The sequence below is a fragment of the Polaromonas sp. P1_F4 genome, assembly GCF_056405675.1.
On sequence record NZ_JBFUBP010000005.1, the window covers coordinates 275027 to 320044 of the forward strand.

Sequence of the window (45018 nt, forward strand, 5' to 3'; positions counted from 1 at the left end):
TCATCTGTTCGCGCTTTGGGCGCACTCGGCATCCGGATCAATTCGATTGCCGACGTGACCCCGGTTCCGCATAACGGCTGCCGCCCGCAAAAGCGCCGCCGCATTTAATTCCCCGTGCCCAGGCATCCGACGGTTGTTTCAGCCCGTCAGATACCAGGCATTTTTACCAAGCCCACCGCCGCAGGTTACGACCTCCGGCTCCTGCAATTTATTGCAGCAGATGACAAAAGGACACTCAAGTGGCACGTTACCTAGGCCCCAAGGCCAAACTATCCCGCCGTGAAGGCACCGACCTGTTCCTGAAAAGCGCACGCCGCGCCATCAGCGACAAGGCCAAATTCGACTCCAAGCCAGGCCAGCACGGCCGTACCTCCGGTACCCGTACTTCCGACTTCGGCTTGCAATTGCGCGAGAAGCAAAAAGTCAAGCGCATGTATGGCGTGCTCGAAAAGCAGTTCCGCCGTTATTTCGAAGAAGCGGATCGTCGCAAGGGCAACACCGGTGCCAATCTGTTGTTCATCCTGGAATGCCGCCTGGACAACGTGGTGTACCGCATGGGCTTCGGTTCGACCCGTGCTGAAGCGCGTCAGCTGGTTTCGCACAAGGCCATCACGGTCAATGGCGGATCTGTCAACATCCCTTCGTACATGGTCAAGGCTGGCGACATCATCGCCGTGCGCGACAAGTCGAAGAAACAGACCCGTATCACCGAAGCCCTTGAGCTTGCAAAACAGGTTGGCCTGCCCGCCTGGGTCGATGTGAACGCCGACAAGGGCGAAGGCACCTTCAAGAAGGTGCCTGACCGCGACGAGTTTGCCGCCGACGTCAACGAATCGTTGATCGTCGAGTTGTACTCACGCTAATTTTTCGTTCCTGCGATACGGGGCACCGTATCGCCAGGGTGTGCTTCGCCGGCCTTATCGGTGTAACGAACCGAGGGTATTGAGAGGAAGACTGCATGCAGACCAATTTGTTGAAACCAAAAACCATTAATGTTGAGCAGCTTGGCGCCAACCGTGCCAAGGTGACTCTGGAGCCGTTTGAGCGTGGCTACGGCCATACGCTGGGCAACGCGCTGCGCCGCGTACTGTTGTCTTCCATGGTCGGCCACGCCGCCACCGAAGTCACCATCGCAGGTGTCCTGCACGAATACTCATCCATCGACGGTGTGCAGGAAGACGTCGTCAACATCCTGTTGAACCTCAAGGGTGTGGTGTTCAAGCTCCACAACCGCGACGAAGTCACGCTGAGCCTGCGTAAAGACGGCGAAGGCCCAGTCACTGCCGCTGACATCCAGACTCCGCACGACGTGGAAATCATCAACCCTGAACACGTGATCGTGAACCTGTCGCACGGCGGCAAGATCGACATGCAGATCAAGGTGGAAAACGGCCGCGGCTACGTGCCGGGCAACCAGCGCCGCTATGGCGATGAGTCGCCAAAGTCGATCGGCCGTATCGTGCTGGACGCGTCGTTCTCGCCCGTCAAGCGCGTGAGCTACATCGTCGAAAGCGCCCGCGTTGAGCAGCGCACCGACCTCGACAAGCTCGTGCTGGAAATCGAAACCAACGGCGCGGTGACGGCCGAAGATGCTGTCCGTGCCTCGGCCAAGATCCTGGTGGAGCAGCTGGCTGTGTTCGCACAGCTCGAAGGTAATGAACTGGCCGCGTTTGACGCACCCGTTCAGCGCAGCTCGCAGCAGTTCGATCCGATTCTGCTGCGCCCTGTCGACGAACTCGAACTTACCGTTCGTTCGGCGAACTGCCTCAAAGCGGAAAACATTTACTACATCGGCGATCTGATCCAGCGCACTGAGAATGAACTGCTGAAGACGCCGAACCTGGGCCGTAAATCGCTCAACGAAATCAAGGAAGTGCTTGCATCGCGCGGCCTGACTCTTGGTATGCGCCTGGAAAGCTGGCCACCCGCCGGTCTCGACAAGCGTTAATTTGAACCACAAGATCCCGCCCGAAAGGGGATCTCGCACGGGCAGTACCTGATACGGCTGCCTGGATTTTAAAAAAGGAAACACTATGCGCCACGGACACGGATTACGTAAACTCAACCGCACCAGCGAGCACCGCCTCGCCATGCTGCGCAACATGATGAACTCGCTGCTTCAGCACGAAGTCATCAAGACCACTCTGCCCAAGGCCAAGGAATTGCGCCGCGTGGTCGAACCCATGATCACCCTCGGCAAAGAGCCTACTCTGGCCAACAAACGCCTGGCATTTGACCGCCTGCGCGATCGTGATATGGTCGTCAAGCTGTTCGCAGAGATCGGCCCACGCTACAAGGCACGTCCCGGCGGCTACACCCGCATTTTGAAGATGGGCTTCCGCGTTGGCGACAATGCGCCCATGGCACTGGTTGAATTGGTGGACCGTCCTGAAGTGTCAGAAGACACTACAGCTGACACGGCCAAGGCAGAGTAAGCTACAATACACACATACCGCGCGGTGGAGCAGCCTGGTAGCTCGTTGGGCTCATAACCCAAAGGTCGTAAGTTCAAATCTTGCCCGCGCAACCAACACGTTAGCCTCTCGAGGCCAACAGCAAAACGCCTGCATCAAGCAGGCGTTTTGCTTTCCGGCTTACATCGGCGTTCAGCGATTCTGCTGCCAGTGACGTCGCCGGCAGTCGTTGCTTGCAGCAGGCATGTATAGCTGTTGCTCAGTCCGGCACAACCGCCGTCACTTCAATTTCCACCTGGGCGCGGTCTTCAACCAGTGCCGCAACCTCGACACATGTCATGGCCGGAAAATTCTTTCCCATGACTTCGCGGTAGACAACACCCAGTTCCTTGAGCCTGGCCACGTACTCGACACGATCCACCACATACCAGGTCATGCGGACCATATGTTCGGGTCCGGCGCCACCGGCCTTCAGCACGGCCGCAATGTTCAGCAGCGCCTGGCGCGTCTGCGCGATGAAATCGTCGCTCTCGAACTGTTGCTGCGCATTCCAGCCAATCTGGCCGCCGACAAACAGCAGGGCGCCGCGTGCAAGGATGCCGTTGGCATAACCTTTGGGCTCGGCCCAGCCGGGCGGTTGTAGTTTCTTGATCATGAGCTTCCTGAGGGTGTTTTTAAATAAGGTAACAGGGCGCTGCGCATTCGTTCGGGAAGCGGCAGGGGTTTGCCATTGGGGAGCTCTGAATAGACCACCACGCCATGCGCTTTCAGCTTGATGGCTTCGGCGCCGCCCGGCGTGGCTGGGCTGCCGTGGATCTCGTAGTGCATACCCATGCTGGCGTTGCCGAGGCGAGTCAGTTCCAATGTAATTTCCAGTGGGTCGCCATGGCGGCACATACCCAGAAATTCGACCTTCAAATCCACAATCGGCACGCCCGTGCCTCCGGCAATCAGAACATGCTCGGGAAAGCCGATATGCGCCAGGAAATCCTCTTGCACCTCATGCAGCAGATAGAGAAACTGCGGGTAAAAAACGATGCCGGCCGGATCGCAATGGTGAAACCTGACGAGCTTTTGCGCGGTAAATTTCATGATTCGCGCAGCTTGAAGCGTTGCAGCTTGCCGGTTTCGGTGCGCGGCAGTTTGGTAACGAATTCGATCTGACGGGGATATTTGAAAGGCGCAAGCGCCGCCTTGACGTGGTCTTGCAGGGCCTTTGCCATGGCGTCATTTGCTGCCTGGTCAGGCTTGAGCACAACAAAGGCCTTGACGACCATCCCCCGGTCGTCGTCGGGCAAGCCCACAACACCGCATTCAGCCACGGCAGGGTGCTTGAGCAGGGCATCTTCCACCTCAGGGCCCGCCACGTTGTAGCCCGCGGTAATGATCATGTCGTCGGCGCGCGCCTGGTAGAAGAAATAACCGTCGGCGTCCTGCATGAAGGCGTCGCCCGGGTAGTTCCAGCCGTCCTTCACATAGTTGCCCTGGCGCGCATCGTCCAGGTAGCGGCAGCCCGTGGGCCCCACCACCGCCAGCTTGCCGATGGCGCCGCGCGGCACTTCCGCGCCGGTGTCGTCCACCACCTTGGCGGTGTAGCCTGGCACCACCTTGCCGATGGCGCCGCGGCGCACGTCGGCGCCGGCTGCGGAGATAAAGATGTGGAACATCTCGGTCGCGCCTATGCCGTCGATCATTTCAATCCCGGTGGCGTCCTTCCATAGCTGCCGCGTGGCGTCAGGCAGGCTCTCGCCGGCACTCACGCACATCCGCAAGCCGGGCACGCCGTGCTGTTTGGCGAAAGCAGCCATCTGCCGGTAGAACGTCGGTGCCGTGTAGCAGACCGTTGCGCTGACCTGGTTGATCAGCTTGACCATGGCCTCCGGCGTATAGGCGATGGAGGGGTAGTAAACCGAAGCGCCGGCCCACATCGGGAAAATCAGCATGCCGCCCAGGCCGAAGGTGAAGGCCAACGGCGGCGAGCCGATGACGATGTCGTCCGGCTTTGCCTTGAGCACGTGGCGCGGCCAGGCCTCGCAGGCCGCCAGCACGTCGCGGTGCGTGTGCACCGCGGCTTTGGGTTTTCCCGTGGTGCCCGAGGTGAAGGCCATCAAGGCGATGTCGTCGGCGGCTACCGGGCAGGGCGTGAATTCGCCGCCCTTCTGCGCCGACAGAACCGCGAGCGAGCCCGGTGCGTCCATCAGGTTGAAGGGCACGATGATGGGCAGCGTATCGCTTTGCGCTTGCGCCATCTGCAATTCCTCCAACAGGCCGGCATCGCACAAAGCCAGCGCAGGCCTGGCTTTTTCTATGATCTCGCCCAGCTCCTTTGCGCGCAGCAGCGGCATGGTCGCCACCGCTATCAGCCCGGCCTGCACCACGCCCAGCCAGGCCAGTGCCATGCCGATCGAGTTGCCGCCGCGCAGCAACACCCGGTTGCCGGGCTTCAGGCTGAAGTTTTCCGTCAGTACCTGCGCGATGCGGTTCACTCGATCCAGCGCATCGGCGTATGTCAAAGTGATCTTGTCCGAACGCAGCAGCGGCTTGCCTGCGTGTCCCTCCCGAAACGCCTTGTCGAACAAGGCCTGCACCAGGTTGGCCTGCGCCGGGATGCACAGCTCGGGCAGTGCGTACACCATGCGGGGAAGCTGCTCATACGGCGGCAAACGGTCGTGTACAAAGCGGTCCGTCTGTGCGGACGGTACCGCGGCAACACTTTCGATGGAGTCGGAGACGGAGGTGCTCATGATTGCAATACGGCCTTTCCAATGATGAGTTGCTGCACTTCGGTCGCGCCTTCGTAAATGCGCAATGAGCGTATGTCGCGGTACAGGCTTTCCACCTTGGTGCCAACCTTCACGCCCAGGCCACCATGCATCTGCAGCGCCATATCGATGACCTTCTGGGCGTTTTCGGTGGCCGTCATTTTGGCCATGGCCGCTTCGGCAGTGATGCGCGCACCGCTGCCCAGACGTTCGCTTTCGTCGCGCATCCAGGCGGCGCGATAGGTCAGCAGCGCGGCCGCATCGATCAGCGCCGCCATCTCGCCGAGCTTGGCTTGCGTGAGCTGGAAGTCGGCCAGCGTCTGGCCGAACATCTTCCGTTCCTTCGAGAAATGCACTGCCTCGGCCAGGGCACGGCGCGCCATGCCCAGCGCGGCAGCGGCCACGGAGGCGCGGAAGATGTCCAGCGTCTGCATCGCCAGCTTGAATCCGCCGTGCAGCGTGCCCAGCTGCGATTCCCGCGGCAGTTTGCAATGCGCGAACTTCAGCGTGGCCAGCGGGTGTGGCGCCATTACAGCGATGTGTTCGCTGCTGTCCAGGCCCTTGCTTTCCGCATCGACGATGAAGGCCGTAATGCCGCGCGTGCCGGCCAGCGGGTCCGTCTTGGCGAAGGTCACGTAAAAATCCGCGATGCCGCCATTGCTGATCCAGGTCTTGCTGCCGTTCAAGGCCCAGCCCTCACCCGTGTCTGTGGCGGAGGTCACCATGGCACCGGCGTCCGAGCCAGCGTCGGGTTCGCTCAGTGCAAAAGCCGCGATCCTCTTCCCGTTGGCTACCAACGGCAGGTAAGCCGCTTGCTGTGCCGGCGTCCCCGCCAGCGTGATCGCGCCGCTGCCCAGCCCTTGCATCGCAAACGCGAAATCGGCCAGCGGCGAATGAAAAGCCAGCGTTTCGCGCAGGATGACGAGTGCGCGGGAATCCAATTTTTCAAGCGCGCCGCCCAGGGCGCCGTCCTTTCCCGCCGGCACGCAGTAGCGCAGCCAGCCGTTGGCGCCCAGCAGGCTCACCCACTCCCTGCAAGCCCTGCGGTCGTCGCTCTCGTCGATGTGCTGATCCGGCGTCCAGTCGGCCAGGCGCTGCGCCAGGTCGCGGTGAACCTCGTCAAAAAAAGGCAGTGCCAGGTGGGCGGTGGTTGATCTCATGCGTGATCCTTGTCGTCCTGCCGCGCTCAGTCGCCGCGGAACACCGGTTTCTGTTTGGCTGAAAAGGCCTCGTACGCCCGTGTGAAATCTTGCGTCTGCATGCAGATGGCCTGGGCCTGCGCTTCGGCCTCTATCGCCTGGTCCAGTGTCATGGCCCATTCCTGGTGCAGCATGGTTTTGGTCATGCCGTGCGCAAAGGTCGGGCCGTCGGCCAGCTCTTGCGCCAGCTTTTGCGCCTGCGCCAGCACATCTTTCGGCTCGTGCAGCGCGTTGAAGAAGCCCCACTGCAAGCCTTCCTGCGCGCTCATGGATCTGCCGGTAAACAGCAGTTCCGATGCCCGCCCCTGTCCGATCAGGCGCGGCAGCAACGCGCAGGCACCCATGTCGGCACCGGCCAGGCCAACGCGCGTGAAGAGGAACGCCGTCTTCGCCTGGGACGTGCCCAGCCGCATGTCGGCGGCCAGCGCCATCATGGCACCGGCGCCGGCGCAAATGCCGTCAATCGCCGCGATGATGGGCTGCGGGCACAGGCGCATGGCCTTGATCAGGTCACCCGTCATGCGCGTGAACTCCAGCAGTTCGGGCATGGTCATTTTTGTCAGCGGGCCGATGATCTCGTGCACATCGCCGCCCGAACAGAAGTTGCCGCCCGCGCCGGTGATCACCACGGCTTTCACGTCGGTGGCGGTGTTCAGCGTGCGGAACAGATCGCGCAGCTCCGCGTACGAGTCGAAGGTCAGCGGGTTCTTGCGCTCGGGCCGGTTCAGCGTCAGCGTCGCGACGCCGGCGTCGAACGCATAAGCGAAATGCTCCGCCTGGTGATGGGCCAGCGCATCAAACTGCGCATGCATGGGGTTGGCCAGGCCGATGTAGTGTTTCATGTCGTTTCCAGTTTGCTGTCGGCCAGCAGGGCGTTGTGGTGTTGCTTGACCTTGCCCAGCAGTTTGTGCAGGGACTCCACCTCGCGTGGTGACAAAGCCTCAAAGGCCGCGACGATCCAGGCTTCATGCTCGTTGGCCATTTCGTCGAACAGTTTTCGTCCGCGCGGGGTCAGTCGGACGCGATAGGCCCGGCGGTCACCCTCCACATCCACGCGCTCCACCAGCCCTTCATTCACCAGCTGGTCGGTAATGCCCGTGACGTTGCCGCCGGTCACCATCATGCGGCGCGACAGCTCGTTCATCTTCAGCCCTTCCGGGCTGCGCTCAAGTTGTGCCATCAGGTCAAAGCGCGGCAGGGTGGTGTCGAACTGCTCGCGCAATTGGGTACGCACCTGCTTCTCGACCAGCTGCGTGCAGGTCAGCATGCGCAGCCAGAGCCGCAAGGCCTCGGGGTGTTCGCTGTGACCTCTTGCTTCCATGTCCATGGCTTGTCTCCTTGATGATGCTACTTGTTGGTGCTATTTATTTGATAGCTGCCTGCGCCCGGTCTTCCTGGTCTGCAAGCTCTTTTTTCTTCGAGAGTTCGCGGTAGAGCTGGTCGCGCCCGCTCAGGTAGGGCAGAGGCCAGTCCACATGCCGGCTTTGCAGCCTGGCGGCCTCGTGCAGTGTCCAGGCGGGGTCGGCCAGGTGCGGGCGGGCAATGGCGCACAGGTCGGCGCGGCCGGCGGCGATGATGCTGTTGACATGGTCGACTTCCGAGATCGCGCCCACGGCGATGGTCTGTATGCCCACCTCGTTGCGGATGCGGTCGGCAAATGGCGTCTGGTACATGCGGCCGTAAACCGGCTTGGCCGCGCGCGTGGTCTGGCCCGACGACACGTCGATGAAGTCGCACCCTGCGGCCTTGAACATCCGGGCGACGGCAACGGCATCGTCGGCTGTGTTGCCGCCCGGCGCCCAGTCGTGCGCGGAGATCCGCACGCTCATCGGCAGATGCGCAGGCCACACTTCACGCATGGCGGCAAACACCTCCAGCGGAAAGCGGCAGCGGTTTTCCAGGCTGCCGCCGTACTCGTCCTTGCGCTGGTTGGTCAGCGGCGTGATAAAGCTCGACAGCAAATAGCCGTGGGCGCAGTGCAGCTCAAGCCAGTCAAACCCGGCTTCGGCCGCGTAGCGGGTGGACTGCACGAACTCAGTCTTGACGCGATCCATGTCGACGCGCGTCATGGCTTGCGGCACCTGGTTGGTGGGGCCGTAAGCCACAGCGCTGGCCGCCAGCAGCGGCCAGTTGCCGGTGACGAGCGGCTCGTCGGGCTGTTCCCAGCCGACTTGTGTCGAGCCTTTGGGGCCGCTGTGTCCCAGTTGCATGCCGATCCTGGCGCCGGCACCCGAGGCATGGACAAAATCCACGATACGTTTGAAGGCCTTGGCCTGCATCTCGTTCCACAAGCCCGGGCAGCCGGGGGTGATTCGGCCTTCTGCGCACGGTGCGGTCATTTCGACAAACACCAGCGCGGCGCCACCCAATGCGCGCGCGCCAAGGTGAACCAGGTGGAAGTCCTGCGGCACGCCGTCCACCGCGCTGTAGGTAGCCATGGGCGAAACGACGATGCGGTTCTTCAGATTCAGTTCGCGGACCTTCAAAGGCAGCAGCATGGGCGGCGGTGCATGCGGTGCGCTGCTTTTAGCCAACCACTGCTCATAACCCTGCAGCCAGGCGGCATCGCGCACGCGCAGGTTTTCATGGCTGATGCGCTGCGAGCGTGTGAGTAGCGAATAAAAGAACTGCTCGGCCTCCATGCCACTGTAGCGGTCCACGTTCTCAAACCACTCGGTGGAGTTGCGCGCCGCGTTCTGGATCTTCAGAACTTCGACTGAACGCAGCGCTTCATAGGTTTTTAGCGCCCCAGCAGCGTCGCCGTGCTGTGCGAAGCAGTTGGCCAGCTCAATCGCATCTTCGAGCGCCAGCTTGGTACCACTGCCGATGGAAAAATGCGCGGTATGCGCAGCATCGCCCATGAGCACGATGGGAACCTGTTTGCCGTTGATGGAAGCCTCATGCACCCAGCGCTCGCACACCACACGAGGAAAGCGTATCCAGATCGCCGAACCGCGCACATGCGTGGCGTTGTTCATCAGCGCGTTGCCGTCCAGGTATTTGGCAAACAGGCGCTCGCAAAATGCAATGCCTTCTTCCTGGCTCATCTGGTCCAGGCCGTGCGCCTTCCACACGGCCTCGGGCGTCTCGACGATGAACGTCGAGGTGTTCTCGTCAAACTTGTAGGCGTGCGCGGCAAACCAGCCGTGCTCAGTCTGCTCGAAGGCGAAGGTGAAGGCGTCGAACGTCTTGTGCGTGCCCAGCCAGACAAAACGGCAGGCGCGAAGCTCCACGTCGGGCTTGAAGGTCTCCGCATACCGGTTGCGGATGCGGCTGTTCAGGCCGTCGCTGGCGATTACCACGTCGGCGTTGTATTGCGCCGCAATCGCCTGGTCGTCCTGCACATCGATTTCAAACACCAGGTCCACACCCAGCGCGATGCAGCGCTCCTGCAGGATGTTGAGCAGGCGCTTGCGGCCTATGCCGCAGAAACCGTGGCCGCCGGAGCGCACCGATCGGCCCTTGAAGAACACCTCCACGTCATCCCAGTGGTTGAAGGCGTCGCCGATCAGCTGTGCGCTGACCGGGTCGGCCATGCGCAGGTTGCCCAGCGTCTGGTCCGACAGCACCACGCCCCAGCCGAAGGTGTCAAAAGGCCGGTTGCGCTCGACCACCGTCAGCTGATGCGCCGGATTCTGCAGCTTCATCAGCAGGGCGAAATACAAGCCTGCGGGACCACCGCCCAGGCAAAGAATGTGCATGAATGCGTACTCTCTGGATTAATTTAACCTTAATTGTTTAGGTTTAAACTAAATCCGTCAAGTGGGTTTTCCGATGTTTTTCGCAACACCGGAAAACGGGTGTTACCGCAGCGGGTAGAGGCCGCGGGGGTATTTACGGCGGTTGCGGGAACTGCGTTTCAGGGTGCCTGAAAGCCTGCTGCCCGGTAAGTGAGCACCAGCGTATCCCGAAAACTACTGCCGGCCCGATCGTCTGCCGGCAATATGGGCGTGGTCTCATGGATCACCCGGGCGTCGTCCAGCAGAAGCGCCGTCAGGGGCTCCTGCATCACAAAGCGCACACCGTGCGGGCCGTTGGCGTCAAACACCCGGGTTTCGCCGCCTTTGACGCCGTGCCGCGCCACCATCATCACCACCACGAAGTCCACGCCGTCGCGATGTGCGCCTTCTGGCGTGGGCCGGCCTACCCCGCCCGCGGTGTCGATGCGGAACTGGTGCGCTTCAATATGCCAGCGCCCGGCGGGTTGCACTTGCGCAAACAGCTTGCCCAGGTTGGCCAGCAGGTCCGTCCATGCCGGGGCTGTGGCTACCGCTGGCTCGACCGGGTCGAACCAGCGCTCGAAGCCGCCGTGCAGGGCGTTGTAGTCGGTGGGTTGCCAGTGGGCACGATGCGGGGTTTGCGTGAGTGTGCCTTCGGCCAGCTCCTGGACGAAGCAGGAATGGCGGCGCTTGCGGTAGTGGCCACCGTCTTTCAGATGAGCGTCAGGCGGCAAGCGGTTCCAGGAGTCTGTCAGCGCCTGCCAGCCTGATGTCCAAGCCGGCGTCGGCAGTTCCAGCGTGGCCGTCAGCTCGGCAGGGTTGAGCAGGCTCAGCCCGTCCTGGCTGAGCGCCTGGCGAGCCGACTTGGGGACAGTGGCGATATTGAACATGGGCCCTATTTTGCTTGAGCCGCGCGGCCGGCCCGGCAGCCGCAGCCGGAACCCCGTGGCCGCAACAGGTGAAACCTGCCTACATACAGAGCCCCGGAAACTTTCCATAATGGCCTGTCTGACTTTCCAACTAGAGGAGCAATCCAACATGCTTTACAAATTCAAATCCAAAGACGCCGGCGACGTGATCATGCTCGAAGCAAACGGCCGCAAAGTCCTCGAAATCATCGGCAAAGACCCCGCCCCCAAAGGCATCATCCTGCCCGAGCAAATGCCCGCCGCGATCGCCGCCCTGCAGGCAGCGATCGCGCACGAGGAAGCCCACGATGCCAATGCCGAGGATGGCGTTGTCCCCGGCGACGGGCTGGGTTTGCGCCAGCGCGCCGTGCCCTTTATCGACATGCTGCAGCGCAACCTGAAGTCGGGGCATGAGGTGGTTTGGGGCGTTTAGGCTCAGCAGTCGCGCCGGCCCATAAAAAAGCCCTGGTAACAGGGCTTTTTGCATGGTGAGTTGATATGCGCTCAGTCCACCTTCGCCCCCGAAGCCTTCACCACCTGCGCCCACTTCTTGTGCTCGGCGTTGATAAAGGCCGAGAACTGGGCCGGCGTGTTGCCGCTGGGAATCGCACCCTGCGCGAGGAGCTTCTCTTTCATCGCAGGCGTGCCCAGCGCCTTGGCGGCTTCCTGCTGGATGCGGTTCACGATGTCGGGCGGCGTGCCGGCGGGGGCGAGCAGGCCGAACCAGGAGCTCGCGTCAAAGCCTTTCATCGCCGGGCCGCCGGCCTGTTCTATGGTGGGGACGTCGGGCAGGGCGGCCGAACGCTCCGAGCTCGTCACGGCCAGTGCCTTGAGTTTGCCGGACTTGATGAGCTGCATGGAAGACGGCAGGTTGTCGAACATCACATCCATATCACCGCCCACCAAAGCCAGCAGCGCGGGACCGGATCCGCTATACGGGAAGTGCGTCATATAGGTTCCGCTCATGGTTTTAAACAGTTCGCCCGCCAGGTGAATGGACGTGCCGTTGCCGCTGGAGGCCATGTTGAAAGTGCCGGGCTTGGCTTTGGCCGCGCGTATGAAGTCCGTGACGTTGTTGATGCCCGCGGCTTTGGCTTTTTCGGTGTTGACCACCATGACGTTTGGCACACCCGCGACCAGCGTGACGGGTGCAAAGTCTTTTTGCGGGTCGTAGGCCATTTTGGAATACAGCGATTTGTTGATGCCGTGCGTGCCCACGGTGCCCATGAGCAGGGTATAGCCGTCAGGCGCGGATTTGGCGACCACGTCGGCGCCAATGTTGCCGCCGGCACCGGCACGGTTCTCAACCACAAAGGGCTGGCCGAATGCCTTGGAGAGTTCCGGCGCCATGGCGCGGGCCAGGATGTCGGTGGTGCCGCCTGGCGCGAAGGGCACGACGATTTTGACGGGCCTGGCCGGCCAGCCGGCGCTTTGCGCCCAGGCGGAGGGCGTGGCCATAAAGGTGGCGACGGCGGTCAGCGCGGTGGCCAGGAAGGCACTGTAGCGACGGGAAAGAAAGGGCTTGCTGTTGTTCAAGAGGAGCTCCAGGGGATGGCCGGCGCGCGGCCGGGGGTCACATGAAGATAGCGTGCGTGGGTCCATGCTTCAAGAGGGTTTCAACCCAGCCACCCCAAAAAAGAAAAGCCGCCCGGCGGGAACCGGGCGGCTGGCAATCCAACAGTCAACAGATCAGTCGGCGAACTTGCCGGCGGCATCGATCACGGGCTTGAGCTTGTTGATCTCGGCGGATACAAAAGCCTTGTGGGCGGCGGGTTCGACGCGCTTGTCGGTCACCACCACGGCGCCAAGGCCTTCCTGCTTCTTGATGAAGTCGGGGTCTTTGAGCGCCACTTTCAGCGCATTGTTGAGCTGGGTCATCACGGCCGGCGGCGTTCCCTTGGGGGCGTACATGCCATGCCAGATCGTCAGGTCAAAACCCTTGAGGCCCATTTCCTGCAGCGTCGGGTAGTCCTTGAGCAGCTTGTTGTTCTTCAGCGGTTTGGCGGTCGTGACCGCAAACGCCTTGACACGGCCGGCTTCAATCTGGCCGGTGGTGTTCGTGGTCTGGTCGCACATCATGTCGACCTGTCCGCCTACCAGTGCATTCATGGCTGGTGCCGTACCGCCGAAGGGGATGGTGGTCATCGCGTCTTTGGCGTTGATGGCTGCCTGCCACATCAGGCCACAGAGGTGCGATGCCGAGCCCAACCCTGCATGGGCGATGTTGAGTTTGCCGGCATTGGCGCGAATGTAGTTCTCGAAATCGCGGTAGTTGTTGGCCGGCAGCTGCGGTTTGCCGATGATGGTCATGGGCACTTCGTTGATCATGCCCAGGAACTCGAAGTCGTCCAGCACCTTGTAGGGCAGCTTGCGATACAGGGCCGGCGCGGCCGCCATGCCGATGTGGTGCACCAGCAGGGTGTGGCCATCGGGCGTTGCGCGGGCTACCTTGGCCGCACCGATGGTGCCGCCGGCGCCGTTGACGTTTTCCACCACGAAGTTGGCGCTGCCGCCCATGGCTTTGCGCATGGCTTCGGCCAGGTCGCGTGCCACACGGTCGGTTGGGCCGCCGGCCGCGAATGGGACCACCAGAGTGACTGGCTTGGAGCCGGGGAAGGCGGGGGCTTGCGCGTGGGCTGCAAACATGGCCGTTGCAGCAGCGGCGAGGACTAACAGGCGTTTCATGAGCGTCTCCTTGTGATGAACGCGCCAAGTTTACGGTCCGCTTACTGCGCAAACATCGCGGGAACTACGTAAGGGCTAGCCCCCGGTCGCTTTGCGGGCAGCGCGCAACCCCGGGCTTTGGGAGTTCAGGCCAGCAGGGGCCGCGGGACTGGCTTTGCCAGACCACAGGCGCAGCGACAAGCGTGGGGCTCTACTTGTAACTACGTGCATCCTCAATAACCTTTCCGTCGTTGGGGAGACTTCCTGGGGTCATTAGCTGGACCGTTCCACGCAGTTTGGTGACGTCACGGATGGCGTCGCCGATACGCTGGTCCAGGCCATCCGGAGCGGACGCGGTTTCTACCTGGAAATGCATGTTGTCGCTTGCCATCTCTCCGCTGACGACCAGCCTGGCCTTGATCACTTCCGGAAAGCGCCGGGCGATATCGGCGACCTGTCCGGGGTGTACAAACATCCCGCGGACCTTGACGGTCTGGTCGGCTCTTCCCATCCAGCCCTTGATGCGCGCATTGGTGCGTCCCGTGGGGCAGGTGCCCGCAAGGATGGCGGAAAGGTCGCCCGTGCCAAAGCGAATCAGCGGATAGCCGGGATTCAGGGTGGTCACCACCAGCTCTCCCACTTCGCCCTCAGCCACCGGGTCACCCGTTCCAGGGCGCACGATTTCCACGATCACGCCTTCATCCAGAACCAGCCCCTCACGCGCTTCGGTTTCATAGGCAATCAGGCCCAGGTCGGCCGAGGCATAACACTGGTAGCCCGCAATGCCGCGCTCACCCAGCCAGTCGCGCAGGCTGGGGGGAAACGCCTCGCCTGAAACCAGGGCACGCGTCACGGTCGGCAGTTCCACCTTCATTTCGGCGGCCTTCTCCATGATGATTTTCAGGAAGCTTGGTGTGCCGATGTAGCCGGCCGGCCTGAGTTCCGCCATGGCGTGTACCTGCTGCTCCGTCTGGCCGGTGCCGCCCGGGAACACGGTGCAACCGAGGGCATGCGCGCCGGTTTCCATCATGGAGCCTGCCGGCACAAAGTGGTAGCTGAAACTGTTGTGGATCAGTTGGCCGGCGCGAAAGCCCGCGGCATACAAGGCCCTGGCCATGCGCCAGTAGTCCTTGCGCTTGCCTTCCGGCTCGTAAATGGTGCCCGGGCTGGCAAAAACATGGGGCATGTGCGCGCCGTAACGCAAGGCGCTGAAACCGCCAAATGCATTGCCACTGCCACCGGGCGCGCGCTCGGCCTGCTGGCGCTCAAGGAGCTCATGCTTGCGCGTGACGGGCAATCGCGCCAGTTCCGCGCGTGATGTGATGGCTTGAGCGTCAACGTCCTTGAGAATGGCGGTGAAGGCAGGCGCCCGCGTCTTGGCATGCGCGATCTGCTGCGGCAAGGCCGTCAGCAGCGCCGCCTCGCGTTCCGAAGGGCTTCGCACTTCCAGTGAGTCGTAATGTGTTGTCATTCGCGATCTTCCAAATCCTGTCAATACTCAGTACGTACGATGCGAACGCGACGCCGGCCGCGCCGTAGTTGCATTGACCCGCTCAAGGACACCATGCCAAACAAGGGCGGTCTTAAACCAGCCGGGGCCGCAGGCGCAGCGGCCCCCTCGGGGGGGCAGCGCAGTACACGAAGTGACAAGCGTGGGGGCCATTCAGGCCAGCCACCGCTTGCGGCGCTTGTAGCTCTTCACGTCTTTAAAGCTCTTGCGCTCGCCACCGCCCACGCCGAGATAGAACTCTTTCACATCCTCGTTGTTGGCCAGATCGCTCGCCGCACCGTCCATCACCACGCGGCCGCTTTCCATGATGTAGCCATAGTCGGCGTACTTGAGCGCCATGTTGGTGTTCTGCTCGGCCAGCAGGAAGGTGACCTGCTCCTTCTGGTTCAGGTCCTTCACGATGTTGAAGACTTCTTCGACGATCTGCGGCGCCAGGCCCATGGAGGGCTCGTCCAGCAGCACCATCGATGGGCTGGCCATGAGCGCACGGCCGATGGCGCACATCTGCTGCTCACCGCCCGACGTATAAGCCGCCTGCGAGGTGCGCCGGGTTTTCAGGCGCGGGAAATAGTTGTAGACCTTCTCCAGGTTGGCCGCCACTTCGGCCTTGCTGCTGCGAGTGTAGGCGCCGGTCAGCAGGTTTTCCTCGATGGTCAGGTGGGCAAAGCAGTGCCGCCCTTCCATCACCTGCACCACGCCGCGTTGCACCAGGTCGGCCGGCGAGAGGTTTTCAATGCGCTCGCCGCGCAGCTCGATGGAGCCTTTGGTGACTTCGCCGCGCTCACCCCTGAGCAGATTGGAAATCGCGCGCAGTGTGGTGGTCTTGCCTGCGCCGTTGCCGCCCAGGATGGCCACGATGCGGCCCTGCGGGACTTGCAGCGAGACGCCCTTGAGCACCAGGATCACATGGTTGTAGATGACCTCGATGCCGTTGACGTTGAGAACGATGTTAGGTGTGTCCATATTTTTTCCTGACCAATTGGAAGACCTGCGTGCAGGCCTTCCAATTGGCGGCTCGCGAGAGCCGCACCCCTCCCGCCTGGCGGAAGGATTTCAAGGCAAGGGCACCGTGGATCCGGCTTTGCCGGTCCACCAGTGCCGCCCCTTGAGGGGGAGGCGGCGCAGAGCGCCGCCACGGGGGGAGCCTAGCTTTGGCAGTCAGCGGGTGTGCGCGCCGTCAGCTTTTTCTCTGTGGCGTACTTGGCGGCGGTGGACTTGACCAGGGGCTTGATCACCTGCTCATCAGCCTGCAGCCAGTCGGAGGTAAATTTCCATTCCTTTCCGTCCCAGGTATGGATGCGCGCCCATGCCGAACCCATGTGGTCGGTGCACGAGGTGCTGATAGGCCGCATCACGCCGGCAAAACCCAGCGCGTCCAGCTTGGCCTGCGTCAGATTCAGGTTTTCCAGGCCCCAGCGCACTTGCTCGCCGGTCATGATTTTTCCCTTGCCGAAACGATCTTGTGCAGCGCGAAGGCCTTCCACGCCCAGCATCGCGCTCATGGCGCCACGCATGTAAAGCACCTGGCCGACTTCTTCCTTGGGGCCCGTGCCCTGGCCTTTGCCGTGCACCAGGGTCAGCATGTCTTTGGCCAGCTTGGAGTTCGGCTCGGCGCCGTGCTGCATCGTCACGGCGTTGTAGCCCTTGGCGCCTTCAGCCACGTCTTTCACGTCAGGCTCTGCGCCGGCCCACCACACGCCGTACATCTTCTCGCGTGGGTAGCCGGTGGCTTGCGCTTCCTTGATGGCGGTGGTGTTCATGATGCCCCAGCCCCACAGTGCCACGTAGTCAGGGCGCGACTGGCGAACCTGCAGCCAGGTGGCTTTTTGCTCGACGCCGGGCGCGGTAACAGGCAGCAGTTGCAAGGTAAAGCCGTGCATGGCGGCACGTTCCTGCATCAGCGGGATCGGTTCCTTGCCAAACGGCGAGTCGTGATAGACCAGCGCGATCCGCTTGCCTTTGAGTTTGTCGAAGCCGCCTTCCTTCTTGGCGATGGCTTGCAGGATGGCGTCAGCAGCAACCCAGTAGGTGCCTGCGATTGGGAAGTTCCACTTGAAGATGGATCCGTCCGCGCTCTCGCTGCGGCCGTAGCCCACGGTCACCACCGGAATTTTGTCGACGGGGGCTTTTTCTGTGATGGCAAACGTGGCACCGGTAGACAGCGGTTGCACCAGCGTGGCGCCGCCGTTCTTGCCTTTCAGGCGTTCGTAGCATTCGACACTGCGCGCGGTGTCGTAGCCGGTCTCGCATTCTTCAAACGAGATCTTCACGCCGTTGATGCCGCCGCGCGCATTGACCAGCTTGAGGTAGTCCACGTAGCCGTTGGCCCAGGGCACACCGTTGGGCGCGTAAGGCCCGGTGCGGTAGGACAGCACCGGGAAGAACTGCTCCTTCGCCTGGGCGAATGCGCTGGTCGCCACGAGGGACGAGGCGCCGGTGGCGAGGATTGCCACCGCCAACATCAATTTACGAATCTTCATTGTTGTCTCCTGGAAAATTTATAAACACCGTGAAAAAACTGACACCTCAGTAAACGACCTAACAATCCATTGCGCATTGGTGATTTCGAGTAATCCTTAACCCTATGAATAATTGCTCTGACGATCTCAATGTGGGAAAGGCCACAGCCGCAATTTTTGTTTGCCCACGGCCCACAGCTTGGCCAACCCGTGCGGTTCGACAATCAAAAACCACACGATCAACCCGCCGAAAATCATCAGTTCCGCATGCGAGATGCCCGCCGTGGAGATCGAGATGCCCAGCCAACCCGCCAGTACCGGCAGCAACTGGCTCAGCACGATGGGCAGCACCACGATGAAGGCCGCGCCGAAGAAGCTGCCCATGATCGCGCCCATGCCGCCGATGATCACCATGAACAGCAGGCGGAAGGAATAGTCCACTGAAAACGCGGCAGGCTCCCAGGCGCCCAGGTAAATAAAGGCCCACAGGCCGCCAGCGATGCCGATGATGAAAGAGCTGACTGCAAAGGCGCTGAGCTTGGCGTACATCGGGCGAATGCCGATCACGGCGGCTGCCACGTCCATGTCGCGAATGGCCATCCACTCGCGGCCGATCGCGCTGCGCACCAGGTTTTTGGCCAGCAGGGTGATCACCACCACGATGGCCAGGCAAAACAGGTATTTGCTCAGCGCGCTTTCGATGGGCAGTCCAAACACCTGCAGGTTGGAGACCGACACCGAACCCGAAGGCGTGTCCATCGTGAACCATTTGATGCGCAAAAACATCCAGTCGCTGAAGAACTGCGCGGCCAGCGTCGTCACCGCCAGGTACAGGCCTTTCACGCGCAGGCTGGGCAGCCCGAACAGGATGCCGAACAGCATGGCGCACAAGCCGCCCAGGATCAGTGCTGGAATCAGCGGCATGCCGGGAATACGCACAAAGAAATTGTAGGCGCCATAGGCCCCCACCGCCATAAAGGCACCCGAGCCCAGCGAGATCTGCCCGCAATAGCCGACCAGGATGTTCACCCCAACGGCTGCCAGCGAAAAGATCAGGAAGGGAATCAGGATGGCGCGGAACAGGTAGTCGCTGGCCAGCAGCGGCACAACCACGAAGGCAAACGCCAGCAGCAGTCCGATGGCGATGCGGTCCTGCAGGATTGGGAAGATCTGCTGGTCCGCCCGGTAGTTGGTTTTGAACTGGCCGTTTTCTCTGTAAAACATAAAGGTGAGCCGCCGTTAGATCGCAATAAAAGAAGTTGTGCGCTGGGCTTTGCCGCGCCGTAGGCGCATCGGCCCCAATTCACATGTAAGGGGCAGCGCGCCGAAGGCTCGAAGTGACAAGCGTGGGGGCTTCATGTCTATACGCGATCGATGATTTTTTCGCCGAACAAGCCCTGAGGCCGAACGAGCAAGACACAAAGCGCAAGCACATACGCGAACCAGATTTCAATACCACCACCGACATAGGGCCCGAGAAACACTTCGGCCAGTTTTTCACCAACGCCCAGAATCAGCCCGCCCACAATCGCGCCAGGCACCGAAGTCAGGCCGCCCAGAATGACCAGCGGCAGCGCCTTCAGCGCCAGCACCGAGAGCGAAAACTGCACGCCCAGCTTGCTGCCCCAGATGACGCCGGACACCAGGGCCACGAAGCCCGCCACGCTCCAGACGATGACCCAGATGCGGTTGAGCGGAATGCCGATGGATTGCGCGGCCTGGTGGTCGTCGGCTACGGCGCGCAAGGCCCGGCCTGTACTCGTGTACTGGAAGAAGGCGGCCAGTGCCGCCACCAGGGCGGTGGCGATCAGCGCGGCGACCAGGTCTTCCTGGTTCACCAGCAGGCCGCCCTGGAAGACACCTTCCAGCAGGAACATCGGATCCTTGGGCATGCCCACGTCAATCTTGTAAATGCTGGAGCCAAAGATGGTCTGGCCGAAGCCGTCCAGGAAATACGAAATGCCCAACGTCGCCATCAGCAGCGCGACGCCTTCCTGGTTCACGAGTTTGCTGAGCACCAGCTTTTCAATCAACCAGGCCACCACGACCATGATGGCCAGCGCGACTGCAAAGGCCAATGCATTGTTGATGAACTTGCTGTCCAGTCCCGTCCACTGCGGAATCCACTCGGAAAAACGCGCCATGGCCAGCGCCGCGAACAGCACCATCGCGCCCTGGGCGAAATTGAAGACACCCGAGGCTTTGTAGATCAGCACAAAGCCCAATGCGACCAGCGAATACAGCATGCCCGACATGAGGCCGCCAATAATGGTTTCAAGAAATGAACCCATGTTATTGGCTCCCCCCTGTTGCGGGCTTACTTCGTGAGAACGTGTTGCACACCCCCGTTGCCGACTCACTTCGTGTAGCGGCCTCCCCCCTTGCAGGGGGCACTGCTTGTGGCCCGGCAAAGCCGGTTCCACGGCGGCCGCTGGATCTGGTTTGTTGGTGTTTATGCATATTCAGTGGCTGGTTCCGAGGTAGGCCCGGATCACGTCTTCGTTGTTGCGTACTTCGTCGGGGGTGCCGTCGCCGATTTTTTTGCCGTAGTCGAGCACCACGACGCGGTCGGAGATGTCCATCACCACGCCCATGTCGTGCTCGATCAGTACGACGGTGGTGCCGAACTCGTCGTTCACGTCGAGTACGAAGCGGCACATGTCCTGTTTTTCTTCGACGTTCATGCCGGCCATGGGTTCGTCGAGCAGCAGCACCTGCGGCTCCATCGCCAGCGCACGGCCCAGGTCAACGCGTTTTTGCAAGCCGTAGGGCAGTTGCCCGACGGGCGTCTTGCGATAGGCCTGGATTTCCAGGAAGTCGATGATTTTTTCCACCGCCTCGCGGTGCATGATTTCTTCTTTTTCGGCGGGACCTATGCGCAGCGCCTGCAGCAGCAGGTTGCTTTTGATCTTTAGGTTGCGGCCCGACATGATGTTGTCGAGCACGCTCATGCCCTTGAAGAGCGCCAGGTTCTGGAAGGTGCGCGCCACGCCCATGACCGCCACCTGGTGGCTGTTCATATGCTTGAAGGTCTGGCCGCGAAAGGTGATGGAGCCCTGCTGCGGCGCATAGACGCCGTTGATGCAGTTGAGCATGGAGCTTTTGCCGGCGCCGTTGGGTCCGATGATGGCGCGGATTTCATGCTCTTTCACATTGAAGGAAATATCGGACAGCGCTTTCACGCCGCCAAAACTGAGGCTGATGTTGTTGACGTCGAGGATGACATCGCCGATTTTTTTTGTCATCAGGCAGCCGCCTTCACAGGTGCAAAGGTTTGCGTATCGTCGATCTTCAGCGTCGCGCTGACACTGCCTGACCGGCCATCTTCAAACTTCACGACGGTTTCAATGAATTGCTCAGTCTTGCCGCCATAAAGCGCATCGATCAGCGGCAGGTATTTCTCGGCAATGAAGCCGCGCCGTACCTTGTTGGTTCGGGTGAGCTCACCGTCATCTGCGTCCAGCTCCTTGTGCAGCACCAGGAAGCGGCTGACCTGTGAGCCGGCCAGCAGCGCATCCACGCTGAGGTCGGCGTTGACTTTTTCGACACATTCCTTGATGAGCTGGTAGACCTCGGGCTTTTGCGCCAGGTCGGTATAGCCGGCGTAGGGCAGGTTGCGGCGCTCGGCCCAGTTGCCCACGGCGTCGAAGTCGATGTTGATCATCACGCAGACTTTTTCGCGGCCATCACCGTAGGCCACGACTTCCTTGATGTGCGGGAAGAATTTGAGCTTGTTTTCCACGTACTTGGGCGCGAACATGGCACCGTCGTTGGCGCCGCCCTTGATGCGGCCCACGTCTTTCACGCGGTCGATGATCTTGAGGTGGCCGGCGGCATCGATAAAGCCCGCATCGCTGGTGTGGTACCAGCCGTCGGCAGTCAGCACCTCTGCCGTGGCGGTCGGGTTTTTGTAGTATTCCTTGAGCAGGCCGGCCGACTTGACCATGATCTCGCCGTTGTCGGCCACCTTGATTTGCACGCCGCTGATCGGCACCCCTACCGTATCGGCGCGTGCTTCGTTGTCCGGCTGCAGGCACACAAACACGGCGGTCTCGGTCGAGCCATACAGCTGCTTGAGGTTGATGCCGATGGAGCGGTAGAAGGTGAAAAGGTCGGGGCCGATGGCCTCGCCCGCGGTATAAGCCACCCGCACGCGCGAAAAACCCAGCGTGTTGCGCAGCGGGCCATAGACCATCACGCTGCCCAGCGCATACAGCAACCTGTCCATGGCGACTACAGGTTTGCCGTCCATCAGGGCCGGGCCGGCGCGTTTGGCTACGCCCATGAAATAGTTGAACATGCCGCGCTTGATGCGGCCCGCGTCTTCCATGCGAATCATCACGGTCGTCAGCAGGCTCTCGAAAATCCGCGGTGGCGCAAAGTAATAGGTCGGGCCGACTTCTTTCAGGTCGATCATCACGGTGCTCGCGCTCTCGGGGCAATTCACCACATAGCCGCAGGCCAGCCACTGCGCATAGCTGAAGATGTTCTGGCCGACCCACGCGGGTGGCAAGTACGCCAGCACTTCCTCGCCGGAGGTGAGTTTGTCGAAATCGGCGCCAGCCCTGGCGCGGTCCAGCAGGGTGTTGTGGGTGTGGACCACGCCCTTGGGGTTGCCCGTGGTGCCCGAGGTGAAAAACATCGCGGCCACATCATCCGGCCGGGATTTTTCAACTTCGCTCTTGAAGAAGCCGGGTTGTTTCGCGGCAAAGGCCCCGCCTTTTTCCAGCAAGGCGTCAAGCGACTGCAGGCCGTCTTCGGCATAGTTGCGCAGGCCGCGCGGGTCGTCATAAATAATCTGCGCCAGCTGTGGGCACTGGGTGCGAATCTCCAGCAGCTTGTCCACCTGCTCCTGGTCTTCGACCAAGGCAAAGCGCACGTCGGCGTTGTTGATGGGATAGACGCACTCGGCGCCCACGGCGTCCTGGTAAAGCGGAATGGGAATGGCGCCCAGCGACTGCGCGGCCAGCATGGTGGCGTACAGGCGCGGGCGGTTGGCGCCGATGATCACCATGTGCTCGCCGCGCTGCAGGCCGGCTTCATGCAGGCCGCAGGCGATGCGCTCCACCAGCTGCGCCATACCGGCCCAGCTGTGCGCTTGCCAGATGCCGTACTCTTTTTCGCGCATGGCGGCGGCGCCCGGGCGCTCGGCTGCGTGTTTGAGCAGCAATCTTGGGAACGTGGTCTGCATTCGCTTTCTTGTCTCCGTTTTGTTGCGGCCTTCTTCGAGGAAAACCGCTGATATGGGATGAATAGTAGGACCAGCTTTGACGCTATGGTGTCATTGCGACGACAATTTCCGGGTAAGTCCTACTGGGGTGTGCCCGGGGTCGGCGCGGTTTATCGGATAAAGCGCCCGTCGCGCGAAACCATGGTGAGCTCCACAAAGCGCGAGGCATTGCGGGCCGAGTCGCTGAAGCTCACTTCAAAGCCGCCCAGGTCATAGCGCTTCAAATTCCAGGTGCCGTCGATGAAGCCGGCGCGCGTCGGGTTTTTGCCTGCACGCCGCAGCGCCTCGGCAAACACACGGGCATTGATGTAACCCTCCAGCGCCAGGTGTGAAGGCTCCAGCGCCACGCCCGCGGCCTTCCACGCCTGCTGGAATTCGCGCACCATGGGCACCACGGTATTGCCCGGCAAGGGCACGACTTGAGACACGGCAATGCCGGTGGCGTCGTCACCCATGGCTTTGAGTGTGGCGGCCGCGCCCATGATGGATAGTGCATAGAGAGGCAGTCCCTTGCGCTGCACGCGTATTGCTTTCACGAAGTCGATGGTCGGCTTGCCGGCCAGGCCCACCAGCACGGCTTCCGGGTTGGAGCCCGCAATTTTTACCGCTGCCGGGCCGGTATCCGAGGAGTTGTTTTCCACCGTGACAATCGCGGTCGCTTCCAGCTTGTGTTTGGTCATGGAGCGCTGGGTGGCGTCGAACACTTCTTTGCCGAAGGAGTTGTTCTGGTAGACGATCGCGATGCGCCGGATGCCGATGGTTGCCAGGTGCTGCACCAGCTGCTCGGCTTCGTCGGCGTAACTTGCGCGGATGTTGAACACGTTGCGCGCGTTGGCGGGGCGCGCCGACAGCGCACCGGAAAACGGTGCGAAGAAAGGCATGCCCGACTCGATCACCTGCGGCAGCATGGCCTCGATCATGGGTGTCCCCATGCAATTGAAGAGCGCGAAATTGCTTTTGTCGTCGATGAAGCCTTTCACATTGGTCAGCGCGCGTTTGACGTCGTAGCCGTCGTCGGCCACTGTGAGTTCTATCGGCCTGCCATTGACGCCACCCTTGGCATTAATGCTGGCAAAGCACGCTTTGGCGCCCTGGTGCATGGCCTGGCCCAGTTCGCCCAGCGGCCCGCTCAACGCGATGGATTGCGCGATGCGCACCGGGCCGGTGTCTTGCGCGTGCGCCGTTCCGTAGAGCGCGGCGGGTACGGCGGCAAGCGCGCCCAGCATGCGGCGGCGTGTCAGCTGTGCGTGCGGCCGGGCGGCGTGTGCGGGGAATAAATCGGGCGATGGGCGTGTGCGGTTGTCGGTCATGGCGGGTCTCCTGGCTGTCGTTATCGGCTTGTTGATTTGTTGTCTCAGCGGGGCCGATGCTATGCTTTGGATTGGCAATGAAATGTCTATCCGACGACAATCCAAGGGTTGCGCCCGCCCCGGACTTTCCCTGACCTTTCACTGACTTTCACCCGAATGTTGTGAGCCATGTCCACTGAACCGCCTCTTCACCAGCGCCGCAGGAACCCCACGCCCGACGAGCTGCGCGGCATTCCCTGGCTGCCCTTGCTGCAGCCTGAAGAAAGAGCACGTGCGTTAGCCGGGCTGCAGGTGGGCGACGCCGCGCCGGGCGACTATGTGTGCCGTGTCGGCAAGCCGGTGACCTACTGGTTTGGCGTGGTCGAAGGCCTGCTCAAGATGAGCAGCGACAACGAGCAGGGCATGACCATGACGTTCACCGGCGTGCCGCCCGGCGGCTGGTTCGGCGAAGGCACGGCGCTCAAGCGCGAGCCCTACCGCTACAACATCCAGGCGCTGCGCAAAAGCGTGGTGGCGGGTTTGCCCGTGGAAACCTTCCACTGGCTGCTGGACCACTCCATCGGCTTTAACCGCTTTGTGATGAACCAGCTCAACGAGCGGCTCGGCCAGTTCATCGCCGCGCGCGAAATCGACCGCATGAACAACCCCGACATCCGCGTGGCACGCAGCCTGGCCTCGCTGTTCAACCCGGTGCTGTATCCGGGCGTGGGCGAAATCCTGCGCATCACGCAGCAGGAACTGGCTTACCTGGTGGGCCTGTCACGCCAGCGCGTGAACGAGGCGCTCAACGCCTTGCAGGCCCAGGGGCTCATCCGCATCGAATACGGCGGCCTGCGCGTGCTGGACCTGGGCGCCCTGCGGTCCAGTGTTTTTTCAAGCAAATAAGGGCTGCAGGCCAATGGTGGCGAGCGCAAGCAGCTATTGAATTAGTAGCAAACGTGTTCGGTGGCTTGAACTGCCCGGGGAGCCATTTTGGGCGTTTGGGGTGCGGTTTGGGGCGCTTTTCAGGTGCCAAAAGTGCCTGCAGACCAATCAGAACGGGCGCAAGCAGCTATGAAATCAGGAGCGCTTGGTGTGACCAGTACAGCCGCCGTCCTCAGGAAAGAAACAAAATAAAGATGGAAACCGCTTCGACCACCCAATTGGCGCGGTTTGCAGCCTGGGCGTTTTCCTTGAGGATTGGCCAAAGCACTTCGCGTTGCCATGCCCACAGGTTGTAGGCCGCCGCCAGCAGTGCACCCGACAACCCGGCCAGCCATGAGTTGGTCAAGAAGCCGGCAAGGACGGCAATCACCAACAGGACGGATGTGAGGACAAATGTGCCGCCCGCAGCGCTGGCCAGAACATGCGAGAGCCCTCCGCACAAGGTGCAGGTGGCGGGGTTGCCTCGGCTGGAGAGACGTTTTTCCCAGATGTTGATTCCAGCCTGACGGCAGTGGGGGCAGATGTTCATTGTGCTGAAGGGCTGGATGCCGATGTCGTGCCGGCAATCGCCTTGCGCAGGTTCTCGCGCGCACGCGCTTCCAGTGTTTCGCGGAAATGCGCCGTGCTGTAGATCACAGGCCGGTCCAGAAAGCCCTGAAGGATCTCGCCCCGTTTTTGCCGGAACAGGGCCGCGGGCACAAAAGCGTATTCGTCCCGGATCTGCTGCTCGTATTCGGCAAACCTCTCCGCGCCGGCGCCCAGGATGGACAGGTCGATATCGACCAGCAACTGTTCGTCAGCCGAGGCCGGCAGCGCCGTATGGCGGGTGGCCATGACCAGGTCGTGAACGCGCTGCGCGGCGGCTTCAGCGGTGCCATGCGCCAGCAGCACCTCGCGAGCCCAGTCGGCGCTTTCTTCCTCGTTATCGTGGCGTTGCGTGTCGTAAATCGCATCATGGAACCAGAGCGCCATCTCGACCTCTGCGGGCTGTTCGGCCAGGTCGCGGGCGGCCTCGAAATGCGAGAGGCATTCCCTGAGGTGCTGCACGGTGTGGTACTTGCGGTGCGGCTCTGAGTAGCGCGCCACCAGTTCGTCGAACACCGCCCGCCCGATTGGCCGGACGGCAAGGGCATCAGCGCAAAGCCGCCAGGATCTGGCCAGCAGGTCTGTGGGGTCAGGGGTTTGCATGGGCATGACTTTATCGTTTGGGAGTTTTGTGCGTGTGTGGGCGCTCCGGCGGGGCGGCAGGCGCGCACAGGGACTCGACCAGTCTCAGCGCCGGCAGCGACAGCTGGTCAAAGCGGCGCGCGCAGATCAGCAACTGCCGGTCGGCCCAGGTGTCGGTCAGCTTGAGGATGAGCAGCTTGCCTGCCTCCGCATGGCGTTCGGCCGCGATGGCCGGCACCACGGCCACGCCGACCCCGGCCTCCACCATGCGGCAGACCGCCTCAAAGCTGCGAAGCCGTATGCGGGTGCGCATGCGCAGCCCCAGGCGTACGGCCTGCAGGTTCAGGTGCTGTTGCAGCGCGCTGTCTTCTCCCAGGCCGACGAAGTCGTGGGTCAGGGCTTGCTCAAACGAGATCTGATGCCGGCGGCCGAATCCGCTGCCGGGCGGGACCACCAGCACCAGCTGGTCGTGCCGGAAAGGTTTGGATTCAAGGCTGGAGACGTCGGCGGAGTCGGCCACGATGCCGAGGTCGGCCACCTGGCCCAGCAGCTGCGACACGATCAGGTGGCTGGGGCGCTCCTCCAGGTCAACGTCGATGGCCGGATGGGTATTGAGAAAATCCGCCAGCGCTTGCGGCAGGTAGTCGGTGATGGCGGCGGTGTTCGACAGCAAACGCACCTTGCCCGCCAGCCCGCCCGCATAGTCGCCGATCTCTCCGTGCATGCGCTCAAGCTGCTGCAACATCAGCCGCGCATGGTGGGCCACGGCCAGGCCGGCCTTGGTCGGCTTCACGCCGGCGCGCAGGCGCTCCAGCAGCGGGACACCCAGGGCGTCTTCCATGCCGCGTATGCGTGCGCTGGCCGAGGCGAGCGCCAGGTGCGAGAGCTTGCTGCCCGCCGTGATGCTCCCTGTATCAACGGTGTGCAGAAACAGCCGAAGGTCGATGAGGTCAAAGCGAAGAGTGGCGGGCATGGGCTGCAGGCGTTTTAGCCTTCGGCAACGGCGAAGGCTGTAAACGGATATTACCGCTTGAGCGCCAGCGCGCCGCTGCGCAGAATCGGCGCATGAACTCGATGAACAACTTCGTGAGCGCAGGGAACGACACCCTCTTGATGGCCGCCGTCGCCGGCGTATTCCTGCTGGCCGGCCTCGTCAAGGGCGTGGTGGGCCTGGGGTTGCCGACGCTCTCCATGGGCTTGCTGGCCGGCGTGATGCCGCCTGCGCAGGCAGCCGTCATCCTGATCCTGCCTTCGTTGCTGACGAATGCCTGGCAGATGTGGGACGGCGCCGCGCTGGCAAGCCTGTTGCGGCGCCTGTGGCCGCTGCAGGCTGGCGTGATCGCCGGAACGTTGTGGGCACCGGTCAGCCTGGTCACCCTTGATGCGGACCTCGCCTCGGCAGGTCTGGGCGCCGCGCTGATCATTTATGCGCTGCTGGGGCTGTGCGCGCTGCCGCTGGTGGTCACGCCGCGCGGCGAGCGGGTTTCTTCCTTCGCTGCCGGCCTGGCGACCGGCGCCATCACCTCGGCCACCGGCGTGTTTGTCTTTCCGGCCGTGCCTTACCTGCAGGCCTTATCGCTCAAGAAAGACGAGCTGGTGCAGGCGCTTGGCCTGTCTTTTACCGTTTCTACTGTCGCACTTTTTCTGCGCCTGGTGATGGAGGGCTCTTTTGCCATGGGCAGTATGCCGGGTGGCTGGAGTTTGCTGCTGCCATTGCCCGCTGCCTTGTTGGGCATGGTCGTCGGCCAGAAGCTGCGCGGGCGAGTGGGCGAGAAGGGTTTCAGGCGCCTGTTTTTCACTGGTCTGCTGCTGATAGGCGTTTACATGGTCACCCGCAGCGCGATGCGATAGCCACGCCGGTGCGATGGAAAACCACAGCGAGGTTTCGCAGGCTATGGAGGCGCTCCATGCCAAAGCCGCGCGTCTGGTCTTGCTGTTGGAGGAAGCGGGCGATCAGGGTGATCCCTTGCTGCCTTTGGCCTCGTCCCTGCTGGACGACATTGACGCCCTGCGCGCGCTGCACCTGCGCGTGGTGATGCGGTCTCACGCATCGGCTTGAACAGGGTTTAAACCCCTGATTTTTACGCTTTCTTTATACCGGCTACCGGTCTTTCATCCCCGTTTTTACACGTCGGATCCGAAACTTCTTCCATCGTTTGTTGTTGGAGAAAGTCATGGATCTCGCGTTTATTCTTGGCGCCGCCGCCCTCTGGGGTGTGATGGTCTTGCTGGTCTGGGGCTTCCAGAAGCTTGAAAAATCCGAAAGAGGCCGTTCATGATCAGCCTCGACGTTTTGTACGGCTTCGGCGGCGTCTGTGCTGTCCTGCTGCTCACTTACCTCGTCTATGCGCTGATCTGCGCCGAGGAGTTTTGATGAGCAACGTGTCATGGGGGCTCCTCGCCCTCTTCCTCGGTGCGCTGCTGGTCACGGCCTGGCCGCTGGGTATCTGGCTGGCCCGCCTGTATTCCGGTAGCCTCCCCAACTGGATGCATAAGGCGGAAGCGCCGCTGTATCGCCTCGCCGGTACATCGGCCGATACCAACATGAAATGGTCGCAGTACGCGTTGGCCTTGCTGGCCTTCAACGCGCTCGGCGTGCTGGCTGTCTATGCCCTGCAGCGCCTGCAGGTCTGGTTGCCGCTCAACCCTGCCGGCATGGCCGCGGTGACGCCCGACTCGGCCTTCAACACCGCCGTCAGCTTTGTTTCCAATACCAACTGGCAAGGCTATGCCGGCGAGTCCACCATGAGCTACCTCACGCAGATGTTGGTGTTGGCTGTGCAGAATTTCTTCTCCGCAGCCACCGGTATCGCCGTGGTGTTTGCGTTGTTCCGCGGTTTTGCCGCGCGCGCGACCGGCGCCATCGGCAACTTCTGGGTGGACATCACGCGCATCACGGCCTGGCTGCTGCTGCCGTTGTCGCTGGTGTTTGCCGTCTTTCTTGTGGGGCAGGGCGTCATCCAGAACTTTGATGCCTACAAAGACGTGAGCACACTGGAAGTGACCAGCTATCAGCAGCCGAAAAACGGCCCTGATGGCCAGGCGCTGAAAGACGACAAGGGCAATCCCGTGATGGAGGATGCCAAATCCGACAAGCAGACCCTGGCCATGGGCCCGGTCGCGTCTCAGGAAGCCATCAAGATGCTGGGCACCAACGGCGGCGGTTTCTTCAACGCCAACTCGGCCCACCCTTACGAAAACCCGACGGCGCTGAGTAATTTCTTTCAGATGCTGTCCATCTTCCTGATTCCGGCGGCGCTGTGCTTCGCCTTCGGCCGCGCGGTGGGCGACCAGCGCCAGGGCTGGGCCGTGCTCGCCGCCATGACGGTGATGTTTGTGATCGCGGTCGTGGCCATCACGCCCGCCGAGCAGGCCGGCAACCCGTTGCTCCCGCCTTTGGGTGTGGACCAGACGGCCAGCGCGCTGCAGGCCGGCGGCAATATGGAAGGCAAGGAAACCCGCTTCGGTATCAATGCCTCCAGCCTGTTCGCGGTCATCACGACGGCGGCCTCCTGCGGCGCGGTCAATGCCATGCACGACTCCTTCACGCCGCTGGGCGGCATGGTGCCCATGGTGATGATGCAGCTGGGCGAAGTGGTGTTCGGCGGTGTCGGAACCGGGCTGTACGGCATGCTGATTTTCGCCATCCTGGCGGTGTTCATCGCCGGCCTCATGATTGGCCGCACGCCGGAATACCTGGGCAAGAAGATCGAGGCGCATGAGATGAAGCTGACCTCAATCGCCATCCTGGTCACGCCTGTCCTGGTGCTGGCCGGCACCGCCATCGCCGTATTGGCCGGCGCAGGCAAGGCGGGCATTGCCAACCCCGGTGCACACGGTTTTTCTGAAATCCTTTACGCGCTGAGCTCGGCCGGCAACAACAATGGCAGCGCCTTCGCGGGGCTGTCGGCCAACACGCCGTTCTACAACACGCTGCTGGGCATCGTCATGTGGCTGGGCCGCTTCGGCTTCATTGTTCCGGTGCTGGCTATTGCCGGTGCGCTGGCCGCCAAGAAGCGCCTGCCGGTCACGGCCGGCACCATGCCCACGCACGGCCCGCTGTTCGTGGCGCTGTTGATAGGCACCGTGCTGCTGGTGGGCTTGCTCAATTACGTGCCAGCCCTGGCGCTGGGCCCGGTGGTCGAGCACCTGATGCTGTGGCCAGGCCAATAACCGCGAGGCTCAAAGAGAAACCCATATGAGTACCAAAAAAACTTTAGTGCTGCTGGATCCCGCGCTGCTCAAGCCGGCCATCGTGGCTTCGTTCACCAAGCTGAGCCCGCGTGTGCAGTGGCGTAACCCGGTCATGTTTGTCGTCTACATCGGCAGCATTCTCACGACCTTGCTGGGCCTGCAAGCCCTGCAAGGCCAGGGCGAAGCACCGGCCGGATTCATCTTTGCCGTGGCCGTCTGGCTGTGGTTCACCGTGCTGTTCGCCAACTTCGCCGAAGCGCTGGCCGAGGGCCGTAGCAAGGCGCAAGCGGCGTCGCTGCGGAGCCTGAAAAAAAGCACCTGGGCCAAGAAGCTCAAGGAACCCCGGCATGGCGCCACGTTCCTGCCGCAAGAAGCTGAAAATCTCCGGAAAGGGGACGTGGTGCTGGTCGATGCCGGCGACATGATTCCGCTGGACGGAGAAGTGATTGAAGGCGTGGCCTCGGTCGACGAAAGCGCCATCACCGGCGAATCGGCCCCGGTGGTGCGCGAGTCGGGCGGCGACTTCTCCGCCGTGACCGGCGGCACGCGCGTGCTGTCAGACTGGCTGGTGGTGCGCATCACCGTCAACCCCGGCGAGTCCTTCCTGGACCGCATGATCAGCATGGTTGAAGGCGCCAAGCGCCAGAAGACGCCCAATGAAATCGCACTCACGATTTTGCTGGTGGCGCTGACCATTGTTTTCCTGGTGGTCACGGTCACGTTGCTGCCGTTCTCCGTGTTCAGCGTGGGTGCGGTGGGGGCGGGCAAGGTGGTGAGCATCACCGCGCTGGTGGCGCTGCTGGTCTGCCTGATCCCGACCACGATTGGCGGCCTGCTGTCGGCCGTGGGTGTGGCCGGCATGAGCCGCATGATGCAGGCCAATGTCATCGCCACTTCGGGCCGCGCGGTTGAGGCTGCCGGCGACGTGGATGTGCTGCTGCTCGACAAGACCGGCACCATCACCCACGGCAACCGCCAGGCTTCGAGCTTTTTGCCCGCGCCCGGCGTGTCTGAAAAAGCGCTCGCCACCTGCGCCATGCAGGCCTCCTATGCCGATGAAACGCCGGAAGGCCGCAGCATCGTGGCGCTGGCCCTGAAGCTGGCCGTCAGCCAGTTGCCCATGCAGGCTGTGATTGAGGTGCCCTTTACTGCGCAAACCCGCATGAGCGGAATGGACGCCTTGAACCCCGATGGAAGCAAACGGCAACTGCGCAAGGGCGCGGTCGATGCGATCCGCAAGCATGTGGAAGCACTGGGCGGAACCGTTCCGGCTGAAGTTCTGCGCGCTTCAGATGACGTGTCGCGCCGCGGCAGCACGCCGCTGGCCGTGGCCGACGGCAGCACGGTGCTGGGCATCGTGGAGCTGAAAGACATTGTCAAGGCCGGCATCAAGGAACGCTTCGGCGAACTGCGCCGCATGGGCATCAAGACGGTGATGATCACCGGCGACAACAAGCTCACGGCCGCTGCCATCGCTGCCGAGGCGGGTGTTGACGACTTCCTGGCCGAGGCCACGCCCGAAGACAAACTCAAACTGATACGCCAATACCAGGCCGAAGGCCGACTGGTGGCAATGACGGGCGACGGCACCAACGACGCGCCGGCCCTGGCCCAGGCCGACGTGGCAGTCGCCATGAACAGCGGCACCCAGGCCGCCAAGGAGGCCGGCAACATGGTGGACCTCGACTCCAACCCCACCAAGCTGCTGGAGATTGTGGAGACCGGCAAGGCCCTGCTGATGACGCGCGGCTCGCTCACCACGTTTTCAATCGCCAACGACGTGGCCAAGTACTTCGCCATCATCCCGGCGATCTTTGTGACCACCTACCCGCAACTGGCCGCACTCAATGTGATGCGTCTGGGCAGTCCGTCGTCGGCGATTTTGTCGGCGGTGATTTTCAACGCCCTGATCATCATGTTCCTGATCCCGCTCGCGCTCAAAGGTGTGAAATACCGCGCTGTGGGCGCCGCTACGCTGCTGCGCCGCAACCTGCTTATTTACGGCCTGGGCGGTCTCATCGTGCCCTTTATCGGAATCAAGGCGATTGACTTGCTGCTGGTAGCAATGAACCTCGCCTGAACACCTGCATATCAAGGAATCCTCATGACAAATATTCTTCGCCCCGCAATTGTGATGTTCACCGTGCTGACCCTGGTCACCGGCGTGGCTTATCCCCTGGTGGTGACCGGCGCCGCGCAATCGTTGTTTCCGGCGCAGGCCGGCGGCAGCCTGATCCAGCGTGACGGCAAGGTTGTCGGCTCTTCGCTGATCGGGCAAAACTTCAGCGATCCCAAACACTTCTGGGGCCGCCCATCGGCCACGGGCCCCATGCCTTACAACGCATCAGCTTCCAGCGGCTCCAACCAGGGTCCGCTGAATCCCGCGCTGGTCGATGCCGTCAAGGGCCGTGTCGAGGCACTGAAAGCAGCCGATCCCGGCAACACGGATCAGGTGCCGGTGGACCTGGTCACGGCTTCTGCCAGCGGGCTGGACCCGCACATCAGCCCGGCTGCGGCTCGTTACCAGGTGGCTCGTGTGGCTAAAGCACGCGGCCTGGCGCCTGAGAAGGTTCAGGCCCTGGTCGGGCAGTACACCGAGCAGCCTTTGCTGAGCTTTCTGGGCGAGGCCCAGGTGAATGTGCTGCAACTCAACCTCGCGCTGGAAGCGCTTCGTTAAGAGAAATGTCCATGAACTCTGATCTTCTGCGGGTCTTGTGTGCGCTGGCCGCCTTTGGCGTGCCGCTGGCGGTGGCCTGGTGGATCGCGGGCCGCGGTGAAAGGCGGGAGTCCGGCATGCCAAAAGATGGCGAGTCAGGCGAACAGGAAAAACACACCCGGTGTTACCCTTTGCGAGGCGATCTTTGAAACTTTTGAATCACCCAGGAATAGCGCAACGGCATGGCCAGTTTTTCCGACTCCCGCCCTGACCCCGACGAACTCCTTGACCGTCTGCGCGGCGAGGAGGAAAAAGCGCGCCGGGGACGTTTGCGCATCTACTTCGGTGCCAGTGCCGGCGTGGGCAAGACCTACGCCATGCTCAGCGCCGCGCAGCGCGAGCGTAAGGCCGGGCGGGATGTATTGGTCGGTGTGGTCGAAACCCATGGCCGCAGTGAAACCATGGAACTGCTGACCGGGCTTGAGCAACTGCCCTTGCAGGAGGTAGCCTATCGCGGGCACAGGTTGAAAGAGTTCGACCTGGACGCGGCGCTGGCGCGCAAGCCGGCACTTCTGCTGGTCGACGAGCTCGCCCACAGCAATGTGGAGGGCTCGCGCCATGCCAAGCGCTGGCAGGATGTGCAGGAGCTGCTGGAAGCCGGCATCGACGTCTGGTCAGCGGTCAATGTGCAGCACCTGGAAAGCCTCAATGGCACGGTGGGCGCCATCACCGGCATACGCGTGCATGAAACCGTGCCGGACACGGTGCTGGACGGCGCCGACGAAATCATCCTGGTCGACGTCACGCCTGACGAACTGATGGCGCGGTTGAAAGCCGGCAAGGTTTACCTGCCGCAGCAGGCCGAGCGCGCGGCGCAGAATTTTTTCCGCAAAGGCAATTTGATCGCACTGCGCGAGATTGCATTGCGGCGCACGGCCGAGCATGTGGAAGACGACGTGCGCAGCTACCGCGTCGAAAAATCCATCGCCCCGGTCTGGAACACCGAAGGCGCCATCCTCGCTTGCATAGGCCCGCGTGAAGGCGCCGAGCAGACCGTGCGCACGGCGGCGCGCCTGGCCGGCCAGCTCAATGTGCGCTGGCATGCAGCTTATGTGGAAACGCCGCGCCTGCAGCTGCTGGAGGTCGCCAGGCGCGACCGCATCCTGGCCGTCATTCAGCTGGCCGAAGAACTGGGCGCGGCCACGGCGGTGCTGACCGGCAGCGATGCCGCGGTCGAACTGGTGGCGCAGGCACAGCAGCTCAATTGCGCCACGCTGGTGGTGGGGCGCCCGCAGCTGCCGGGCTGGCGCGCGCTGTGGGCCGGCTCCACCATGACGCGCCGGCTGGCGACGCTGGCGCCCACGCTGGACATCGTGGAGGTGGGCCACGCCGACAGCGCGCGGCGGTTGGCGCGGGCCGTGCAGCGGTCTGCCGACGATGACGCCGCCGCGGCCTGGCAGGAGAGCCTGCCGCGATACGCATGGGCTGCGGCCGGCAGCGCAGCCGTCACCGTGCTGGCTTTGCCCTTGCTCAGTTTTTTTGACCTCGCCAACATCGTGATGCTGTTTTTGCTCTGTACGGTGCTGGTGGCGCTGAAGTTCGGGCGTGGGCCGGCGGCGCTGGCGGCTTTCCTCAACGTGGCGGCGTTTGACTTTTTCTTTGTGCCGCCCCAGCTGTCGTTTGCCGTCAGCGATGTGCAGTACCTGTTGACATTTTCCGTCATGCTGGTGGTCGGCTTGCTGACAGGGCAGCTCACGGCGGGTCTGCGCTTTCAGGCGCGCATCGCGGCCAGCCGCGAGCGCCGCGCGCAGTCGCTGTTCGAACTCACACGCGATTTGTCGGCGGCGCTGCTGAGCGAGCAGGTTATCGAGCTTGGCGAGGCAGCGGCACAGCGCAACTTCGGCGGGCAGGCGCTGGTGATGGTGACCGACAGCCACGACCAGTTGGTGCCGCCAGAGAAGCCACCAGCGGATTTTGATGCCAGTGTGGCCGACTGGGTGTTTCGCAACGAACAGCCGGCGGGGTTGGCCACCGCTACCTTATCGGCCCAGGCATGGCATTACATCCCGCTCAAGGCGCCGATGCGCGTGCGCGGCGTGCTGGCGCTCAAGCCTGCGCAGGCGCGCTGGCTGCTGATTCCCGAGCAGATGCAGCAGCTCGAAACCCTGGCGCGGCAGATCGCCATCGCGCAGGAGCGCGTGCACTATGTGGAGGTGGCCCAGCAGGCGGTGGTGCAGATGGAGTCCGAGAAATTGCGCAACATGCTGCTCGCGGCGATTTCGCACGACGTGCGCACGCCGTTGACCGCGTTGATCGGCCTGGCCGACTCCCTGCAGCGCACGGCGCCGCCACTGAGTAGCGAACAGTCGCAGGCGGCGCGCGCCATCGCCGGCGAAGCGCGCCACCTGAGCGCGCTGGTCAACAACCTGCTGGACATGGCGCGGCTGCAAAGCGGTGCCGTTAACCTGAGGAGCGAATGGCAGTCTGTCGAGGAAATTGTCGGTTCGGCGATCCGCCAGGCGCAGCACGCGCTGGCCGGCAAGGCTGTCACGGCTGCGCTACCCGCCGATCTGCCGCTGGTCGAATTTGACGCGGTGCTGATGGAGCGCGTGCTCGTCAACCTGCTGGAAAACGCCGCCAAGTACGGGCGGTCGCCTATAGAAATCAGCGCAGAGGCGACGGAGCAGGCGCTGATGCTGGCGGTGCGTGACCACGGGCCCGGCCTGCCCGCCACCCTCAAGGGCCGCGAGCACGAGCTGTTCGAGAAGTTCACGCGCGGCGAGACCGAATCGGCCACGCCGGGCGTGGGGCTGGGCCTGGCCATCTGCCAGGCGGTGGTGCAGGCGCACCGCGGGCAGATCACAGCCGCCAATGCGCCGGGCGGTGGTGCAGAATTCACCATCACCCTGCCGCGCCGCCCGCCGCCGCAGGGCCTGCCCGAAACCGCCTGACCTTTCTTCCTCTTTGCCCATGTCCCACCCCACACCCGTTGCCGTTGTGATTGAAGACGAGCCGCAGATACGCCGCTTTGTGCGCGCAGCGCTGGAGGCCGAAGGCTGGCAGGTGTTCGAGGCGGACACCGGCAAGCGCGGGTTGACCGAGGCCGGCACGCGCAAGCCCGACCTGCTGGTGTTGGACCTTGGCTTGCCCGACGGCGACGGGCTGGAGGTGATTCGCGACGTGCGCGGCTGGTCGGCCGTGCCGATTGTGGTGCTGTCGGCGCGCGCCGACGAGGCCGACAAAATCGCCGCGCTGGACGCCGGCGCCGACGACTACCTGACCAAGCCCTTCGGTGTGGGCGAACTGCTGGCCCGGGTGCGTGCCAACCTGCGCCGCCCGCGCGCTGCCAGCGCTGACGGAACGCCTGACGAGCCGCTTTTTACCTTTGGCGATGTGGTGGTGGACCGCCAGGCGCGGCTGGTGCGCCGCGGCGGTGTGGAGGTGCACCTCACGCCGATCGAATACCGCCTGCTCACCGTGTTGATGACCAACGCCGGGCGGGTGCTGACGCATCGCCAGCTGTTGCGCGAGGTGTGGGGTCCCGCCCATGCCGGGCAGAATCACTACCTGCGCATTTACATGGGCCACCTGCGCCAGAAGCTCGAGGCCGATCCGGCGCAGCCCAAACACCTGCTCACGGAAACGGCTGTGGGATACCGCCTTTGGGTAGCCTGAGGGCCGTACCAGGCGGCATTTAAGTGCCAAATACGCCTGTAGCCCACGAATAACCTGCGCGAGCAGCTATAAAATAGATAGCAAATGACTGAACCTCTCAAACCCGGCCCGAGGCCTGTCGGCGGCGCCGTACGAATCCAGAAAGCCGCGCCAGCAGCGGCTGCACCAGGCGCACCGGCCGCCACCGTGCGGCTGAACAAACGCATGGCCGAACTGGGCCTTTGCTCGCGCCGCGAGGCTGACGACTGGATCGCCCGCGGCTGGGTGCGTGTGAACGGTGCACCGGCGGTCATGGGGCAACCGGTGGCCGTGGATGCACGCATCGAGATTGACCGCCAGGCCGAGCAGCAGCAGCGCCAGCAGGTCACCATCCTGATCAACAAGCCGGTCGGTTATGTCAGCGGCCAGGCGGAAGACGGGCATGAGCCGGCCGTGGTGCTGGTGCAGCCGCAAAACCGCTGGCGCGAATGCAACAGCCGCATGCGCTGGGGCCACGAGCAGTTGCGCGGACTGGCGCCGGCCGGGCGGCTGGACATTGACTCCATCGGGTTGCTGGTGCTGACGCAGGACGGCCGTGTGGCGCGCCAGCTCATCGGTGAAGACTCCGAGATCGAAAAAGAGTATTTGGTGCGTGTCAGCTACAGAACTGAAAAAGGGGACGAAACCGCCAACGTGCAGGCCTTGTTCCCGCGCGAAAAGCTGGCCTTGCTGAACCACGGCCTGAGCCTGGACGGCCAGGCGCTCAAGCCCGCGCAGGTGTCATGGCAAAACCCCGAGCAACTGCGTTTTGTGCTCAAGGAAGGTAAAAAACGCCAGATTCGCCGCATGTGCGAGCAGGTGGGCCTCTTTGTCACCGGACTGAAGCGCGTGCGCATCGGCAATGTCAACCTGGGCCACCTGCCGGTCGGCCAATGGCGCTACCTGGCGCCGCACGAGCACTTCTAGCCTGCACGCTCGGGCTTACCCGAGCGTGCCCCTGTCCTACCCGGATGTGCGCAAACGGATGGCAGTTTCCCGTGTGCCGCGGCCTAAAGTGGGTTGTATGGCACTTATTACTTACCTGGTAGAAGACAACGAGATCGTTCTTGAGAACCTGATAGAGGCGCTCAAGGAGATTGCCGCTGTCCAGGTAACGGGCCACGGCGCCACCCAGACGGAGGCCACCCGCTGGCTGAAGCTTCACAACGGTGAGTGGCATCTGGCCATCGTGGACCTTTTCCTGAAGGAAGGCAGCGGGCTGGGCGTGCTCGCAGGTTGCCGCAATCGCGAGCCTTACCAGAAGGTGGTCGTTTTGAGCAACTACGCGACGGATGAAATCCGCAGGCGCGCCGCCGAACTCGGGGCCGATGCGGTGTTCGACAAATCCAGCGAGCTCGAAGGACTGTTTGATTATTGCCAGGAACAAACGACCTTGCACTAGACAGAACGGCACGCTGCAATGCGGCACTTTGCTGTCGCACGGCTAGCCTCTGTTAACGGTGTTTGCTGAAACCTGTTGCTATTAAATTGGTAGCTGGTTGCGCTCGCTCTGCTTGCCTTAACACCGCTTTTTATCTGTAAAACTGCCGCTACGGCACTACCCGCTGGCGCATGGGCGCCTATGGCGCCACAATCGCGCCATGAGCACACCAGAACGGCTTGACGCCACGGCAACCATCCCCAAACCCGGGTCTTTCAGGTTGCCGACCTGGCTACATGTTTCCGACATCCAGGGGCTGGCCCAGCTTGCCACGCAGGCCACCCTGGGCGTCACAGGCCTGGCGGAAACTGTGCAGGGCAATGTGTACAAAGCCGTGGCTGCACCGTTTGGCCTGCTGGGTTCAAGGTTCGTCGACAGCGCGCCGGGAAGCAGCGGCGTCAAGCCTTCCGGCATCACGGGCTGGGTCTACGGCAGCATCAGGGGCGTCACGCGCCTGGCAGGAGGGGCGGCCAATGCGGTGTTGTCGCGGGCAGTGCCGCTGGCCGGCGCGCAGGCTTCTTCACCGCAGCGCGAGGCCATGCTTTCGGCCCTGAACGGCGTGCTGGGAGACCTGCTGCTGGACACCGCCAATCCGCTGGCCATCCGCATGAGCTTGCGCCATGAAGGCCAGCCGCTGGCGCTGGACCCAGAGGCGCTGGCTGCGCGGCTGCCGCAAGCGACGGGAAAGATCCTGGTGATGGTTCACGGGCTGTGCATGAATGACCTGCAATGGAGCGGCAACAGCGCGCTGCCGCAGGGCCATGGGGGGCAACTGGCGCGCGAGCTGGGTTACACGCCGGTGTACCTGCACTACAACACGGGGCTGCATACCTCGGCCAACGGCGAGCAATTGGCCGGCCTGTTGCAGCAGCTGGTCAAGGCCTGGCCGCAACCGGTGCAGGACGTGACGCTGCTGGTGCACAGCATGGGCGGCCTGGTTGCGCGCAGCGCCTGCCACCACGCAGCCCAGGCGGGCCACAGCTGGCGGCAGCAGCTCAAGGCCATGGTGTTTTTGGGAACACCCCATCACGGCGCGCCGCTGGAGCGGCTGGGCAGCTGGGTCGACGGCGTGCTGGGCAGCAACCTGGTGACGCGGCCCTTTGCCAGGATCGGCCAGGTGCGCAGTGCCGGCATCACCGACCTGCGCCACGGCAACGTGCTGGAAGCCGATTGGCGGCAGGCGGGGCGTTTTGAGCGTGGCCCCGACGTGCGGGAGGTCGTCCCCCTGCCCGCGGGCGTGGATTGTTATGCGGTCGCCGCCACCACGCTGTCAGCCGGCCGCGGCCCGCTGGTCCCGGTCAGGGAGGCACTGGCGCGCAAGATGGTGGGTGATGGGCTGGTGTCGCTGGAAAGTGCCCTGGGCCTGCATGAAGAGGCGTCCCGCACGCTGGCGTTTGCGCCGGAAAACCAGTGGGTGGCGCAGGGCATGAACCACATGGAATTGCTGGGCCGCCCCGAGGTGACGCGCCAGCTGGTGCAATGGCTGGGCCGCTAGCCTTCCTGGCGGCCGGGGGTTTTACGCAATCTGGTCAGGGGGTGACCAGGCTCACACTGACGGGCCAGCTGAAGTTGGCGGCCGGGGCGTCTGTGTTGGGTTTGCGTTCCTTCAGGCTGAAGGCGTGTTGGAGGGCCAGTTCAAAACGGCCAGGACGCAGTGCGCAGACCCGGTAGCCGCCATCAGCCGCCTCGACGCGTGTGCCCGCGCTGCCGCTGACGTTCATTTGCCAGCCGGCGACCTGTTCCTGGTTGAGCTGCAAGTCCATGCAGAAGCCCTTGCCCAGGGTCGATACCAGCACCATGCGCTGCGTGGCGGAAATGAGGGATCCCGTTGTGTCGGCAGAGAACAGGGCTGCCGGGTGGCTGTTTTCCAGGATACGAAGCACAGCCGGAATGACGATGGCGAAATCCAGCTTCGTGCTGGCCTGGGGTTTGTCAACACTCAGCATCTCGCCTGCACGTGAACTCTGCGCTACGCAGAACATGGCCACCAGCAGCGCCGACAGCGCCATGAGGCGGCTGAAAGACGTTGGGTAGGTGCGGCAGGAGGACATTGGGGCTGAACCAGAAAATGATTAAGTACGCCCTCATAGTAACTAAATTGATAAAAGTGATGCAAGATATTAATGACAGTAAATATGTGACTTATTTACCGATTTATCTGGTTTTTCAGCAAATTTCAGCTTGTTTTTGATTGTTTTATCAAATTTTGGCCGGACGGGGCCATTGATTTGTCAATTTTTGCGTTTGCGGGGGACTGCTGCTGCCCGGAACCCAGACGTTCTGAGGATAGAAGCCAGGTATCTCCGCTCACGTGGGCTCTCCGTGGAGCGCGGGAGGCGGTGTTTTCAGCGTTCGCGCTGCACGGCGAAGTCGAGCGAGTTGGTTTGGCGTACCAGGATGACCGTCTTCGCAGGATCGCGAAGAACCGGGCTCCAGGGCAGCGGGACGTTGTCCGGAGAAACTTCGATCAAATGCTCTCCGGCCGCGACGTAGGGAAACTCGTAGCGGCCCTGGCTGTCGGTTCGTGTCACATAGCGCCTGTCAAGGATGACGGTGACGCCAGGCACGCCGCCTTCGGAGGCTTCCCTGCGGCCATTGCTGTCTGCGTCGAAAAACACCGTGCCTGTCAGTCCGCCGGAGCCGGTTCCGGGCAGGCCGCCCAGCGGTGCCGTGGAAGTGCCGGCCCGGTCTTCGTAGCGCAGCAGCAGCTGGATGCTGCGGTTGGTCTGGGTGGTTGCAATGGCCTGCTGCGTTGCTGCCGTCAGGGCCGAGACCACCAGCGCCGGAAGCGGTTCCTGCCCGCGTGATTCGGTATACCGAAGGGTGAGCGACCAGCCGATATAAGGCTGCCAGCTCACCCCAACGTTTGCATTGACCGACTCGCCGCCGTCGCTGCGGCGTGCACCCCGCACCGACCCATCCAACGACCATTGCGACCACGGCGACAGGGTGCCGAGAATGCCCCAGATCAGGCCTGTGGTGGGGCTGACATTGCCGCTCATCCGCTCCCATGCCAGCGAGGTGCCGAAAGTGGCCGGCAAGACAACCGGCCAGCTTTGGTCTACCCCGAGCCGGGTTGTCCGGACGCCGGATGCATTGGCCAGATCGGCGCGCCATTGTGTCTGGCCCCAGTCGCTGGCGCGGCTCCAGGACAGCTGCGCCGACTGGCCGGGGCTGGTGATGGCGCGAAAGCTCAGGGCCGCGCCCACCGAGTTGCGCGAATCGAGCAGGTAGCGGCCGTTGACGTTGATGAAGGCACTGCGTCCCGACGCACTGCTGCCTGCGCCGGCACGGCTCACGCTGTCGCTCAGCTCGACCGCATACCCGGCTTGCCACTGCCGGGTGGAGGTGTCGGCCTGCCAGTAGACGCCTTGCAGGTCGCTGGCGAGAACTGTTGTGCCCCAGCGCAAATTGGGTTCAAAGCGAAAAACACCGGCTGTGGTGCGCCAGCGCTCGGTTCGCCATGCGGCGTCCAGCCAGAGGCCGGTCGCGACGCCGCCCTGCGTGCTGTCACTGCGTACCACGTTGGCCTGCATGCGCAAGCCGCCGACGCGATCGCTGGGCGACCCATAGCCGGTAGCCACTCCCGTGCCCCACGGCGCTGCGCCTTCCCAGGACGCCGCAGCAAAGTAAGCGCGGGTGTTCAGTGCGTTGCCGAAGCCCGCGCCGTCCGAAATGTTTTTGCCGTCGATCAGCTGGAATGCGGCGTCAGTGCGGCTTCCTGCCCCCAATGCGTCACCGGTGGGAAGGCGAAATTGCGCACCGGCAGACCCGATGCTGCCGCCGGAGGTCTGGAACCCGACGGCATCCAGCCCGCTAAAAAGGCCGGTACGTCCCGCGGCTGCGTTCAGGTCTACGGCGTCGTTCAGGTACCACTGTCCGCCAACACCCCGGATGGGCGTGGCCGGCACCGACACCCTCCCGGTACCGCGGGCGAGCCTGGTGCTGACGGTATTGATGTCGCCCGCGTTGTGGTTGGCAAACCAGCCGCCGTCCAGCGGCAGGGCGCGCTGGTCAATCCGCCAGGTGCTGCCGCTGTTTTGGGCCTGGTTGCCCGGCGCATTCGACTGCTGCTGGACCAGGTTGGCATTGATCGACAGTGCGCCGTGGTTCGGTGTGTCCAGGAAGCCGCCTATGCCCAACGCGCGGGATGTGGTGTCGCCACCGCCGCCGTTCTGCTTGAACAGGGAATAGTCAACACGCCAGCTTCGCGGCCAGCCGGCTTCGTTGTATTCGCTGGCCTTCAGCTGAAGTCCGCCGTCAGGGTCCGGCAGGCCCTCCATGACGCGGTCCACATAAGGCTGGCCCTCGGCGGGCGGAGCCGTTCCCTGGGCCAGGGCCGCAGCCGTCGCAAAACCGGCCCCAAGTCCCGCAAGGCCGAAGCGCCACCACTTGAGTGGCAAGGAAAAAGGGATGATCGGCGTGTGCGCTCGTCGCTTCATGGGGCGAAGCGCTGCTCAATACTTTGTGTTTGGCCTTTGCCCCATTCGAGCTTGCCGCGCACCGTGACGGGATAGCGGATTTGCGCCGCCGTGTCCTGGTCTCCCGGGCGAGTGGCGCTCAGTGGAATGGTGCGCGTCTCGCCAGGCAGTATGGGGGTGTTGGCCGGCGAGAATTCCAGGGAGGTATTGGACGCATCAGTGCCGTTCAGGAAGCCGGTGACACGGCCGTGGGCCGTGCCGCTGTTGCGGATCTGCAGGACGGGTGTGGGCTTGCCGTTCACGGTCTGCACGCCCGAGCCGGCCACGCTCAGCTCTGGTGTGGCGCCGCCAATGGCGATGTAAACCACCACGCCGAGACGGGCTGAAAAAGGAATAGGCGGGCCCGACTCCATGCGGGTAACCTGCTCCTGGCCTTCCAGCATGATGGCAAAGCGGCATTCACCGGGCTTTGCGTCGGGCGGCACGTTGACCTCAAAACGAAACCGGTAAGGACGTCCGCCCGCGATGGTGAGTTCGCGCCGCTCGATGGCCACCCATGGTCGGCAGCTGCCGGGCCCCAGTTCATCATTAAAAGTGACGGAGTTGTCCATGCCAAGCCGCCAGTCCGCTGTCCTGATGCTGAACGAGGTGGATGCTGATGATGCGTTGGTGATTTCCATGATCTGGCGCAGGCGCTCGCCGGGTTTGACTTCGAATTCAAACCGGGGAGGCGACACTGCCAATGCAAATTCGCTTGCCATTGCGCCAGGCGCAACCAGGGCGAAGGCCAGACCAAGAAAGCCAGCCGCGCACCGTGGCAGGGCAGGTAACCGCAGACGGGTCATGGGGTGTCTACCTCGAAATAAAACTGCAGGGCTTGGGAAGACGTCAGCGCACGCCCATCGGTTCTGAGAATCAGCTCAACGGTTTCTTCCAGGGAAGCTGCGCTGACGATGCCGTCGAAAATCAGGGTACGACCGCCGGAACGCAGTGAGCCCGGCAGCAAACGCCCCTGGGTTCTCCAGGTGACAAAGATGGGCTCGCCCGCGACCGGGGCGAGCCCCATGTAAAGCCTGACCGGCTGGTTCAGCCAGCGAGAGAGGTTCAGGCGCAGGGCGACCCGCAGGCTGGCCTCCACCGAGTTGTCGGCCCCGCGGCCGGGAACCAGCTGCCGCCAGCGCATGGGGACGACGCTCTGGGTGGCCACGGTGCCGGTGTCATCCACGCGGGTCGTGGTGGCGGCTGCGTGTTGCGCAGTCAGTGCGTTGGCAAGCAGCAGGAGGGCGGCAAATCCGATGAGGTGTGACAGGCTGACCGGTCTTTTCATCATCATGGGGAGGTCAGGGTGTAGCTGACGCGTCCGGTAAAGGTGCCCGAACCCACCAGTTGGGTATTGGCGTAGTTGAACTGCAGGCAGCTTTCAAACCAGGTATTGCGTGTAACGCTGAGCAGCGTTTGCGATGCCCCGCCTACAAACGTTCCGCTGGGGATGGTGGGGGTCGGGTCTTGTGCGCCGCCGGAAACCCAGGAGATGGTATTGAAGGGAATGGTGTCGCCCGTGGCATTGACCAGAGAGGCCGGCGCGGTGGCGGTGAGTGTGGCGTTGGCGCCGGTGCCCGGTGTGCGGTAAAAGCCGCCGACGTAAACCTGCGCGGGCACCGTGCAAAAGGCAAAGCTGTCATAAGGGCTGGCCGTAACGGTGCTGTCGGTTGTCATGGCGCTGGTGCCGGCTCCGATGTTGGCTGCTGGAATGGTGACCGAAACACGGTTGATGGTGGAGTTGTTGCCGGGCGTGCCCCCGGAATTGAAGTTGCCGCCGGTCATGGTTCCTGCGCCCACCTGCAAAAACAATGACTTGGTGCCTGCTGTGATGGTGACGACAAAGGCCTGGGCGCCTGCACAGGCCAGAGCGCCGGCCACCAATGCGGCGACGCGCAGCACTTGCAACACACTGCTGCGAGTGGGCACGAAGAACAGGGATTGGGTGCGCATAAGTACCACTTTACGCTAACTAAGAAATATCAACAAAAAATAAAAATGGCCCCGACAAGCGGGGCCATTTAAGGATTTATGTAATCAGAGTTGTGTAGCGGTGTAGGTAACGCGGCCATTCTTGACGATGGTGCCGCCGTAGGTACCGGCTGCTGGCAAGGTTGCATTGAGGTAGGTGTAGGTCCACTTGCCTTCGACGCGGACAAGCTTGTTGGTAGCGGTCAACGTGGTGGCGGTACCGGCTCCGCCGCTTGCGCCCAGGTTGAATGCTGGGTGGGTAATGGCCGCATTGGTAAAGCCGGAAGTTGTGGCGCCCAGTGCAGCACCGGCCACGTTGATCTGGCTCCATGGGATC

44 protein-coding genes, 1 tRNA gene and 1 pseudogene (1 of these 46 running past the window's edge) are annotated in these 45018 nt (G+C 62.8%); 19 read left to right on the forward strand and 27 right to left on the reverse strand.

The window, feature by feature from the left end:
* The 5 genes from rpsK to AC1DYQ_RS13030 all read left to right on the forward strand — a co-directional run.
* Nucleotides 1–108, forward strand: the final stretch of a protein-coding gene (rpsK, locus tag AC1DYQ_RS13010; RefSeq protein ID WP_007869288.1) for a 30S ribosomal protein S11. It extends 297 nt beyond the left edge of the window; only the last 108 of its 405 coding nucleotides appear in the window; its start codon lies beyond the left edge, outside the window; the stop codon is at nucleotides 106–108.
* Between the two features lie 131 nt (nucleotides 109–239).
* Complete coding sequence (gene rpsD, locus AC1DYQ_RS13015; RefSeq protein WP_348045240.1) at nucleotides 240–863, forward strand: 30S ribosomal protein S4; 624 nt, start codon at nucleotides 240–242, stop codon at nucleotides 861–863.
* A 95-nt stretch (nucleotides 864–958) separates the two neighbouring features.
* Nucleotides 959–1948 carry a DNA-directed RNA polymerase subunit alpha gene (locus tag AC1DYQ_RS13020; RefSeq protein ID WP_122954336.1) on the forward strand — a complete coding sequence of 330 codons (990 nt, stop codon included), beginning with the start codon at nucleotides 959–961 and terminating at the stop codon, nucleotides 1946–1948.
* Nucleotides 1949–2033: 85 nt separating this feature from the next.
* Entirely contained in the window at nucleotides 2034–2435 is a 402-nt protein-coding gene (gene rplQ / locus AC1DYQ_RS13025; RefSeq protein ID WP_122954335.1) for a 50S ribosomal protein L17, read from the forward strand.
* Between the two features lie 18 nt (nucleotides 2436–2453).
* Nucleotides 2454–2530 (forward strand) — tRNA-Met (locus AC1DYQ_RS13030).
* Between the two features lie 143 nt (nucleotides 2531–2673).
* On the opposite strand, the gene AC1DYQ_RS13035 is transcribed toward AC1DYQ_RS13030, so the two are convergent.
* From AC1DYQ_RS13035 to AC1DYQ_RS13070, 8 genes are all read right to left on the reverse strand, one after another.
* Nucleotides 2674–3069, reverse strand: a complete 396-nt coding sequence (locus AC1DYQ_RS13035; protein WP_477687133.1) for a RidA family protein — start codon at nucleotides 3067–3069, stop codon at nucleotides 2674–2676.
* A complete protein-coding gene (locus AC1DYQ_RS13040; protein ID WP_477687134.1) occupies nucleotides 3066–3506 on the reverse strand; it encodes an acyl-CoA thioesterase in 441 nt (146 codons plus the stop codon). Before AC1DYQ_RS13040 ends, AC1DYQ_RS13035 begins: the two co-directional genes overlap by 4 nt.
* Entirely contained in the window at nucleotides 3503–5158 is a 1656-nt protein-coding gene (locus AC1DYQ_RS13045; protein WP_477687135.1) for an AMP-binding protein, read from the reverse strand. Before AC1DYQ_RS13045 ends, AC1DYQ_RS13040 begins: the two co-directional genes overlap by 4 nt.
* Nucleotides 5155–6336 (reverse strand): acyl-CoA dehydrogenase family protein, encoded by a 1182-nt coding sequence (locus tag AC1DYQ_RS13050; protein WP_477687136.1) that lies wholly within the window; start codon nucleotides 6334–6336, stop codon nucleotides 5155–5157. Before AC1DYQ_RS13050 ends, AC1DYQ_RS13045 begins: the two co-directional genes overlap by 4 nt.
* 26 nt (nucleotides 6337–6362) lie before the next feature.
* The gene (locus AC1DYQ_RS13055; protein ID WP_477687137.1) at nucleotides 6363–7217 is read right to left on the reverse strand and encodes an enoyl-CoA hydratase family protein; all 855 of its coding nucleotides are present in this window, start codon (nucleotides 7215–7217) and stop codon (nucleotides 6363–6365) included.
* Entirely contained in the window at nucleotides 7214–7702 is a 489-nt protein-coding gene (locus AC1DYQ_RS13060; RefSeq protein WP_457281386.1) for a MarR family winged helix-turn-helix transcriptional regulator, read from the reverse strand. Before AC1DYQ_RS13060 ends, AC1DYQ_RS13055 begins: the two co-directional genes overlap by 4 nt.
* Before the next feature lie 37 nt (nucleotides 7703–7739).
* Complete coding sequence (locus AC1DYQ_RS13065) at nucleotides 7740–10076, reverse strand: bifunctional salicylyl-CoA 5-hydroxylase/oxidoreductase (RefSeq protein WP_477687138.1); 2337 nt, start codon at nucleotides 10074–10076, stop codon at nucleotides 7740–7742.
* 158 nt (nucleotides 10077–10234) lie between these two features.
* A complete protein-coding gene (locus AC1DYQ_RS13070) occupies nucleotides 10235–10984 on the reverse strand; it encodes a 2OG-Fe dioxygenase family protein (RefSeq protein ID WP_477668662.1) in 750 nt (249 codons plus the stop codon).
* Between the two features lie 148 nt (nucleotides 10985–11132).
* On the opposite strand from AC1DYQ_RS13070, the gene AC1DYQ_RS13075 reads away from it, so the two are divergent.
* A complete protein-coding gene (locus AC1DYQ_RS13075; protein WP_436156923.1) occupies nucleotides 11133–11435 on the forward strand; it encodes a DUF1840 domain-containing protein in 303 nt (100 codons plus the stop codon).
* A gap of 71 nt (nucleotides 11436–11506) precedes the next feature.
* On the opposite strand, the gene AC1DYQ_RS13080 is transcribed toward AC1DYQ_RS13075, so the two are convergent.
* The 10 genes from AC1DYQ_RS13080 to AC1DYQ_RS13125 form a co-directional block, all read right to left on the reverse strand.
* Nucleotides 11507–12460, reverse strand: coding sequence for a Bug family tripartite tricarboxylate transporter substrate binding protein (locus AC1DYQ_RS13080; protein WP_477687167.1), 954 nt, complete (start codon nucleotides 12458–12460; stop codon nucleotides 11507–11509).
* A 231-nt stretch (nucleotides 12461–12691) separates the two neighbouring features.
* Nucleotides 12692–13687: a tripartite tricarboxylate transporter substrate-binding protein gene (locus tag AC1DYQ_RS13085; RefSeq protein ID WP_477687139.1), complete on the reverse strand. Its 996-nt coding sequence runs from the start codon at nucleotides 13685–13687 to the stop codon at nucleotides 12692–12694.
* 190 nt (nucleotides 13688–13877) lie between these two features.
* A complete protein-coding gene (locus AC1DYQ_RS13090; protein ID WP_477687140.1) occupies nucleotides 13878–15137 on the reverse strand; it encodes a phenylacetate--CoA ligase family protein in 1260 nt (419 codons plus the stop codon).
* Nucleotides 15138–15329: 192 nt separating this feature from the next.
* Nucleotides 15330–16139 (reverse strand): ABC transporter ATP-binding protein, encoded by an 810-nt coding sequence (locus AC1DYQ_RS13095; RefSeq protein ID WP_457281381.1) that lies wholly within the window; start codon nucleotides 16137–16139, stop codon nucleotides 15330–15332.
* 182 nt (nucleotides 16140–16321) lie between these two features.
* Entirely contained in the window at nucleotides 16322–17656 is a 1335-nt protein-coding gene (locus AC1DYQ_RS13100; protein ID WP_477687141.1) for an ABC transporter substrate-binding protein, read from the reverse strand.
* Between the two features lie 126 nt (nucleotides 17657–17782).
* On the reverse strand, nucleotides 17783–18859 hold the full coding sequence (locus tag AC1DYQ_RS13105) for a branched-chain amino acid ABC transporter permease (RefSeq protein WP_457281379.1): 1077 nt from the start codon (nucleotides 18857–18859) through the stop codon (nucleotides 17783–17785).
* A gap of 137 nt (nucleotides 18860–18996) precedes the next feature.
* On the reverse strand, nucleotides 18997–19926 hold the full coding sequence (locus AC1DYQ_RS13110; protein ID WP_457281378.1) for a branched-chain amino acid ABC transporter permease: 930 nt from the start codon (nucleotides 19924–19926) through the stop codon (nucleotides 18997–18999).
* Nucleotides 19927–20097: 171 nt separating this feature from the next.
* Nucleotides 20098–20883, reverse strand: a complete 786-nt coding sequence (locus AC1DYQ_RS13115) for an ABC transporter ATP-binding protein (RefSeq protein WP_431098627.1) — start codon at nucleotides 20881–20883, stop codon at nucleotides 20098–20100.
* Nucleotides 20880–22826 carry an AMP-dependent synthetase/ligase gene (locus tag AC1DYQ_RS13120; protein ID WP_477687142.1) on the reverse strand — a complete coding sequence of 649 codons (1947 nt, stop codon included), beginning with the start codon at nucleotides 22824–22826 and terminating at the stop codon, nucleotides 20880–20882. The genes AC1DYQ_RS13115 and AC1DYQ_RS13120 overlap by 4 nt, the downstream gene beginning before the upstream one ends.
* A 149-nt stretch (nucleotides 22827–22975) precedes the next feature.
* Entirely contained in the window at nucleotides 22976–24175 is a 1200-nt protein-coding gene (locus AC1DYQ_RS13125) for an ABC transporter substrate-binding protein (RefSeq protein WP_477687143.1), read from the reverse strand.
* Between the two features lie 168 nt (nucleotides 24176–24343).
* Between AC1DYQ_RS13125 and AC1DYQ_RS13130 the strand changes: the two genes are divergently transcribed.
* Complete coding sequence (locus AC1DYQ_RS13130) at nucleotides 24344–25060, forward strand: Crp/Fnr family transcriptional regulator (RefSeq protein ID WP_457281374.1); 717 nt, start codon at nucleotides 24344–24346, stop codon at nucleotides 25058–25060.
* Between the two features lie 211 nt (nucleotides 25061–25271).
* Here the strand turns inward: AC1DYQ_RS13130 and AC1DYQ_RS13135 are convergent, their stop codons facing one another.
* The 3 genes from AC1DYQ_RS13135 to AC1DYQ_RS13145 are packed head-to-tail and all read right to left on the reverse strand — an operon-like array spanning nucleotide 25272 to nucleotide 27239.
* On the reverse strand, nucleotides 25272–25628 hold the full coding sequence (locus tag AC1DYQ_RS13135; protein ID WP_477687144.1) for a hypothetical protein: 357 nt from the start codon (nucleotides 25626–25628) through the stop codon (nucleotides 25272–25274).
* Complete coding sequence (locus AC1DYQ_RS13140; RefSeq protein ID WP_477687145.1) at nucleotides 25625–26293, reverse strand: HD domain-containing protein; 669 nt, start codon at nucleotides 26291–26293, stop codon at nucleotides 25625–25627. Before AC1DYQ_RS13140 ends, AC1DYQ_RS13135 begins: the two co-directional genes overlap by 4 nt.
* A 4-nt stretch (nucleotides 26294–26297) precedes the next feature.
* The gene (locus tag AC1DYQ_RS13145; protein ID WP_477687146.1) at nucleotides 26298–27239 is read right to left on the reverse strand and encodes a LysR substrate-binding domain-containing protein; all 942 of its coding nucleotides are present in this window, start codon (nucleotides 27237–27239) and stop codon (nucleotides 26298–26300) included.
* Nucleotides 27240–27331: 92 nt separating this feature from the next.
* Between AC1DYQ_RS13145 and AC1DYQ_RS13150 the strand changes: the two genes are divergently transcribed.
* The 12 genes from AC1DYQ_RS13150 (at nucleotide 27332) to AC1DYQ_RS13205 (ending at nucleotide 39745) form a co-directional block, all read left to right on the forward strand.
* Entirely contained in the window at nucleotides 27332–28117 is a 786-nt protein-coding gene (locus AC1DYQ_RS13150) for a sulfite exporter TauE/SafE family protein (RefSeq protein ID WP_477687147.1), read from the forward strand.
* 13 nt (nucleotides 28118–28130) lie between these two features.
* Entirely contained in the window at nucleotides 28131–28325 is a 195-nt protein-coding gene (locus AC1DYQ_RS13155) for a hypothetical protein (protein WP_477649103.1), read from the forward strand.
* Nucleotides 28326–28541: 216 nt separating this feature from the next.
* On the forward strand, nucleotides 28542–28640 hold the full coding sequence (locus AC1DYQ_RS13160; protein WP_457281368.1) for a potassium-transporting ATPase subunit F: 99 nt from the start codon (nucleotides 28542–28544) through the stop codon (nucleotides 28638–28640).
* Nucleotides 28640–30439, forward strand: coding sequence for a potassium-transporting ATPase subunit KdpA (gene kdpA / locus AC1DYQ_RS13165; RefSeq protein ID WP_477687148.1), 1800 nt, complete (start codon nucleotides 28640–28642; stop codon nucleotides 30437–30439). Before AC1DYQ_RS13160 ends, kdpA begins: the two co-directional genes overlap by 1 nt.
* 25 nt (nucleotides 30440–30464) lie before the next feature.
* Complete coding sequence (gene kdpB / locus AC1DYQ_RS13170; protein WP_477687149.1) at nucleotides 30465–32540, forward strand: potassium-transporting ATPase subunit KdpB; 2076 nt, start codon at nucleotides 30465–30467, stop codon at nucleotides 32538–32540.
* Between the two features lie 24 nt (nucleotides 32541–32564).
* Complete coding sequence (kdpC, locus tag AC1DYQ_RS13175; RefSeq protein WP_477687150.1) at nucleotides 32565–33137, forward strand: potassium-transporting ATPase subunit KdpC; 573 nt, start codon at nucleotides 32565–32567, stop codon at nucleotides 33135–33137.
* Between the two features lie 11 nt (nucleotides 33138–33148).
* The gene (locus AC1DYQ_RS13180; RefSeq protein WP_477687151.1) at nucleotides 33149–33325 is read left to right on the forward strand and encodes a hypothetical protein; all 177 of its coding nucleotides are present in this window, start codon (nucleotides 33149–33151) and stop codon (nucleotides 33323–33325) included.
* Nucleotides 33326–33358: 33 nt separating this feature from the next.
* Complete coding sequence (locus tag AC1DYQ_RS13185; protein WP_477687152.1) at nucleotides 33359–36067, forward strand: DUF4118 domain-containing protein; 2709 nt, start codon at nucleotides 33359–33361, stop codon at nucleotides 36065–36067.
* 19 nt (nucleotides 36068–36086) lie between these two features.
* Complete coding sequence (gene kdpE, locus AC1DYQ_RS13190; RefSeq protein WP_457281362.1) at nucleotides 36087–36791, forward strand: two-component system response regulator KdpE; 705 nt, start codon at nucleotides 36087–36089, stop codon at nucleotides 36789–36791.
* Between the two features lie 84 nt (nucleotides 36792–36875).
* Complete coding sequence (locus AC1DYQ_RS13195; RefSeq protein WP_477687153.1) at nucleotides 36876–37736, forward strand: pseudouridine synthase; 861 nt, start codon at nucleotides 36876–36878, stop codon at nucleotides 37734–37736.
* A 97-nt stretch (nucleotides 37737–37833) separates the two neighbouring features.
* On the forward strand, nucleotides 37834–38211 hold the full coding sequence (locus AC1DYQ_RS13200; RefSeq protein ID WP_457281360.1) for a response regulator: 378 nt from the start codon (nucleotides 37834–37836) through the stop codon (nucleotides 38209–38211).
* Between the two features lie 199 nt (nucleotides 38212–38410).
* Nucleotides 38411–39745, forward strand: coding sequence for an esterase/lipase family protein (locus AC1DYQ_RS13205; protein ID WP_477687154.1), 1335 nt, complete (start codon nucleotides 38411–38413; stop codon nucleotides 39743–39745).
* Between the two features lie 34 nt (nucleotides 39746–39779).
* Here the strand turns inward: AC1DYQ_RS13205 and AC1DYQ_RS13210 are convergent, their stop codons facing one another.
* The 6 genes and pseudogenes from AC1DYQ_RS13210 to AC1DYQ_RS13235 all read right to left on the reverse strand — a co-directional run.
* Complete coding sequence (locus AC1DYQ_RS13210; RefSeq protein ID WP_477687155.1) at nucleotides 39780–40301, reverse strand: hypothetical protein; 522 nt, start codon at nucleotides 40299–40301, stop codon at nucleotides 39780–39782.
* A gap of 294 nt (nucleotides 40302–40595) precedes the next feature.
* Nucleotides 40596–42692: an SdrD B-like domain-containing protein gene (locus tag AC1DYQ_RS13215; RefSeq protein WP_477687156.1), complete on the reverse strand. Its 2097-nt coding sequence runs from the start codon at nucleotides 42690–42692 to the stop codon at nucleotides 40596–40598.
* The gene (locus tag AC1DYQ_RS13220) at nucleotides 42689–43432 is read right to left on the reverse strand and encodes a COG1470 family protein (protein WP_477687157.1); all 744 of its coding nucleotides are present in this window, start codon (nucleotides 43430–43432) and stop codon (nucleotides 42689–42691) included. The genes AC1DYQ_RS13215 and AC1DYQ_RS13220 overlap by 4 nt, the downstream gene beginning before the upstream one ends.
* Before the next feature lie 80 nt (nucleotides 43433–43512).
* A complete protein-coding gene (locus AC1DYQ_RS13225; RefSeq protein ID WP_477687158.1) occupies nucleotides 43513–44004 on the reverse strand; it encodes a hypothetical protein in 492 nt (163 codons plus the stop codon).
* A complete protein-coding gene (locus AC1DYQ_RS13230; protein ID WP_477687159.1) occupies nucleotides 44001–44663 on the reverse strand; it encodes a hypothetical protein in 663 nt (220 codons plus the stop codon). Before AC1DYQ_RS13230 ends, AC1DYQ_RS13225 begins: the two co-directional genes overlap by 4 nt.
* An 84-nt stretch (nucleotides 44664–44747) precedes the next feature.
* Nucleotides 44748–45018: pseudogene (locus AC1DYQ_RS13235) on the reverse strand (hypothetical protein); the annotation flags it as partial.

Excerpts from the sequence above, each read along its gene's own strand:
- AC1DYQ_RS13020 (WP_122954336.1), top strand. The coding sequence starts at position 959 with ATGCAGACCAATTTGTTGAAACCAAAAACCATTAATGTTGAGCAGCTT.
- rplQ (WP_122954335.1), top strand. The coding sequence starts at position 2,034 with ATGCGCCACGGACACGGATTACGTAAACTCAACCGCACCAGCGAGCAC.
- AC1DYQ_RS13035 (WP_477687133.1), bottom strand. The coding sequence starts at position 3,069 with ATGATCAAGAAACTACAACCGCCCGGCTGGGCCGAGCCCAAAGGTTAT.
- AC1DYQ_RS13040 (WP_477687134.1), bottom strand. The coding sequence starts at position 3,506 with ATGAAATTTACCGCGCAAAAGCTCGTCAGGTTTCACCATTGCGATCCG.
- AC1DYQ_RS13045 (WP_477687135.1), bottom strand. The coding sequence starts at position 5,158 with ATGAGCACCTCCGTCTCCGACTCCATCGAAAGTGTTGCCGCGGTACCG.
- AC1DYQ_RS13050 (WP_477687136.1), bottom strand. The coding sequence starts at position 6,336 with ATGAGATCAACCACCGCCCACCTGGCACTGCCTTTTTTTGACGAGGTT.
- AC1DYQ_RS13055 (WP_477687137.1), bottom strand. The coding sequence starts at position 7,217 with ATGAAACACTACATCGGCCTGGCCAACCCCATGCATGCGCAGTTTGAT.
- AC1DYQ_RS13060 (WP_457281386.1), bottom strand. The coding sequence starts at position 7,702 with ATGGACATGGAAGCAAGAGGTCACAGCGAACACCCCGAGGCCTTGCGG.
- AC1DYQ_RS13065 (WP_477687138.1), bottom strand. The coding sequence starts at position 10,076 with ATGCACATTCTTTGCCTGGGCGGTGGTCCCGCAGGCTTGTATTTCGCC.
- AC1DYQ_RS13070 (WP_477668662.1), bottom strand. The coding sequence starts at position 10,984 with ATGTTCAATATCGCCACTGTCCCCAAGTCGGCTCGCCAGGCGCTCAGC.
- AC1DYQ_RS13075 (WP_436156923.1), top strand. The coding sequence starts at position 11,133 with ATGCTTTACAAATTCAAATCCAAAGACGCCGGCGACGTGATCATGCTC.
- AC1DYQ_RS13080 (WP_477687167.1), bottom strand. The coding sequence starts at position 12,460 with ATGGCCACGCCCTCCGCCTGGGCGCAAAGCGCCGGCTGGCCGGCCAGG.
- AC1DYQ_RS13085 (WP_477687139.1), bottom strand. The coding sequence starts at position 13,687 with ATGAAACGCCTGTTAGTCCTCGCCGCTGCTGCAACGGCCATGTTTGCA.
- AC1DYQ_RS13090 (WP_477687140.1), bottom strand. The coding sequence starts at position 15,137 with ATGACAACACATTACGACTCACTGGAAGTGCGAAGCCCTTCGGAACGC.
- AC1DYQ_RS13095 (WP_457281381.1), bottom strand. The coding sequence starts at position 16,139 with ATGGACACACCTAACATCGTTCTCAACGTCAACGGCATCGAGGTCATC.
- AC1DYQ_RS13100 (WP_477687141.1), bottom strand. The coding sequence starts at position 17,656 with ATGAAGATTCGTAAATTGATGTTGGCGGTGGCAATCCTCGCCACCGGC.
- AC1DYQ_RS13105 (WP_457281379.1), bottom strand. The coding sequence starts at position 18,859 with ATGTTTTACAGAGAAAACGGCCAGTTCAAAACCAACTACCGGGCGGAC.
- AC1DYQ_RS13110 (WP_457281378.1), bottom strand. The coding sequence starts at position 19,926 with ATGGGTTCATTTCTTGAAACCATTATTGGCGGCCTCATGTCGGGCATG.
- AC1DYQ_RS13120 (WP_477687142.1), bottom strand. The coding sequence starts at position 22,826 with ATGCAGACCACGTTCCCAAGATTGCTGCTCAAACACGCAGCCGAGCGC.
- AC1DYQ_RS13125 (WP_477687143.1), bottom strand. The coding sequence starts at position 24,175 with ATGACCGACAACCGCACACGCCCATCGCCCGATTTATTCCCCGCACAC.
- AC1DYQ_RS13130 (WP_457281374.1), top strand. The coding sequence starts at position 24,344 with ATGTCCACTGAACCGCCTCTTCACCAGCGCCGCAGGAACCCCACGCCC.
- AC1DYQ_RS13135 (WP_477687144.1), bottom strand. The coding sequence starts at position 25,628 with ATGAACATCTGCCCCCACTGCCGTCAGGCTGGAATCAACATCTGGGAA.
- AC1DYQ_RS13140 (WP_477687145.1), bottom strand. The coding sequence starts at position 26,293 with ATGCCCATGCAAACCCCTGACCCCACAGACCTGCTGGCCAGATCCTGG.
- AC1DYQ_RS13145 (WP_477687146.1), bottom strand. The coding sequence starts at position 27,239 with ATGCCCGCCACTCTTCGCTTTGACCTCATCGACCTTCGGCTGTTTCTG.
- AC1DYQ_RS13150 (WP_477687147.1), top strand. The coding sequence starts at position 27,332 with ATGAACTCGATGAACAACTTCGTGAGCGCAGGGAACGACACCCTCTTG.
- AC1DYQ_RS13155 (WP_477649103.1), top strand. The coding sequence starts at position 28,131 with ATGGAAAACCACAGCGAGGTTTCGCAGGCTATGGAGGCGCTCCATGCC.
- AC1DYQ_RS13160 (WP_457281368.1), top strand. The coding sequence starts at position 28,542 with ATGATCAGCCTCGACGTTTTGTACGGCTTCGGCGGCGTCTGTGCTGTC.
- kdpA (WP_477687148.1), top strand. The coding sequence starts at position 28,640 with ATGAGCAACGTGTCATGGGGGCTCCTCGCCCTCTTCCTCGGTGCGCTG.
- kdpB (WP_477687149.1), top strand. The coding sequence starts at position 30,465 with ATGAGTACCAAAAAAACTTTAGTGCTGCTGGATCCCGCGCTGCTCAAG.
- kdpC (WP_477687150.1), top strand. The coding sequence starts at position 32,565 with ATGACAAATATTCTTCGCCCCGCAATTGTGATGTTCACCGTGCTGACC.
- AC1DYQ_RS13180 (WP_477687151.1), top strand. The coding sequence starts at position 33,149 with ATGAACTCTGATCTTCTGCGGGTCTTGTGTGCGCTGGCCGCCTTTGGC.
- AC1DYQ_RS13185 (WP_477687152.1), top strand. The coding sequence starts at position 33,359 with ATGGCCAGTTTTTCCGACTCCCGCCCTGACCCCGACGAACTCCTTGAC.
- kdpE (WP_457281362.1), top strand. The coding sequence starts at position 36,087 with ATGTCCCACCCCACACCCGTTGCCGTTGTGATTGAAGACGAGCCGCAG.
- AC1DYQ_RS13195 (WP_477687153.1), top strand. The coding sequence starts at position 36,876 with ATGACTGAACCTCTCAAACCCGGCCCGAGGCCTGTCGGCGGCGCCGTA.
- AC1DYQ_RS13200 (WP_457281360.1), top strand. The coding sequence starts at position 37,834 with ATGGCACTTATTACTTACCTGGTAGAAGACAACGAGATCGTTCTTGAG.
- AC1DYQ_RS13205 (WP_477687154.1), top strand. The coding sequence starts at position 38,411 with ATGAGCACACCAGAACGGCTTGACGCCACGGCAACCATCCCCAAACCC.
- AC1DYQ_RS13210 (WP_477687155.1), bottom strand. The coding sequence starts at position 40,301 with ATGTCCTCCTGCCGCACCTACCCAACGTCTTTCAGCCGCCTCATGGCG.
- AC1DYQ_RS13215 (WP_477687156.1), bottom strand. The coding sequence starts at position 42,692 with ATGAAGCGACGAGCGCACACGCCGATCATCCCTTTTTCCTTGCCACTC.
- AC1DYQ_RS13220 (WP_477687157.1), bottom strand. The coding sequence starts at position 43,432 with ATGGCAAGCGAATTTGCATTGGCAGTGTCGCCTCCCCGGTTTGAATTC.
- AC1DYQ_RS13225 (WP_477687158.1), bottom strand. The coding sequence starts at position 44,004 with ATGATGATGAAAAGACCGGTCAGCCTGTCACACCTCATCGGATTTGCC.
- AC1DYQ_RS13230 (WP_477687159.1), bottom strand. The coding sequence starts at position 44,663 with ATGCGCACCCAATCCCTGTTCTTCGTGCCCACTCGCAGCAGTGTGTTG.